This window comes from Mycolicibacterium sp. lyk4-40-TYG-92, from assembly GCF_030209435.1.
Lineage (GTDB): Bacteria > Actinomycetota > Actinomycetes > Mycobacteriales > Mycobacteriaceae > Mycobacterium.
In genome coordinates this window covers 564371-620805 of record NZ_JARVRX010000001.1, presented here as the reverse complement: position 1 = coordinate 620805, position 56435 = coordinate 564371, and the positions used below count along the sequence as shown (strand labels likewise).

At 68.5% G+C, this 56435-nt stretch carries 57 protein-coding genes and 1 tRNA gene (2 of these 58 running past the window's edge); 19 read left to right on the top strand and 39 right to left on the bottom strand.

All coding sequences use genetic code 11. The annotated features are described in order from the left end of the window. From QRN63_RS03085 to QRN63_RS03075, 3 genes are all read right to left on the bottom strand, one after another. On the bottom strand, positions 1–128 hold the start of the coding sequence (locus tag QRN63_RS03085; protein WP_285029162.1) for a permease. Its footprint begins 1039 nt before the window's first position; the window shows 128 of its 1167 coding nt (coding positions 1–128); it begins with the start codon at positions 126–128; its stop codon lies beyond the left edge, outside the window. Positions 129–178: 50 nt separating this feature from the next. Further along, positions 179–1096 carry an alpha/beta fold hydrolase gene (locus QRN63_RS03080; protein WP_285029161.1) on the bottom strand — a complete coding sequence of 306 codons (918 nt, stop codon included), beginning with the start codon at positions 1094–1096 and terminating at the stop codon, positions 179–181. Between the two features lie 63 nt (positions 1097–1159). Beyond that, positions 1160–1242: transfer RNA gene (locus QRN63_RS03075), tRNA-Tyr, on the bottom strand. A gap of 114 nt (positions 1243–1356) precedes the next feature. On the opposite strand from QRN63_RS03075, the gene QRN63_RS03070 reads away from it, so the two are divergent. After that, positions 1357–1848: a YajQ family cyclic di-GMP-binding protein gene (locus QRN63_RS03070; protein WP_020101292.1), complete on the top strand. Its 492-nt coding sequence runs from the start codon at positions 1357–1359 to the stop codon at positions 1846–1848. A gap of 3 nt (positions 1849–1851) precedes the next feature. On the opposite strand, the gene QRN63_RS03065 is transcribed toward QRN63_RS03070, so the two are convergent. Both QRN63_RS03065 and QRN63_RS03060 read right to left on the bottom strand, forming a co-directional pair. After that, the gene (locus QRN63_RS03065; protein WP_267318869.1) at positions 1852–2337 is read right to left on the bottom strand and encodes a lipoprotein LppJ family protein; all 486 of its coding nucleotides are present in this window, start codon (positions 2335–2337) and stop codon (positions 1852–1854) included. 58 nt (positions 2338–2395) lie between these two features. Beyond that, positions 2396–4243 (bottom strand): alpha/beta hydrolase, encoded by a 1848-nt coding sequence (locus tag QRN63_RS03060; protein WP_285029160.1) that lies wholly within the window; start codon positions 4241–4243, stop codon positions 2396–2398. A gap of 144 nt (positions 4244–4387) precedes the next feature. Here QRN63_RS03060 and QRN63_RS03055 point away from each other — a divergent pair, with 144 nt between their 5' ends. After that, a complete protein-coding gene (locus QRN63_RS03055) occupies positions 4388–5413 on the top strand; it encodes an NAD(P)H-dependent glycerol-3-phosphate dehydrogenase (RefSeq protein ID WP_267318867.1) in 1026 nt (341 codons plus the stop codon). A gap of 10 nt (positions 5414–5423) precedes the next feature. On the opposite strand, the gene QRN63_RS03050 is transcribed toward QRN63_RS03055, so the two are convergent. From QRN63_RS03050 to QRN63_RS03035, 4 genes are all read right to left on the bottom strand, one after another. Further along, entirely contained in the window at positions 5424–5981 is a 558-nt protein-coding gene (locus QRN63_RS03050; RefSeq protein ID WP_285029159.1) for a hypothetical protein, read from the bottom strand. A 49-nt stretch (positions 5982–6030) separates the two neighbouring features. Beyond that, positions 6031–6327 carry a hypothetical protein gene (locus QRN63_RS03045; RefSeq protein ID WP_267318865.1) on the bottom strand — a complete coding sequence of 99 codons (297 nt, stop codon included), beginning with the start codon at positions 6325–6327 and terminating at the stop codon, positions 6031–6033. Between the two features lie 138 nt (positions 6328–6465). Continuing rightward, positions 6466–8037: a sensor histidine kinase gene (locus QRN63_RS03040; protein ID WP_267319033.1), complete on the bottom strand. Its 1572-nt coding sequence runs from the start codon at positions 8035–8037 to the stop codon at positions 6466–6468. Positions 8038–8056: 19 nt separating this feature from the next. Continuing rightward, the gene (locus QRN63_RS03035) at positions 8057–8839 is read right to left on the bottom strand and encodes a response regulator transcription factor (protein WP_267318864.1); all 783 of its coding nucleotides are present in this window, start codon (positions 8837–8839) and stop codon (positions 8057–8059) included. Positions 8840–9305: 466 nt separating this feature from the next. Between QRN63_RS03035 and QRN63_RS03030 the strand changes: the two genes are divergently transcribed. Further along, positions 9306–11483, top strand: a complete 2178-nt coding sequence (locus QRN63_RS03030; RefSeq protein ID WP_285029158.1) for a SulP family inorganic anion transporter — start codon at positions 9306–9308, stop codon at positions 11481–11483. An 84-nt stretch (positions 11484–11567) separates the two neighbouring features. On the opposite strand, the gene QRN63_RS03025 is transcribed toward QRN63_RS03030, so the two are convergent. The 3 genes from QRN63_RS03025 to grcC1 form a co-directional block, all read right to left on the bottom strand. Continuing rightward, complete coding sequence (locus tag QRN63_RS03025) at positions 11568–12278, bottom strand: DUF1326 domain-containing protein (RefSeq protein ID WP_502888083.1); 711 nt, start codon at positions 12276–12278, stop codon at positions 11568–11570. A 313-nt stretch (positions 12279–12591) separates the two neighbouring features. Next, positions 12592–13455 (bottom strand): zinc metalloprotease HtpX, encoded by an 864-nt coding sequence (gene htpX / locus QRN63_RS03020; protein WP_267318861.1) that lies wholly within the window; start codon positions 13453–13455, stop codon positions 12592–12594. A gap of 84 nt (positions 13456–13539) precedes the next feature. Next, the gene (gene grcC1 / locus QRN63_RS03015) at positions 13540–14547 is read right to left on the bottom strand and encodes a nonaprenyl/(2E,6E)-farnesyl/geranylgeranyl diphosphat synthase (protein ID WP_285029156.1); all 1008 of its coding nucleotides are present in this window, start codon (positions 14545–14547) and stop codon (positions 13540–13542) included. A 21-nt stretch (positions 14548–14568) separates the two neighbouring features. Between grcC1 and menJ the strand changes: the two genes are divergently transcribed. Further along, positions 14569–15849, top strand: a complete 1281-nt coding sequence (gene menJ, locus QRN63_RS03010; protein ID WP_285029155.1) for a menaquinone reductase MenJ — start codon at positions 14569–14571, stop codon at positions 15847–15849. Here menJ and QRN63_RS03005 read toward each other — a convergent pair. The 4 genes from QRN63_RS03005 to QRN63_RS02990 all read right to left on the bottom strand — a co-directional run bounded on the left by QRN63_RS03005 (position 15842) and on the right by QRN63_RS02990 (position 19038). Beyond that, a complete protein-coding gene (locus tag QRN63_RS03005) occupies positions 15842–16900 on the bottom strand; it encodes an alpha/beta hydrolase (RefSeq protein WP_285029154.1) in 1059 nt (352 codons plus the stop codon). The genes menJ and QRN63_RS03005 overlap by 8 nt on opposite strands. 78 nt (positions 16901–16978) lie before the next feature. Next, on the bottom strand, positions 16979–17263 hold the full coding sequence (gene ppnP, locus QRN63_RS03000) for a pyrimidine/purine nucleoside phosphorylase (RefSeq protein WP_267318857.1): 285 nt from the start codon (positions 17261–17263) through the stop codon (positions 16979–16981). A gap of 159 nt (positions 17264–17422) precedes the next feature. Beyond that, positions 17423–18355, bottom strand: a complete 933-nt coding sequence (locus tag QRN63_RS02995; RefSeq protein WP_267318856.1) for a CobW family GTP-binding protein — start codon at positions 18353–18355, stop codon at positions 17423–17425. After that, complete coding sequence (locus tag QRN63_RS02990) at positions 18352–19038, bottom strand: demethylmenaquinone methyltransferase (RefSeq protein ID WP_267318855.1); 687 nt, start codon at positions 19036–19038, stop codon at positions 18352–18354. Before QRN63_RS02990 ends, QRN63_RS02995 begins: the two co-directional genes overlap by 4 nt. An 84-nt stretch (positions 19039–19122) precedes the next feature. Here QRN63_RS02990 and QRN63_RS02985 point away from each other — a divergent pair, with 84 nt between their 5' ends. Together QRN63_RS02985 and QRN63_RS02980 are read left to right on the top strand one after the other, a co-directional pair. Further along, a complete protein-coding gene (locus tag QRN63_RS02985; protein WP_285029153.1) occupies positions 19123–19947 on the top strand; it encodes an SDR family oxidoreductase in 825 nt (274 codons plus the stop codon). A gap of 14 nt (positions 19948–19961) precedes the next feature. Beyond that, positions 19962–20240, top strand: coding sequence for a hypothetical protein (locus tag QRN63_RS02980; RefSeq protein ID WP_267318853.1), 279 nt, complete (start codon positions 19962–19964; stop codon positions 20238–20240). A gap of 179 nt (positions 20241–20419) precedes the next feature. On the opposite strand, the gene QRN63_RS02975 is transcribed toward QRN63_RS02980, so the two are convergent. Continuing rightward, the gene (locus QRN63_RS02975; RefSeq protein ID WP_267318852.1) at positions 20420–21547 is read right to left on the bottom strand and encodes a glycosyltransferase family 4 protein; all 1128 of its coding nucleotides are present in this window, start codon (positions 21545–21547) and stop codon (positions 20420–20422) included. A gap of 122 nt (positions 21548–21669) precedes the next feature. On the opposite strand from QRN63_RS02975, the gene QRN63_RS02970 reads away from it, so the two are divergent. Next, complete coding sequence (locus QRN63_RS02970) at positions 21670–22356, top strand: DsbA family protein (RefSeq protein WP_285029152.1); 687 nt, start codon at positions 21670–21672, stop codon at positions 22354–22356. Here the strand turns inward: QRN63_RS02970 and QRN63_RS02965 are convergent. The 12 genes from QRN63_RS02965 to QRN63_RS02910 form a co-directional block, all read right to left on the bottom strand. After that, positions 22353–22856, bottom strand: a complete 504-nt coding sequence (locus QRN63_RS02965; protein WP_267318850.1) for a DUF3592 domain-containing protein — start codon at positions 22854–22856, stop codon at positions 22353–22355. The genes QRN63_RS02970 and QRN63_RS02965 overlap by 4 nt on opposite strands. Beyond that, positions 22853–24490, bottom strand: coding sequence for a 2-succinyl-5-enolpyruvyl-6-hydroxy-3-cyclohexene-1-carboxylic-acid synthase (menD, locus tag QRN63_RS02960; RefSeq protein ID WP_285029151.1), 1638 nt, complete (start codon positions 24488–24490; stop codon positions 22853–22855). Before menD ends, QRN63_RS02965 begins: the two co-directional genes overlap by 4 nt. A 12-nt stretch (positions 24491–24502) precedes the next feature. Beyond that, positions 24503–25291 (bottom strand): alpha/beta fold hydrolase, encoded by a 789-nt coding sequence (locus tag QRN63_RS02955; protein ID WP_285029150.1) that lies wholly within the window; start codon positions 25289–25291, stop codon positions 24503–24505. Positions 25292–25369: 78 nt separating this feature from the next. Further along, positions 25370–26083: a DJ-1/PfpI family protein gene (locus QRN63_RS02950; protein WP_285029149.1), complete on the bottom strand. Its 714-nt coding sequence runs from the start codon at positions 26081–26083 to the stop codon at positions 25370–25372. A gap of 9 nt (positions 26084–26092) precedes the next feature. After that, a complete protein-coding gene (locus QRN63_RS02945) occupies positions 26093–27088 on the bottom strand; it encodes a GlxA family transcriptional regulator (RefSeq protein ID WP_285029148.1) in 996 nt (331 codons plus the stop codon). Between the two features lie 68 nt (positions 27089–27156). After that, on the bottom strand, positions 27157–27477 hold the full coding sequence (locus tag QRN63_RS02940; protein ID WP_285029680.1) for a heavy-metal-associated domain-containing protein: 321 nt from the start codon (positions 27475–27477) through the stop codon (positions 27157–27159). Positions 27478–27482: 5 nt separating this feature from the next. After that, a complete protein-coding gene (locus QRN63_RS02935) occupies positions 27483–31610 on the bottom strand; it encodes an AMP-binding protein (protein WP_285029147.1) in 4128 nt (1375 codons plus the stop codon). After that, a complete protein-coding gene (locus QRN63_RS02930; RefSeq protein ID WP_285029146.1) occupies positions 31597–31842 on the bottom strand; it encodes an acyl carrier protein in 246 nt (81 codons plus the stop codon). Before QRN63_RS02930 ends, QRN63_RS02935 begins: the two co-directional genes overlap by 14 nt. Further along, the gene (gene fadD10, locus QRN63_RS02925; RefSeq protein WP_285029679.1) at positions 31835–33334 is read right to left on the bottom strand and encodes a fatty acid--CoA ligase FadD10; all 1500 of its coding nucleotides are present in this window, start codon (positions 33332–33334) and stop codon (positions 31835–31837) included. The genes QRN63_RS02930 and fadD10 overlap by 8 nt, the downstream gene beginning before the upstream one ends. 14 nt (positions 33335–33348) lie before the next feature. Next, on the bottom strand, positions 33349–33894 hold the full coding sequence (locus QRN63_RS02920; protein ID WP_285029145.1) for an FcoT family thioesterase: 546 nt from the start codon (positions 33892–33894) through the stop codon (positions 33349–33351). Then, positions 33891–34760, bottom strand: a complete 870-nt coding sequence (gene scoE / locus QRN63_RS02915) for a (3R)-3-[(carboxymethyl)amino]fatty acid oxygenase/decarboxylase (protein ID WP_285029144.1) — start codon at positions 34758–34760, stop codon at positions 33891–33893. Before scoE ends, QRN63_RS02920 begins: the two co-directional genes overlap by 4 nt. A gap of 147 nt (positions 34761–34907) precedes the next feature. Further along, positions 34908–36344, bottom strand: coding sequence for a PPE family protein (locus tag QRN63_RS02910; RefSeq protein ID WP_502888082.1), 1437 nt, complete (start codon positions 36342–36344; stop codon positions 34908–34910). Positions 36345–36596: 252 nt separating this feature from the next. Between QRN63_RS02910 and QRN63_RS02905 the strand changes: the two genes are divergently transcribed. Next, complete coding sequence (locus tag QRN63_RS02905) at positions 36597–37406, top strand: class I SAM-dependent methyltransferase (RefSeq protein ID WP_285029142.1); 810 nt, start codon at positions 36597–36599, stop codon at positions 37404–37406. On the opposite strand, the gene QRN63_RS02900 is transcribed toward QRN63_RS02905, so the two are convergent. Genes QRN63_RS02900 through QRN63_RS02890 form a run of 3 tightly spaced genes read right to left on the bottom strand, consistent with a single transcriptional unit; the run spans position 37399 to position 41612 of the window. Next, a complete protein-coding gene (locus tag QRN63_RS02900) occupies positions 37399–38382 on the bottom strand; it encodes an o-succinylbenzoate synthase (RefSeq protein WP_285029141.1) in 984 nt (327 codons plus the stop codon). The genes QRN63_RS02905 and QRN63_RS02900 overlap by 8 nt on opposite strands. Positions 38383–38396: 14 nt before the next feature. Beyond that, entirely contained in the window at positions 38397–39971 is a 1575-nt protein-coding gene (locus tag QRN63_RS02895; protein ID WP_285029140.1) for a long-chain-fatty-acid--CoA ligase, read from the bottom strand. 30 nt (positions 39972–40001) lie between these two features. After that, positions 40002–41612 carry an amidohydrolase gene (locus QRN63_RS02890; protein ID WP_285029139.1) on the bottom strand — a complete coding sequence of 537 codons (1611 nt, stop codon included), beginning with the start codon at positions 41610–41612 and terminating at the stop codon, positions 40002–40004. A gap of 61 nt (positions 41613–41673) precedes the next feature. On the opposite strand from QRN63_RS02890, the gene fadD8 reads away from it, so the two are divergent. Further along, complete coding sequence (fadD8, locus tag QRN63_RS02885) at positions 41674–43275, top strand: fatty-acid--CoA ligase FadD8 (protein ID WP_285029137.1); 1602 nt, start codon at positions 41674–41676, stop codon at positions 43273–43275. Between the two features lie 96 nt (positions 43276–43371). On the opposite strand, the gene QRN63_RS02880 is transcribed toward fadD8, so the two are convergent. After that, complete coding sequence (locus QRN63_RS02880; protein ID WP_285029135.1) at positions 43372–44043, bottom strand: FadR/GntR family transcriptional regulator; 672 nt, start codon at positions 44041–44043, stop codon at positions 43372–43374. A gap of 47 nt (positions 44044–44090) precedes the next feature. Here QRN63_RS02880 and QRN63_RS02875 point away from each other — a divergent pair, with 47 nt between their 5' ends. Then, positions 44091–45359, top strand: a complete 1269-nt coding sequence (locus QRN63_RS02875; protein WP_285029133.1) for a CynX/NimT family MFS transporter — start codon at positions 44091–44093, stop codon at positions 45357–45359. On the opposite strand, the gene QRN63_RS02870 is transcribed toward QRN63_RS02875, so the two are convergent. After that, complete coding sequence (locus tag QRN63_RS02870; protein ID WP_285029131.1) at positions 45360–45983, bottom strand: hypothetical protein; 624 nt, start codon at positions 45981–45983, stop codon at positions 45360–45362. A gap of 176 nt (positions 45984–46159) precedes the next feature. Here QRN63_RS02870 and QRN63_RS02865 point away from each other — a divergent pair, with 176 nt between their 5' ends. Beyond that, positions 46160–46612: a nitroreductase family deazaflavin-dependent oxidoreductase gene (locus tag QRN63_RS02865; protein WP_285029129.1), complete on the top strand. Its 453-nt coding sequence runs from the start codon at positions 46160–46162 to the stop codon at positions 46610–46612. Positions 46613–46686: 74 nt separating this feature from the next. On the opposite strand, the gene QRN63_RS02860 is transcribed toward QRN63_RS02865, so the two are convergent. After that, positions 46687–46962, bottom strand: a complete 276-nt coding sequence (locus QRN63_RS02860; protein WP_061004016.1) for a hypothetical protein — start codon at positions 46960–46962, stop codon at positions 46687–46689. A 102-nt stretch (positions 46963–47064) separates the two neighbouring features. On the opposite strand from QRN63_RS02860, the gene QRN63_RS02855 reads away from it, so the two are divergent. The 5 genes from QRN63_RS02855 (at position 47065) to QRN63_RS02835 (ending at position 50538) form a co-directional block, all read left to right on the top strand. Continuing rightward, entirely contained in the window at positions 47065–47982 is a 918-nt protein-coding gene (locus QRN63_RS02855; RefSeq protein WP_285029125.1) for a 1,4-dihydroxy-2-naphthoyl-CoA synthase, read from the top strand. A 129-nt stretch (positions 47983–48111) separates the two neighbouring features. After that, positions 48112–48579, top strand: a complete 468-nt coding sequence (locus QRN63_RS02850; RefSeq protein WP_267318830.1) for a hypothetical protein — start codon at positions 48112–48114, stop codon at positions 48577–48579. Between the two features lie 19 nt (positions 48580–48598). Continuing rightward, positions 48599–49246, top strand: a complete 648-nt coding sequence (bluB, locus tag QRN63_RS02845) for a 5,6-dimethylbenzimidazole synthase (protein WP_285029122.1) — start codon at positions 48599–48601, stop codon at positions 49244–49246. A 25-nt stretch (positions 49247–49271) separates the two neighbouring features. Further along, positions 49272–50144: an SDR family oxidoreductase gene (locus tag QRN63_RS02840; protein WP_285029120.1), complete on the top strand. Its 873-nt coding sequence runs from the start codon at positions 49272–49274 to the stop codon at positions 50142–50144. A gap of 4 nt (positions 50145–50148) precedes the next feature. Next, positions 50149–50538, top strand: coding sequence for a VOC family protein (locus QRN63_RS02835; protein ID WP_285029118.1), 390 nt, complete (start codon positions 50149–50151; stop codon positions 50536–50538). Between the two features lie 31 nt (positions 50539–50569). On the opposite strand, the gene QRN63_RS02830 is transcribed toward QRN63_RS02835, so the two are convergent. The 3 genes from QRN63_RS02830 to QRN63_RS02820 are packed head-to-tail and all read right to left on the bottom strand — an operon-like array spanning position 50570 to position 52450. Next, the gene (locus tag QRN63_RS02830) at positions 50570–50878 is read right to left on the bottom strand and encodes a DUF3349 domain-containing protein (protein ID WP_285029116.1); all 309 of its coding nucleotides are present in this window, start codon (positions 50876–50878) and stop codon (positions 50570–50572) included. A gap of 10 nt (positions 50879–50888) precedes the next feature. Next, complete coding sequence (locus QRN63_RS02825; protein ID WP_285029114.1) at positions 50889–51170, bottom strand: hypothetical protein; 282 nt, start codon at positions 51168–51170, stop codon at positions 50889–50891. Between the two features lie 32 nt (positions 51171–51202). Further along, complete coding sequence (locus QRN63_RS02820) at positions 51203–52450, bottom strand: inorganic phosphate transporter (RefSeq protein WP_285029112.1); 1248 nt, start codon at positions 52448–52450, stop codon at positions 51203–51205. A 272-nt stretch (positions 52451–52722) separates the two neighbouring features. Between QRN63_RS02820 and QRN63_RS02815 the strand changes: the two genes are divergently transcribed. The 3 genes from QRN63_RS02815 (at position 52723) to QRN63_RS02805 (ending at position 56034) form a co-directional block, all read left to right on the top strand. Further along, positions 52723–53061: a DUF3349 domain-containing protein gene (locus tag QRN63_RS02815; protein ID WP_285029110.1), complete on the top strand. Its 339-nt coding sequence runs from the start codon at positions 52723–52725 to the stop codon at positions 53059–53061. Further along, on the top strand, positions 53058–54206 hold the full coding sequence (gene menE, locus QRN63_RS02810) for an o-succinylbenzoate--CoA ligase (RefSeq protein WP_285029678.1): 1149 nt from the start codon (positions 53058–53060) through the stop codon (positions 54204–54206). The genes QRN63_RS02815 and menE overlap by 4 nt, the downstream gene beginning before the upstream one ends. A 97-nt stretch (positions 54207–54303) precedes the next feature. Then, a complete protein-coding gene (locus QRN63_RS02805) occupies positions 54304–56034 on the top strand; it encodes a DUF4407 domain-containing protein (protein WP_267318822.1) in 1731 nt (576 codons plus the stop codon). 266 nt (positions 56035–56300) lie between these two features. Here QRN63_RS02805 and QRN63_RS02800 read toward each other — a convergent pair whose 3' ends face one another. Then, on the bottom strand, positions 56301–56435 hold the end of the coding sequence (locus QRN63_RS02800) for an NAD(P)H-dependent flavin oxidoreductase (protein ID WP_267318821.1). The gene runs 981 nt beyond the window's last position; only the last 135 of its 1116 coding nucleotides appear in the window; its start codon lies beyond the right edge, outside the window; its stop codon occupies positions 56301–56303.

Here is a 56435-nt window from a genome sequence, read left to right as displayed (position 1 = left end):
CGGACGATCGTCGACTTCCGGACGACGGCCTGCACCACCGCCGACAGCGCGAACCCGAGGATCAGCGCCCAGAGAATCTCCCATGTCATCGAACCGGCCAAGGCCAGGGCATGTCCGATCGCGCTCATCGCGGAGTCCACCCCAGTGACGTTAACCCGTCAGCGCCGTTCCGAATCGATCAGGCCGGGCTGCCGATGAAATCGATGCCCGCGTTGATGGCCGGGCGGTGCCGCAGCATGCGGTAGTGCGCGAGCTTGCCGAGTCCCTTGGTGGTGAGCAGCTCGGACCCGGGCCACGAAGCGGCGAGCTTCTCGCTCGACGAGTACGGACTGTCGGGGTCGTCGGGGTCGTGAATCAGTAGCAGCGGCGGGTGGCCCGCCCGGGCGCCGAGGTTGACCATGTTGGTGTCTTCCAGCGACATCCCGATCCGGCGGACCAGGCGAGTCTGCAGGCCGGCGCGAATCCGCGGACCGAAGTTGTGCCGCGCGGCGAACAGGTCCAGGTACATCGGGTAATCGCCCATCGGCGCGAGCAGCACCAACCGGCCCACCTTCGCGCCGTTCACCGCGGCGGCCATGGTGGTCGCGTTGGCCCCGAGAGAATGGGCGACGACCGCGTGCGCCGCCCCGTGCTCGCGGATGACGGCCGCGACGGCGTCGGCGCACTCGATGGCCGTGGTGCGTCCCGGCTTGAGCGCACCCGGATCGGACTCGTTGTGGCTGGGCAGATCGAAGGCGATGACCCGGTAGCCGGCGGCCACCAACGGTTTGATGAACATGCCCAGGTGGGGTCGGCGGCCGCCCCAGCCATGTACGAGGTACACCGGCGGACCGTCACCCCAGGACTCCCCGGCGATGCGGTGACCGTCCCAGTGCGCTTCGAGCGGAGTGCCCGGCGCGACGCCGGGCGGCATCCGCAAGCTCTGCTCGATGATCGGCGGCGTACACCACAGCTCGGTGGCCCACCGGGATCCGATAGGCGGGGCGAACCGCTCGAGCAGCGCGAACTGCTTGCGAATCTTCGGGTCGACCGGCGGTTGCACACCGGAGCCCTCGACGTCGAGCACGACGTTCTGATCCGAAGTGGACTCGACCATGCGTGAAATCCTAACCAACCCCGAAAACACGTCAGGCCCCCTCGAAAGGGGGCCTGATCAGTGTGGCAGATGCAGGATTCGAACCTGCGTAGGCTTTCGCCGACGGATTTACAGTCCGCTCCCATTGGCCGCTCGGGCAATCTGCCGGGATTCGCACCACCGGGGACCCCGGGTTTGGCGCGAGTAGCAGAGTACAACGAAGATGTACCGAACACGAAAACGGGACCCCTACCAGGGGCGCAGATACGGAGGGCAATCCAATGGCGGATTCATCGTTCGACATCGTCAGCAAGGTCGACCGGCAGGAAGTCGACAACGCGCTGAATCAAGCCGCCAAGGAGCTGTCCACCCGCTTCGACTTCCGCGGTACCGACACCACCATCGCCTGGAAGGGCGATGAGGTCATCGAACTGGTCTCCTCGACCGAGGAGCGCGTCAAGGCCGCGGTCGACGTGTTCAAGGAGAAGCTGGTCCGCCGCGACATCTCGATGAAGGCGTTCGACGCCGGCGATCCGCAGCCCAGCGGTAAGACCTACCGGGTGTCGGGCACGCTGCAGCAGGGCATCAGCAGCGAGCAGGCCAAGAAGATCACCAAGATCATCCGTGACGAGGGCCCCAAGGGCGTCAAGGCGCAGATTCAGGGCGACGAGATTCGCGTGTCCAGCAAGAAGCGCGACGACCTGCAGGCCGTCATCGCCCTGCTCAAGGGCGCCGACCTGGACGTGGCGCTGCAGTTCGTCAACTACCGGTAGCGCTCACGAGTCGTTGTTCAACTCGTCGGTGAGGTCGCGGCCGACGGTGCCACCGTCGTCACGGTGGTTGGTCAGGTCGCGACACTCGCCGTAGATCGTGATGGAAAGGCGGCTGGGCGCGTGGGCCACGCCGCCCATCACCACCATGACGCCGCCCTGGTGGATCACGGTGCCGTACAGGGACTTTCCGGGTGGGGCACCCGCGGTCCAGCCGGCGGCGATCATGGCATCGGCGACCTGCCGGGCGTACGCGTCGGCCGTGGCGCCCGGCGGCAGCAGCGAACTCATCTCGAGGTATCCCCGGTACGGCGGCGATCCCACGTCGTCACAGGACTGGAAGTGACCACCGCCCGAGACGTCTTCCAGCCGGGCCACCTTCCTGAGCTGACGACCGGTACCGACGACCTGCGCCATGGCCTGGTCGGGGGTCATCGAGTTGGCCTGTTTGTCGGCACCACGACCGGAGCCGAAGTGCGGCAAGGGAATCACGCCACATCCTCCTAACATCACCGAACACAGGACTGCCGCAACGACCGTGCGGCACCGACTACTTGTACTCATGGCCCCCCGTTACTGTGCTGCCGGGACGGTCTGCTTCCGGGTCGTCGATCGCGGGGAGACCGGGAACAGGGATGTCCGCATGCGGCACCGGTAGGTCGATGCCGAACGGCAGGTCGATGTGGTCCGGCGTCGAGATGACGGGCTTCTCACGCTCGGCCGCCAGCAGCCCGTCGGTCGCCAGTCTTTCGGAGTGCCCACTGGCGATATCGGTCATTGCCCGCAGTGACTCGCTACCCATGTCGTAGTAGCGCGAATGATCGCCGAACGCCCAACCGTCCTGACCGGCCACCTCGGCGCGGAACCGGGTGGCGCCGAAACCGTCTGCCGCCGGGTCGGAGCCCAGACCGGCGACGGGCCCGACCGGATAGCCCAGCTCCGAATTGATCCATTGCGCCGCGGCCGGCCCGGGCGAGCCCAGCCAGGTGACCGGGTCGGTCGACGCCGCGCCCACGTACACCTGCCCGCCGTTGACGTGGAAGTCGGCCGCGCTCTTGGCGAGATCGGTGCCCGGACTACCGATCAGCACCACATCGTTGGCCCGCATCCCACTGCCCGCGCAGGCGTCGGCGACGGTGGTCGACCCGTACGAATGCCCGATCACCGTCACGTGCGACGTGCCCAGATGCGTTGCGGACAAACCATTTACGTCGGCAGCCAACAGATCACCACCCTGGCGGGCCAGTGTCGGGTTGGCGATCCGGGGGTCGGAGAAGGCGTCGGGCGCGTCGTAACCCATCCACATCATCACCGCGGTCGAGCGACCCGGGTCTGCCCGCGCGGCCTGCTCGTACATCTTGATCGCGTCGTCGTGGCCGTCGGCGAGCCAGCCGTCGCGCACACTGCTGCCGGTGCCGGGCACGATCACCGTCGTGTTGGTGGCGGTGTCGGGGTTGCCGATGCAGATCGCCGCCCGGCCCTGACCGTTGTCCGCCTCGGGCTGGTAGCCCCACAGCATGACCGGTCGCGGCGTTTTCGGGTCGTCGCCCCGCTGGTGCGCCAGCCCCTCACTGGTCCGCCGGGCGTTGTAGAAGCGGGTGGCGTCGGTCTGGGTCAGCCCGTAGCGCCCCGGGTCCTTCAGCACATCGTCTTCGGAGACGTGGTTGCGGTTCGCCACATCCCGAACCCGGTTGAGGTCGTCGTTCATGACCTGCTGGTTGACCTGGTCGCGGACCGTCGCCCCGATGCCGTTGAGGTTGCCCAGCTCCGGTGGGTGACGGGCGATCAGGGCCTGGCGTTGTTCGGGCGTCAGCGAGCTCCACCACTTGGCGACGTCCTCCGGTTTGGTGTCCGGGGACGGAATCTGGATCGGCTGTCCGTCAACGGTGACCTGCGGGCCGGGCTTGGGTCCGGTGGCCGCCGCGTCGATGGCCGCGGCCGCCGCCGCATCGGCGACGTCGAACGTCTGCAGCAGGCCCTGGATCGCCTTGGTCATCCCCGCGGCCCATTCCTTCAGCTGCGACAGCTGCCCGATCAGCCACTGCTGCGGCGTCACCACGCCGTCGTCGGACACGCCGAAGCCCAGTTTCATTGCGGTGTCGACCAATTCGAGCAGGGTCGTGCGCACCGCGCCGAGCTGCTGACCGCCTTCGGTCAGCGCCTTCGTCAGCTTGTCCAACCGGGACCGGTAGGCCTCCTGGTCATCGATCAGCTGTTGCGCCTTGGCGGCCGCGGCATCGGCTGCCTGCCCCTGCCAGTGCGCTTTCAGGTCGGCCAGCCGGCCGCGCTCGACGCCGATGACGATCTCCAACGCGGCTGACGTGGTCCGGACGTCATCGGCGGCGTCGAGCATCGTCCCAGGCTTGGCCGCGCGCACGCGCGACACCGTCACCGTCACTGCTGCCGCACCCCCTCGGCGATCGCTCCTTCGATCGTCGCACAGCTCGGGGGTGCCAACTGACACAACATCCAAATCGCACCATCGAGCGGACACTCCGCCAATCCCGCCGCTCCGCTCGCCCAGGCGACATAACCTGTCGCCATGGCATCAGCGCAGCGCGTACCGACCGTCGTCGTCCTCGGTGGCGGATCCTGGGGCACCACCGTGGCCTCGATCTGCGCGCGCCGGGGCCCGACGCTGCAGTGGGTGCGGTCCGAAGAGACCGCGGCCGACATCAACGAAAAACATTGCAACAGCCGCTATCTGGGCGACGGTGTGGCTCTCCCCGAATCGCTGCGGGCGACCACCGACTTCTCGGAGGCGGCAAACCGCGCCGACGTCATCGTGATGGGGGTGCCATCGCACGGCTTCCGAAACGTGCTGGGCGAGCTGGCCAAGGAACTGCGGCCGTGGGTGCCGGTGGTCTCGTTGGTCAAGGGCCTGGAGCAGGGCACCAACATGCGCATGAGCCAGATCGTCGACGAGGTACTGCCCGGGCACCCGGCCGGAATCCTGGCCGGGCCCAACATCGCCCGCGAGGTCGCCGAGGGATACGCCGCCGCCGCGGTGCTCGCGATGCCGGACCAGCACCTCGCCGCCAACCTCGCGGGCCTGTTCCGCACCAGGCGTTTTCGCACCTACACCACCGACGACGTGATCGGTGTCGAGATGGCCGGGGCGCTCAAGAACGTGTACGCCATCTCCGTCGGCATGGGCTACTCATTGGGCATCGGCGAGAACACCCGCGCCATGGTGATGGCACGCGCGGTCGCCGAGATGTCCAAGCTCGGCGTGGCGATGGGCGGCAACCGCGACACCTTCGCGGGCCTGGCCGGGATGGGCGACCTCATCGTCACCTGTACCAGCCAGCGCAGCCGCAACCGGCACGTCGGCGAGCAGCTGGGCCAGGGCAAACCCATCGACGAGATCATCGCCTCGATGAACCAGGTCGCCGAGGGCGTCAAGGCCGCCAGCGTGATCATGGAGTTCGCCGAGACGCACGGGCTCAGCATGCCGATCGCCCGCGAGGTGGACCGGGTGATCAACCACGGCTGCACCGTGCAAGACGCCTACGCCGGCCTCATGCTCGAGAAGCCCGGGCACGAGGTGCACGGCGCCGGGTTCTGACCTCGGCGGCTCAGTTGAAATAGGGATTGCGGTCTTTGGGCCTGTCCAGCAACGGATTCGACTCGTTGACGATGAAGCTGCCGGACGGGCTGACGACGAAACCGGACTGGTCGAAGCTGTTGACGCAGGCCGTCATGGTGCCGTCGGTGCCGCATGTGATGTTGCGGTAGGTGATCCGCGAACCGGCCGGCAGGGTCTGCACCGCACCGGGCATCTCGCCGACGTACTTCGGGCCGTTCAAGGTGTTGAACGCCGGCGCGCCGACCTGCTGGCCGACGACCACGTTGGAGCCCTCCGGGGCGCCCGGCATCGGGCCGCTACAGCCGTACTCGCCTTCGTTGCGGCGCATGATGCACGTCAGACCGCCGGGCGCCTGGAACATGTAGAACGTCCCGTCCTTGCTGGCGTAGGTCGACGGGGTCACGGGCTTGAATCCGTTCAGATTCGGCGCGGCGGGCCCGGGCGGCGGGGGCACCGGCTCGGGCGGCGGCGCCGCCGCGGCAACGCCCGGCACCAACGAGATCGCCCAAACGGCCGCGACCCCACCGATCAGGAATCTGCTCAACATCCGCCCAGAGTAGAACCCGGTGGGCGCACCTCGCAGCGTCAGCCGCAAATCACTTGCAGCCGAGGTCGACGTAGACCGTGGTGCTCTGCCCGCGCAGCTTGCCCTCCTGGCTCGAAAGCTCGCGGCCGTGCCGGACGGCGGTGACAGTGCACTTGTCGATGGATCCGCTGCCGACGCGCGACTCGATCACCCGGAAGCCTTCGCTCTGCAGCCGATGGATCGTCTGCGTCGCGGACTCCCCGGGGGCCGGCGGCACCACGGGCCGAGCCGCGGCCGGTGCGGCCAGCGCGACCGTCAGCGCCAGCACGATTCCTGTGGCCGCTGAGATCTTGGTGGCACTCTTCATGGTTTTCCCTTTCCGCATCCAGCGCCGAAAGCGCCGGATCAATAACTCCGACGGTAGTCGCGGAAATGGGTGAGAAACGGATTCTCAGGCCGAACACATACGGATATCCGCATGAATCAAATCGAATTCAGGCGAAACTCATACAGTCGATTCGGACGCATGCGGGTTGTACGACTCGCTCATGGTCACGTACTCCCCGACTTCCCGGAGCATCGGCAACCGCACCCGGAAAACTGTTCCCGCAGTGTTGGATTCGACTTTCACCCGGCCGCCGTGCGCTTTCACGATCGTCGACACGATCGCCAGACCGAGCCCGGTACTGCCGAGCGCGCGCGAACGCGATTTGTCGGCGACCACAAATCGGTCGAACAAATTCGGCAACAATTCCTCGGGAATTCCGGGGCCATCGTCGGCGACGGTCAATTCCACATATCCGGGACCAGGAGTCAGGCTGGTCGTGACCGTTACTCCGGCCGGCGTGTGAACGCGCGCGTTGGCCAGCAGGTTGCCGATCACCTGATGCAGCCGGGCCGGGTCGCCGCGGACCCAGATCGGTACGTCGGGCAGGCGCGAGCGCCAGCGGTGCGCGGGCGACGACACCGCGGCGTCATTGACCGCGTTGATCACCACGTCGCACAGCTCGACGTCGTCGGTCTCGAGGTCCTGATGCTCCTCGAGACGCGAGATCAGCAGCAGGTCCTCCACCAGACCGGACATCCGCTGCGCCTCGGACTCGATGCGGGCGAGCGCGTATTCGGTGGTCTCGGGCAGTGCGGCACTGTCCTGGCGGGTCAGTTCGGCGTACCCGCGGATGGCGGCCAGCGGGGTCCGCAGCTCGTGGCTGGCGTCGGTGAGGAACTGCCGCGTCCGGCGGTGCGATGCGGCGAGTTCGGCCAGCGCGCTGTCGACGTTGTCCAGCAGCTTGTTGAGGGTGTCCCCCACGATGCCGACCTCGGTGCGCGGGTCGGTGTCCTCCGGCCGGACCCGTTCGGTGATGCGGTGGTCCTCGCTGCCGAACTGGCGGGTCGCCACCTTCGCCGCGGTCGAGGCCACGCGGCTCAGTGGCCGCAGCGCGTAGTTCACCACCGCGATGGTGCCGACAGCCGTCAGTGCGATGGCCAGCAGCGTCATGACCGCGACCGCGACGGTCTTACGCGCCACCACGCTGTTGGCGTCCTCCATGGACACGCCCGAGACCAGCACGTCGCCCCCGCCGGCGTCCTGTCCCGCCATCCGATACCACCCGAGTCGCGGCAGCTTCACCGTCCGCGGCCCGAGGTTGGTCCACTGCTGTCCACTGACGGCCTTCACGACGTCGGGCTGGACCGGCTTCGGTTCGCCGTCGGGGAAGACCGCCGACTGCACGACGACACCCTTGTGCAGCACCGCGATCAGATTTCCCGGCGCCTGGCCGCCGAACGCGGTCAGGCCGTCCTCCCCGGCGTCGATCGGATGGGCCGGATCACCACGCTTGATCTCGAGCCGGTCATAGGAATGGCCGAGGGCGTCGAGCGAACGCTCGAGTTCCGCATCGCTCATCGCCGACACGTAGCTGTGCAGGCTGTACACCGACAGCACCCCCACCGCCAGCAGCACCACGGTGACCAGAGACGTGACGCCGAAAACGAGGCGTCGGCGCAGGGTGCGCGGACGCCACCAGGGCGCCCGAACCGGGGTCCGGGCGGGTACTCGAGTCGGCACCCGGGTCACACGCGTCACCTCGGGCAGGTTAGTCCTCCGTGCCCGCGGGACGCAGCATGTAGCCCACGCCGCGCACGGTGTGAATCATCGGCTCGCGATCGGTGTCGATCTTCTTGCGCAGATACGAGATGTAGAGGTCCACGATGCTCGACTTGCCGCCGAATCCGTAGTTCCACACCCGGTCGAGGATCTCCGCGCGGGCGATGGCGCGGCGCGGGTTACGCATCAGGTACCGGAGCAGTTCGAACTCGGTGACGGTCAACGCGATCGGCTCACCGGCCCGGGTCACCTCCCGGCTGGCGCCGTTGAGGACCATGTCGCCGACCTTGAGCACCTCGTCCGACTCCGGGGCGAGCTGGCTGGACCGGCGCAGCAGTCCGCGCAGCCGGGCCACCAGCTCTTCGAGGCTGAACGGCTTGGTCATGTAGTCGTCGGCGCCGGCGGTCAATCCGGTGACCCGGTCCATCACGGAGTCCCGCGCCGTGAGGAACAGCGTCGGGGTGTAGCCCTCGGCCGCCCGCACGCGCTGCAGCAGCTGCAGGCCGTCGGTGTCGGGCAGCATGATGTCGAGCACGACGAGGTCCGGTTCCATCTCACCGAACTTGGTCACCGCGTCGCGGCCATTGTGGGCAACCTCGACGACCCAGCCCTCGTAGTGCAGTGCCATCTTGACCAGGTTGGTCAGCGCCGGCTCGTCGTCAACCAGCAACACCCGGATGGGAGAGCCGTCGGCACGTTCCATGCGCGGCAGCTGGCCGAGCACGGCGGCCCGGGGGTGACGCTCTCGTGGTGGTACCGACATCGTTGTCATTCTTCCATTGTGTTGAGAACACAGAAACTTGTCACTGCGTTCATGCCGAGTTCAAATATTAGCCCCTGGATATGACCCACGTCACTTACATGGACCGATGTGATGCACGAGAATCGTTGCAATACAGTCCTTTTGACCGGCCGGACCACCAATTCCGAGCATACCGACCCGAATCGGTTCGAGCCCGTATCCCAGGTCGCCGAATGGATCAACCCTCCGGCCCACGAAGAAGATTTGCGTTCTCTATGGGAACTCCTCCTCGCCTTGCGACCCCGTCTGGCGATAAATACTCTCGCACTTAGCAATTGACGCCGCCTCTCCTCGGCGATCGTCGAACAGTTCGGAAACATGTTGTCTCGCAACATGTTCAATCGACAATGGCGTCGGCGGGTGTGCGGACCGAAACTCGCGCAGCGCATCTGCACATGTGTCCATCGGACAACAATCGGAGAACGGAAACTTAGTCATGCTGGAAACCGCCCCGCCGGCAAAGGGTTTACGCGCAATACTGCGCTACGACCTGCCCGCGTCACTTGTCGTATTCCTGGTGGCACTGCCACTGTCGCTCGGCATCGCCGTCGCGTCCAACGCCCCCATCCTGGCCGGCATCATCGCCGCCATCGTCGGCGGCATCGTCGCCGGTGCGCTCGGCGGCTCGCCGCTGCAGGTGAGCGGACCGGCCGCCGGCCTCACCGTCATCGTCGCCGGACTGATCGCCGAATTCGGCTGGGCGGTCACATGCGCCATCACCGTCGGCGCCGGCATCCTCCAGATTCTGTTCGGCCTGAGCCGCGTGGCCCGGGCCGCGCTGGCCATCTCGCCGGTCGTCGTGCACGCCATGCTCGCGGGCATCGGTATCACCATCGCGCTGCAGCAGCTGCACGTGCTGCTGGGCGGCAAGTCCAACAGCAGCGCGTGGGAGAACATCGAGCAACTGCCGGCCGGGCTGATGAACATCCACGGTCCCGGATTCCTGCTCGGCATGCTGGTCATCGTCACGCTGGTGGCGTGGCGCTGGGTGCCCGCCCCGATCAACCGGGTCCCCGGTCCGCTGGTCGCCATCGTCGGCGTGACGGCGCTCTCCGTCCTGTTGCCGTTCGACGTCAAGCGCATTCAGATCAACGGCTCGCTGCTGGACTCGCTGTCGTTGCCGACCCTGCCCACGGGCGACTGGGACGGCGTCATCGCCGGCGTGCTCACCGTCGCGCTGATCGCCAGCGTCGAAAGCCTGCTGTCGGCCGTCTCGGTCGACCGCATGCACAACGGTCCGCGCACCAACTTCGACCGTGAGCTGATCGGTCAAGGCACGGCCAACGCCATCTCCGGTGCCATCGGCGGCCTGCCCGTCACCGGCGTCATCGTGCGCAGCTCGACCAACGTCGCCGCCGGCGCCAAGACCCGGGCTTCCGCGATCCTGCACGGTGTCTGGATTCTGCTGTTCGCGGTGCCGTTCGCCGGCCTGGCCCAGATGATCCCGACGTCGGCGCTCGCCGGCCTGCTGATCGTCATCGGCTGCCAGCTGGTCAAGAAGGCGCACATCGAAACCGCCCGGCGCACAGGCGATATCGCGGTCTACGCCATCACGGTCCTCGGCGTCGTGTTCCTCAACCTGCTCGAGGGCGTGCTGATCGGCCTCGCGCTGGCGGTGGCCCTGACGGTGTGGCGCGTGATCCGGGCCAAGATCGTCACCGAGCACATCGCCGGCAACGACTGGCGCATCGTGATCGAGGGCTCGGTCAGCTTCCTGTCGCTGCCGCGCCTGACCTCGGCACTGGCATCGGTCCCGACCGGTTCCGACGTCACCGTCGAGCTGTCGGTGGACTTCATCGACCACGCCGCCCACGAGACCATCGACGCGTGGAAGCGCCAGCACATCGCCGGTGGTGGCTCCGTCGAGATCCATGAGCACGGCACCGCCGAACTGCACAGCGCGGCCGCGGGTCCGCCGACCCGCACGTTCACGCCGTTCGACAAGCGTTCGGGTGTCGTCCCGTGGAAGTCGCAGCCGCAGACCTCCTCGGTGATGGAGGGCCTGGAGACCTACCACCGCCGCACCGCGCCCGTGCTGCGTCCGCACATGGAGGACCTGGCCCACGCCCAGAAGCCCGAGACGCTGTTCATCACCTGCGTCGACTCGCGGGTGGTGCCCAACGTCATCACCAGCAGTGGTCCCGGTGACCTGCTGACGGTCCGCAACGTCGGTAACCTGATCCCGGAGGGCCGCGCCGACGCCTCGGTCGAGGCGGCCATCGCGTTCGCCGTCGAGGTTCTGGAGGTCTCGTCGATCGTGGTGTGCGGCCACTCCAGCTGCGGCGCCATGACCACGCTGCTGAGCGGCGATCAGCAGCACGACGAGCACCTGCACACCTGGCTGGAGCACGGCGATGCGACGCTGCGCGCCTTCGACGAGGGCCGCCACCCTGTGGCCGTCGCGGCGGCCCAGGAAGGGTTCGGCGTCGTCGACCAACTGTCGATGGTCAACGTCGCCTTGCAGGCCCAGACCCTCGCCTCCCACCCGTTGGTACGGGCCCGGCACCGCGCCGGTGACCTCGAGGTGATCGGGCTGTTCTATGACATCGGCACCGCGGCCGCCCTTCGGGTGACGCCGGTCAGCGTGGACCGGCTGGTCGAGGTTGCCGAGTAGTACCTGATTGATCCTGCGCCCAGGGCCATACGCCGCGAGAGCGGCAGGCCCTGGGCGCAGTGTCATTTCCGGGTCCTGTTCAGCTCAGCCGCAGCAGCATCCGCCGGCCGCCTGCGCGCCGGACGGTAGCTCGACGTTCGGCAGTTCGCCGTCGGGTCGCCAATCGAACGGGAAGTGCTTGCTGGAGGCGCCGAGGTACTCGTGGGAGAAGTCGAAGCCCACGGCGTCGGCCTTCTTCACCACGCCCCACGTCGCGACCTGACCCGGCCCCACTTCCGCACCCGGGGCGTTGACAATCGTGACGCGGCGGTTCGGGTCGGCCGTCGGCCCCGTCAGCGCGTCGACCCGCACGTCGACCTTGCCCGGAATCTCCGCCCGCCAGTAGGCGAGGTCATCGGCGGCGGCGAAGTTGATCGGCGCGTACTCGATACCCCGCAGCTCGCTGATCAGGCTGCCGAACTCCCCCGGCCAGCCGCCCTCGTCGCCGCGGAAAATCCGCTCCAGGGCCGCGCGCTGGTCGGCGTCGGCCTTCTCGTCGATGTAGAACATCAGCTTCATGGTGGCGTCCGGGTCGCCGATCCACATGTTGCCCGCGAACTCGCCCAGGGCCACCACCCCGAGACCGCTCAGATCGGTTGTGCCGTAATGACCTTCGTGCACCTGCCAGACGAGCGTGAACAGGCAGTCGCCGTGCGTGGGCTCCTGCGCGAAGCTGCACGGGCAGGGCAGCTTGCAGCTGCACACATCGAACCACTCTCCGCGTAGATGCCAATCGGCTTTCGGAGTCACTGCCACCGTCATCGCTGAATCCCTTCTCATTTTTATACCCCCTGGGGGTACCTGACGAGAATGACGGTACGCAGCGGGCAGCGGCGCGGTCAAGTACCCCTGGGGGGTATCTTTCTATGAGTTTCGTAGACGCGGCCCGCGGCGCCCGTTGACCCTGAAACCAGGGCGCAGAAGTGCGAGTACCGACAACCCTCAGCACAGGCTCAACGCCGAATCCACCGCCGCGCCCGTTCGCCCTGAAACCAGGGCGCAAAAGTGCGAACAGCCAACGCCCTCATCGCGGGCTCAACCGCGGCGACCGGCCAATACCGACCAGCCTCTACCGCCCGGCCATGCGCTCCAGGCGCGCGATGCGGTCCTCGATGGGCGGATGTGTCGAGAACAGCTTGCCGATCTTCTCGCCGGCCCGGAACGGGTTGGCGATCATCAGGTGGGCCTGGTCGGCCAGTTGCGGCTCAGGGGGCAGCGGAGCCTGCTGCACACCGGCGGTGATCTTGCGCAGCGCGCTCGCCAGCGCCAGCGGGTCGCCCGTCAGCTCGGCGCCGGACTGGTCGGCCTGGTACTCGCGCGAGCGCGACACCGCCAGCCGGATGATCGTCGCGGCCAACGGTCCGACGATCGAAAGCACCAATAGGACAAAAGGATTGGGCCGATCGTCGCGGTCGCCGCCGAACATCCCGATGAAGTAGGCGACGTTGACCAACGCCGTCACCACCGACGCCATGGCGCCCGCGACGCAGGAGATCAGAATGTCGCGGTTGTAGACGTGTGAGAGCTCATGGCCCAGCACGGCGCGCAGCTCGCGCTCGGTCAGGATGTTCAGGATGCCCGTCGTGCAGCACACCGCGGCATTGCGCGGATTACGACCCGTGGCGAAAGCGTTGGGCGCGGCGGTGTCGCTGATGTACAGCTGCGGCATCGGCTGTCGCGCCGTGGTGGCGAGCTCGCGGACGATGCGGTACATCGCCGGCGCCTGCATCTCGCTCACCGGCTGCGCGTGCATGGCCCGCAGCGCCATCTTGGCGCTGTTGAAGTAGACGTAGGCGTTCATGCCGATGGCGAACAGCACAGCCAGGTACATGATGTTCTTGCCGAACAGCGAACCGATCAGCACGATGAGCGTCGAGAAGCCCGCCAGCAGCGCGAACGTTTTCGCGGTGTTCGCGTGCGGATTCCACGTCATCGGCTACCTCCTCCAGCGCAGTCAAACTCACTGAATTGAACGCTCGGCAACTGGTGCCTGGTTCCAGGGTGTCCCGGCGGGAGGTCAGCCGTCGCGGTCAGCGGTGTACTCGACCAGGTTGAGCAGCGCCAACCGGCCGGGCAGGTCCGGCAGGTTGTTCAGCTCGGCGCGAGCGTCCGCGGCGAAGCGCTGCACGGTGCGCTTGGCCTCGACCATGCCCTGCGACGCGCGCAGCAACGTCAGCGCCTCGGCGAGGTCGGCGTCGTTGTCGATGGGCTTGGCCAGCAACACCCGCAGCCGGTCGGCGTCGGGTCCGGTCTCCTGCAGCGCGTACAGCACCGGCAGGGTGTGCACGCCTTCGCGCAGGTCGGTGCCCGGCACCTTGCCCGATTCGTCGGGATCACTGTCGATGTCGATGATGTCGTCGGAGATCTGGAAGATGGTGCCGACGATGCCGCCGAGCCGGCTGAGCCGCTCGATCTGCTCTTCGTCGGCACCGGAGAACGTCGCGCCGAACCGGCCGGACGCCGCGATCAGGCAGGCGGTCTTCTCGTAGACCACCTTCAGGTAGTGCTCGACGGGGTCGGCACCTTCGGCGGCGCCGCGGGTCTCGCGCATCTGGCCCGTCACCAGCTGGGCGAAGGTGTCGGCGATCACGCGGACCGCGTCCGGCCCCAGCCGGGACACCAGGCGTGATGCGGTGGCGAACAGGTAGTCACCCGCCAGGATCGCGATGTTGTTGCCCCAGCGGGCGTTGGCGCTCTCTGCGCCGCGTCGCACCTGGGCCTCGTCCATGACGTCGTCGTGGTACAGCGTCGCCAGGTGCACCAGCTCGATGACGGCGCCGGCGATCGCGACGTCGTTGTTGTCGGGGTCCGGCCCCAGCGACGCCGACAGCACGGTGAACAGCGGGCGGAACCGCTTGCCACCGGCCTGGAAGAGGTGCTGGACCGCCTCGGCCATCAGCTCGTCGGCTTTGCCCAGCTCGGTCGACATCAGGTCTTCGATACGCGCGACCGCGTCACGAACCTGCGCGGCGAAGTCGGCGTCACCAAAGTCCACGCCCGCGACCACTGTCGCTGGTGTCTTCATGGGTCCAACATACTGGGCGGCATGGTCGTGCACGCAGATGTGGTCGTGGTCGGAGCCGGGCCGGCAGGTTCCGCCGCTGCCGCCTGGGCGGCACGCCGGGGCCGCGATGTCCTGGTGATCGACTCGGCGCAGTTTCCCCGCGACAAGGCCTGCGGCGACGGGCTGACGCCGCGCGCCATCGCCGAACTGCGTGACCTGGGGCTCGGCGAGTGGCTCGACGGCCACGTCAGCCATCACGGGCTGCGGTTGGCGGGCTTCGGCGCGCAGCGCGAGGTGCGCTGGCCCGGGCCGTCGTTCCCGGCCACCAGCAGCGCCGTGCCCCGCACCGAACTCGACGACCGGATCCGTCAGGTCGCCGCCGACTCCGGCGCGAAGATGCTGCTGGGCGTAAAGGCCGTCGGTGTCTCCCACGATGCCTCCGGCCGGGTGACCACATTGCAGCTCGACGACGGGCAAGAAGTGAGCTGCACCGAACTCATCGTCGCCGACGGCGCCCGCTCGACGCTGGGCCGGGTCCTGGGCCGCGAGTGGCATCAGGAGACCGTCTACGGGGTCGCGATCCGCGCCTACATCGCGACGCCGCGGCACGCGGAGCCGTGGATCACCTCACATTTGGAGTTGCGCTCCCCGGAAGGCATCCGGGGCGAGCGAAGCGACGGGAAAGGCATCCGGGACGAGCGAAGCGACGGGAAAGGCGAGGTCCTGCCCGGCTACGGCTGGATCTTCCCGCTGGGCAACGGCGACGTGAACATCGGCGTGGGTGCGCTGGCCACCGAGAAACGTCCGGCCGACGCCGCACTGCGCCCACTGCTCGCCCACTACACCAACCTGCGCCGCGACGAATGGGGCTTCGAGGGTCAGCCGCGGCTGGCCAAGTCGGCCCTACTGCCGATGGGCGGCGCGGTGTCCGGGGTGGCGGGACCGAACTGGATGCTCGTCGGGGACGCGGCCGCGTGCGTCAACCCGCTCAACGGCGAGGGCATCGACTACGGCCTGGAGACGGGCCGGCTGGCCGCCGATCTGCTGGGCTCGGGTGATTTGAGCGCGGCCTGGCCCGCACTGCTGCAGCAGCACTATGCCGCCGGGTTCTCGGTGGCCCGCCGATTGGCGATCCTGCTGACCGTGCCGAGGTTCCTGCCGCTGACGGGGCCGGTCGCGATGCGGTCGCAGTATCTGATGACGGTCGCGGTCCGGGCCATGGGCAACCTGGTGACCGAAGAGGACACCGACATGATCGCCCGCATCTGGCGCCGGGCCGGACGGGGCTCGCGCCGGCTGGATCAGCGCAAGCCGTTCAGCTGACCGACCGCGCGAACCCGACGATGTCGCGGACGGTGGCCGCGAAGACCTCGGGCATGGCGCCGGCCAGCAGGATGTCCCCGGCGTGGCAGGTGCCGGCGACGATCCGGCCGACGACACTGACACCGGCCGCCGCCAGCCTGCGGTAGTAGATCAGGCCCTCGTCCCGCAGCGGGTCGAGCTCATTGACCGAAATGACGTGCGGCGGAAGGCCTTCCAGCTCCACATCGGTTGCCACCCCGGCCCAGCAGGTGCCGTCTTGCGCGTGCTGCCGGTCGGGGTCATAGATGGAGCCCAGCAGCGCCAGCTGCAGGCAGCTGATGAAGTACCCGTCGTTCTCCCGCAGCGACGGCAGATCCTCGGCGTCCTCGAGCCACCGGTTGGAGAGGTACGGGCACTGGGCGTAGACGCCGGCGATCTCGTCGATCCAGCCCTCCCGATTGGCTTTCAGCGCGACCGTCAGCGTCAGGTTCCCGCCGCCGGACTCCCCCGCCACGATGAGGTGGCTGATGCCCAGCTCGTCTTTGTGCGCCGCCGTCCAGCGCACGGCCGCGGCGCAGTCGTTCAGCCCGGCCGGGAACGGGTGCGGGCCGAGCGCGCCGCCCGAATTGCGGAACTCGACACCGACGACCACGAGCCCTGCGGCCGCAAGGTTCTCGCGGAGGCGGACGTACTGGACGTCCGCGGCGCTGAGGATCGCCATGCCGCCGCCGTGCAGGTGCACGAGACCGGGCAGGGGGCCGTCGGCGTCAGTCGGCCGGCTGATGAACAGCGTGATCTCGTTGCCGTCGGCACCGGTGATGGTGGTGGTCGTGGTGGTGACGCCTTCAGGCGCGGGGGCCTGGTCACCCAACATCTTCAGCACGGCGCCGGTCCCCTGCTCGGCGAACGCGCTGAACTCGAGGCGCTGGGCCAGCGGCGCGTCGACCGTCAGCGGCGGTTCCGGGAGGCGGCCGTCCATCCTGAACGCGGCGAGGGCCTTGATCATGCGCGGGTCGGAGCGGCGGTCGGTGCCGATGGTGGAGTCGGGATCAGCGAGGCGTCCGTAGGGCATGGATCCATCTTGGTGCCGTATGCGAACTTGGTCGCGACTTTGGGAAAAGTCGCGACCAAGTTCACCGTGGGCGGAAAGTTACCGGTATTCGCAGAGGTAGGCGGTCTCGACCTCGACCCGGACACCGAACTTGCTGTCGGCTGGGACGGTGAATTTCGTTCCGGCAGCGAAGGTTTCCCATTCGTCGCGGCCGGGCAGCTTGACGGTCAGGGCACCGGACACCACGTGCATGATCTCGAGGCTCGAGGTGCCGAATTCGTATTCGCCGACGGCCATGACGCCGACGGTCGCGGGGCCCTCGGCGGGCGCGAACGCGATCGATGCGACCTTGCCATCGAAGTACTCATTGACCTTGAACAACACATCTCCTCGAACTCAGGTGAGGGGTCAGGATATGTCAACGCCGACGTACCGCCGGACCGGTGGTGAACACAACGTCGGGCTGAGAGCGTCGTTGAAGCTATATACGGTTAGCTGCACTCTCAGGCCGACGTTGTGGACGAGCCACAAGACCGCTGCTGCCTAGACCACGTACTTGTGCACTCCGAGGATCGCGTTCTCATCGGCTGGTTCGGTGGTGCACTCGTGCAACGCCGCCCGCACCTCGTCGGTGTCCATGCCGGTGCCGATGCACACCAGCTGGGTGCCGGTGCCGCGCCGCTTCTGGAGCCGTAGGGAGCCGCCCACCAGTTGCAGCAGGTAGCGGTGTCCGGCGCCGAAGTCGACGAAACCCTTTGCGCGGTACAGACCTTCGGGCCGGTCGCGCAGCAGCGCCAGTAAGCGGCGGGGGTTCAGCACGTCGCCGGTGGTGTATTCGACGGACTGGTACACGGGGTGCTCGTGGTCATGCTCGTCGTGCAGCAGCTCGTCGAACGACAGCTGGGCCTGCGGGGCGCGCTCCGGGATATCGATCAGCAACGTCGGATCGATCCGCGCGAAATCGGTGGGCTGCACCGGAACTCGCGGATTCTGCGCGCGGATGCGGGCCACCACGTCGTCGATGTCGGCGGTTTCACTTGCCCGGTTCAGCACCACCAGGTCGGCGACCGGCAGCCCGTGCCCGAACTCCGGCTCGCATCCGTTGACCACCAGGATCAGTCCGGCGTAATGGAAGTCGGCCGAGTCGGCCGTCATGATGGTCCGTGCTACGGCGGGCGGCTCGGCGACGCCGCTGGCCTCCACCACGATCAGATCCAGGGCCGGGCGAACGGCCGCCAGTTTGCCCAGCATCTCGGCGACCTCACCGTCCTCGGCGACGCAGCAGATGCACCCGTTGGACAGTGACGCCATGGCGTCGACCTGACCGGCGACCAGCATGGCGTCGATGTTGACTGACCCGAAGTCGTTGACCAGCACGCCGATTCGCGCGCCGCGGCCGCCCCGCAGCAGGTGGTTCAGCAGCGTGGTCTTGCCCGCACCGAGGAAGCCGGCGACGGCGAGGACGGGAACGCTCACGGCTTGACGGCGGCGTGCAGCGCGACGATCCCTCCGGTCAGGTTGCGCCAGCGCACCTGCGACCAGCCGGCCGCCTCGATCCTGCGGGCCAGGTCGTCCTGATCGGGCCAGGCCCGGATGGACTCGGCCAGGTAGACGTACGCCTCGGGATTGGACGAAACCGCGGTGGCCATCGTCGGGAGCGCCTTCATCAGGTACTCCTTGTAGGCCGTCGCGAACAGGCCGTTGGTGGGTGTGGAGAACTCGCACACCACCAGGCGGCCGCCCGGCCGGGTCACCCGGGCCATCTCACGGAGGCCGGCGCTGAAGTCGACGACGTTGCGCAGGCCGAAGCTAATGGTCACCGCGTCAAAGACGCCGTCGTCGAACGGCAGCTTGGTGGCGTCACCGGCCACCTTCGGGACGTTCCGGCCCGCTCCGGCGGCGAGCATGCCGACCGAGAAATCACAGGCCACGCACCAGGCGCCCGACGTGGCGAGCTCGACGGTCGACACCGCGGTCCCGGCAGCCAGATCCAGAACCTTGTCACCTGGGCCGATACCGAGCGCGGCACGCGTCTGCCGCCGCCAGAACCGGTCCTGCCCCAGGGACAGCACGGTGTTGGTGATGTCATAGCGACGGGCCACGCCGTCGAACATCGACGCAACCTCGTGCGGATCCTTCTCCAATGACGCGCGACTCACGGATATGACGCTACCGGCTGGTCCCGCGCCCCGCGTCTGCGGCGGGGCGGGAATGGAACGGCCGCCGCGGGAGCTGTAAGCCGCATGGGTGAAAAAGTCTGGTTCATCACGGGGACATCGCGCGGCTTCGGACGCGAGTGGACAGCTGCGGCGCTCCAGCGCGGCGACAAGGTGGCCGCCACGGCTCGGGACGTGTCGACGCTCGACGACCTCGTCGCTGAATACGGCGACGCGCTGCTGCCCATCGCGCTCGACGTCACCGACCGCGACGCCGACTTCGCCGCGGTGAAAACAGCGCACGAGCACTTCGGCCGGCTGGACGTCGTCGTCAACAACGCGGGCTACGGCCAGTTCGGTTTCATCGAGGAGCTGTCGGAGGCCGAGGCGCGGGACCAGATCGAAACCAACGTCTTCGGCGCGCTGTGGATCACGCAGGCCGCCCTGCCGTACCTGCGGGCGCAGGGCAGCGGGCACATCATCCAGGTGTCCTCGATCGGCGGCATCAGTGCGTTCGCGGGCCTCGGCGCGTACCACGCGTCCAAGTGGGCGCTCGAGGGCTTCTCGCAGTCGCTGGCCGCCGAGGTGGAGCGGTTCGGCATTCACGTCACGCTCATCGAGCCGGGCGGTTTCTCGACGGACTGGGGCGGCGCATCAGCGCAGCGGTCCACGCAACTGCCGGAGTACGACGGACTTCGGGCAGATGTTGCGCGCTGGCGCGGCGAGCGGAATGCGGTGCCGGGCAACCCGGAGGCGTCGGCGGCCGCGGTGCTCAAGATCGTCGATGCCGAGAAGCCGCCGCTGCGAGTCTTTTTCGGCAGCGCACCGCTGAACATCGCGAAGGCCGACTACGAAAACCGGTTACGCACTTGGGAAGAGTGGCAGCCGGTGTCCGAGCTGGCGCAGGGCTGAACGAAGGAACTCCGATGGCGGGATTGAAATTCGTCCGACGGCACGACGGGTTGACCTACGAGTTCGCCGAAGACGGCGAGGCGCACGGGTTTCCGTCATACAAGCGGGTCGACCTCGACATCTGGTGCCGACGGCTGCCGCACTTCGGCTGGGTGGTGTGCACGGAACTGGGCGCGGTGTCGAGTCGTCCGTTCGACCACGCGGGTTTCGGCTACCTGCCGCCCGAGGGTACGTGGGTGAGTCGCAAAGACGACCGCTCGTACGTGTACGACCTGGTGCACGTCGCCGCATAGCGGACACCCATCCCCACCGCGAGCGTGCGTGTTTGCACACGAAACGCCGGTCAGGGTATGTAAATATGTCGCGCTCGCCGGCCGCGAGAGGCACGTTTATGTACACCAAATACGGTGTGTTGCCGTACAAACACGGCCGCTCGCGGGAGGTAGCCGCAAAGGGGGCTCGCGGGAGACAACTAGGCCGCGAGGGCGCGGCGCTCGCCGAGCACGGCGGCGTAGTGGCCGAGCAGTTCGTCGCACACGGCGGGCCAGGTGCGGCCCAGCACGCTGCGCCGCGCGGCGAGCGAGTAGCGCGACCGCTCGGCGAGCAGGTGATCGACGGCGGCCGGCAGCGACCCCTCGAAATCCGCTACCGGCAACAGCAATCCGGTGTGCATGGGTGTCACCAGGTCGCGCGGGCCACCCGCGTCCGGCGCGATGACCGGCAGGCCCGACGCCATGGCCTCCTGGACCGCCTGACAGAACGTCTCGTGCTCCCCCGGGTGCACGAAAACGTCCATGCTGGCGTACGCCGTGGCCAGTTCCCTGCCGTACAGCGCGCCGGTGAAAACCGCTGTGGGCAGAAGTTTTTCGAGCTTGGGCTGGTCGATGCCCTCGCCGACCACCACGAGCTGCAGGTCGTCCCGCCCGGCCAGCGCGGCCAGCCGTTCCACATGCTTCTCCGGGGCCAGCCGGCCGACGAAACCCACCACCGGCTTGCCCTCGGGCGACCACTGCGCCCGCAGCGCGGCACTGCGCGCCGACGGCGCGAAACCGGTGACGTCGACGCCGCGGCCCCACTTGTGCACGCGCGGAATCCGATGGGTGACAAGGTCTTCCATCGTCGCACTGGACGGCGCGAGGGTCCGGTCGGCGCGCGAGTGCAGATGCCGGTTCCAGGCCCATGCGGTTTTCGTCATCATGCCGACGCCGTAGCTCTGCGCGAAACCGGCGATGTCGGTCTGGAACACCGCGACGGTCGGGATACCGAGGAAGCGCGCGGCGTGCAGCCCGCCGTAGCCCAGCAGTGCGGGCGAGGCCAGGTGCACGACATCAGGCCGAAAATCGCGCAGTACCCGCACCATTCGCGGCCGCGGCACCCCCAGCGGCAACGACGTCACCTTCGGGAACATCCGGGACGGAATGCGGTGCACGGGCACATCGCCGTGGAAGGTGTCTGCGGGCTTTTCACCCCGAGGCGTGTCGGGCGCGATGACCAGCGCCTGATGGCCATTCCGGTGGAGGTGCTCCAGCACCCGGAGCACCGAATTGGTGACGCCGTTGACATTCGGGAGAAAGGACTCCGCCACGATCGCAACTCGCACACCTGCAGGCTGGCAGCGCAGCCTGACCGACAGGTGACCGACAGGGGTACGCGACGCGAAGACCCGCACAACTCGGGTACCCCCGGTATCGTCTTCCGGACCGGGGTGAGAAAGGGGCCGGCATGCGTCTACCTCGGCTGATCCCGGTAGTAGCCAGCGCCTTGGTCGTGCTCCTCGTGTTCACCGGCTGTGGGCGCACCGTCACCGGATCGGCACTGCGGGACCCGGATCTGCCGGGCGTGTCCATCACCGCGGACGGCTTTGGCATCATCGCGGGCCGGCCCGACGCCCCCGCGCAGATCGAGGTGTACACCGAGCCGCAGTGCACCCACTGCGCGCACCTGCAGGACACCGACGGGCCGGAGATGAAGAGCCTGATCACCCTCGGCTTGCTGACCGTCACCTACCGCCCGGTGACCTTCCTGGACACCGGGCAAGGCTATTCGGCCAAGGTCGCCAATGCGATGTTCCTGGCCGCCGCACACGGCACGTCCGCGCCGGCACTGCAGGCTTACGTCGAGACGCTGTGGGGCCACCAGAATCCGGGCGGGTCGGCCCCCTCGGACGGTCAGCTCGCGGGCTGGGCCGCCGACGCGGGCGTCAGCTCCGAGGCCGTGGCCACCATCCAGGTCGGCGAGAAAGCCGTCGACACCGACGCGATGACGCAGGCCAATGAGACCCGGCTGCAAGAAATCCGCGATGGTGACGCGGGTACGCCCACTGTGTATGACCTGACCGGCAACACCGTGGTGGACATCCAGGAAACCGGGTGGCTGGCGAAGCTCACCGGAGGCGGGCAGACCCTCTAACCGAGCCGGCGCTGCACGAGGGTCACGATGCCGAGCAGCGCACCGGCGACCAGCCAGCCCACCACGGCGATCGATCCGGCCGGGATGACGGCCAGCGACGCGTTACGGTTCTGCACCCGCACCAGGTCCGGGTTGCTGCGGTCGTACTCGACGTAGATGCGCATCCCGGTTTCCAGCTCGGACGGGTACAGCACGCCGAGCTCGGGCCGGTAGGTGACGCGGTCGGGGGTGACGAACTCGATGGTGGAGCGCCGCGGACCCGCGGACAGCACCTCCGCGGCCGCCGTGCCCATGTTGTGCTCGATCTGCTGGTCATTGCGCCACGCACCGAGCACCAACAGCACCGACTGCAGGGTCACCAGGCAGGCCATGATGACGATGCCGATCCGGATCCGGCGGATGACGCGCTGCGACCGGGTCTCCTTGCCGTCGCCGAAGAGCCGCAGAATCAGGTTGTCCCACAACGTGTTCAACCTGCAGCGCAGGTGTTCGGAGATCACGGAGCGGCCTTGATCGCCGCCCGTATCGAAGCGTGCAGCGACCGCAGCGTGGACCGGTCGGCCTTGACCTCCAGCACGCGCATCCCCTCGAACGGTTCGCGCAGCGCGGCAGCCAGCCCGTCGGCCTCCACCTGCCGGCACTCGACGTGGTACGCCCGGCACAGGGCCGCGACGTCGACGTCGTGCGGGGTGCCGAAGATGCGCGACGACACGTCGGAGAACCGGGGATCGCCCTGCTCCAGCAATTCGAAGATGCCGCCGCCGTTGTCGTTGGAGACCACGATGGTCAGCGCCTTCGGCGTCGGTTCGGTGGGGCCGATCAGCAGCCCCGAGCTGTCGTGGACGAAGGTCAGGTCACCGATGAGCGCGACGGTCCGGCCCGAGGTGTGGGCGAGCGCGGCGCCGATGGCCGTCGACACCGTGCCGTCGATGCCGGCGACGCCGCGGTTGGACCGCACCGAGATGCCGTGCGCGTTCAGCCCGACGAGCGCGGCGTCCCGCACCGGGTTCGAGGCGCCGAGCACCAGCTGGTCGCCGGGCTGCAGTCCGTCCGCGACAGCGGCCGCCACGTGCAGGCCGGTGGTCAGTTCGTAGGCCGTGAGCTGGTCACGCACGGCGTGCTCGGCACGGCTGTTGGCTTCGGCACACTTCTCGAGCCAGGACGGATCCGGCGTCCCCGACGTGATGGCCCGGGTGCCGGTGGCCTGCGAATTGCCGGACACGTCGGGCCAGCGCGGGCCGGTGGTCAGGGCGTAGACGGGCACCGACGGGTCGGCGAGCAGCGCCGACACCGGCCGGTGCAGCGTGGGCCGGCCCAGCATGATCACCTGGTGCGGCCGGACCAGCGACAACGCCAGCGGGTGCAGTGGGTTGTCGGCCGGCGGCGCGGTCGGTTCGGCGACGGTCGGCAGGTGCGCGAGGTTCTCGTGGCGGCCCGCGCCGTGGCCGGCGATGACGACGGTGTCGGCCGTCAGGTCGATCTCGAGGGGCTGGTCGAACGTGACGGGCGGGGTGTAGGTCCAGGGCCGGCCGTCGGGACGGCCGTCAGGGCAGTACGGTTCGTCATTCCCGGTGTCGGGCACCAGCGGCTCCCGCAACGGAATGTCGAACTGCACCGGCCCGGCGTTGGCGGTACGAGAACCCTTGGCGGCCGCCAGGACCCGACACGTCGCCGACCGCCACTGGGCGTTGGCCGCGGCCACGTCCGCCGTCGACTCGGCCAGCCCGAGGCTGATGGTGGCCCGCACCTGGTTGCCGAAATAGCCGAGCTGCTCCATGGTCTGGTTCGCGCCGGTGCCCAGCAGTTCGTAGGGCCGGTTGGCGCTGAGCACGATCAGCGGAACCCGGGCGTAGTTGGCCTCGATCACAGCCGGACCGAGGTTCGCCACCGCGGTGCCCGACGTCATCGCGATGCACACGGGCGAACCGGCGGAGACCGCGAGGCCGACGGCCAGGTAGCCGGCGGTGCGTTCGTCGATGCGGACATGCAGCCGCAAGCGGCCGGCGCGGTCGGCGTCTGCCAGGGCGAATGCCAGCGGCGCGTTACGCGAACCGGGGCACAGCACCACATCGCGGACGCCGCCGCGAATCAGTTCGTCGACGACGACCCGCGCCTGAATGGTCGACGGGTTCATAACTACAGCGTGTCACACCGGGTTGGCGGCGAAGAATTCCAACATCGCGGTGTTCACCGCGTCGGGACGCTCGATGAAGCCGAGGTGCCCGGCATCGGGGATTTCCAGGTAGCGGCCCAGCGGGATCGCGTCGGCCACCTCCTTGGACAGGTGCGGCGGCAGGACGACGTCGTCGGCGAACCCGATCACCTGCACGGGCACCGCGATCTGGCGGTAGGCCGGCAGCCGGTTGGTCTCCGGTGCGACGGCAAGCTGAGCCCGCAGGCCCGGCGTCGGCTTGGTCGGCCACATGGTGAACATCTCGATCCAGTCCTGGACGGCGCGGTCGTCGTTCAGGGTCTTGGGCGAAAAGTTCTCCAGCAGCCGGTTTTTCGCGTCCACCTCGGGTGGCAGCTCGATACCCGAGGCCAGCAGCGCCCGTTCGGCCTCACGGAAGAACGTGCGGGCCCGGTCCTCCCGGCCGCGCGTCGCCATGAGCACCGCCGAGGACACCAGCTCGGGCCGGGCGACCATGAGCTCCTGGGCGATGAACGACCCCATGGACACCCCGACGACGCGCACCGGGCCGCCGACGACCTTGTTGATCAGCGACGCCGTGTCCGCGACCGCCTGATCGGTGGAGAAGCCGATGGCGTTCTCGGTGGCGCCGATGCCGCGGTTGTCGAAGGTGATGCAGCGGAAACCGGCCCGCTGGAACGCCGGCACCTGATGGAGGTGCCAGGTGCGGCCGGCGCCGCCTCGGCCTGCGATGAACAGCACCGGATCGCCGGTACCGCCGCGGTCGTCGTATGCCAGATTCACCCGGCCGAGGTTACTGGACCCGGGATTTGTGCACGATTCTCCGCGGCCGGCGCGCACAATCGTGCACAAATCGCGAGGTCAGCGGCGCGAACGGACCTTTTTGAGCGCCTGGTCCCACAGCAGTGCCGTGGTGTGCTTGAGTGCCGTCGGTTTGAGGAGCTCGCGGGACATCAGGGCTGCCGCACTGGCCTTGGTGGCCGCCGAGGCCTTCGACATGTGGCCGGAGTCGAACGGCGGCTGCGGGTCGTACTCCATGGACAGCTGGATGGCCTTGGCCTTCTCCTCGCCGCCGATCTGCGCGGCCAGCCACAGGCCGAGGTCGATGCCGGCCGAGACGCCCGCACAGGTGACGATGCGGTCGGCCGACTGCACGATGCGCTCATCGGTGACGGGTTCGACGCCGAACGTGCGCAGCAGTTGCACGGCCGCCCAGTGTGACGTCGCGCGCTTGCCCTTCAGCAGGCCCGAGGCGCCCAGAATCACCGAACCCGAGCACACCGAGGCCGTCCACGTCGTGGTCTCGTGGGCCCGCCGCAGCCAGTCCAACAGCGTCTCGTCGCGGGCGTGCTCCAGGGTGCTGAAGCCGCCCGGGATCAGGATGATGTCGGGCGACGGGGTCTCGCGGAACGCGTGGGTGGCACCCACGAGCAGCACGCCGGAGTCGGCGACGATCGGGCCGGGCTCGTGCCAGACGAACCGGACCTCGGTGTCCGGCAGCCAGCGCAACGACTCATAGGGCCCGATGAAGTCGAGGGCCGTGAACCCCGGGTACAGCACGATGGCGACCTGCATGATCTCTCCCTAAGCAACTGTTTCGGTGCGTCTCGCGTGCGCGAACGACTTGCGGTACTGGTCCGGTGAAACCCCAACGCGCCGAACGAAACTGCGGCGCAGCGTCTCGGCGCTGCCGAAGCCGCAGCGGGCCGCGATGGCGGTGACGGTGTCGTCGGTCTCGGTGAGCTGCCGGCGGGCCGCGTCGGTGCGGACCCGCTCGACGTAGGCCGCGGGCGGCTCCCCCACCTCGGCGGTGAAGGTGCGGGTGAAGTGCCGCGGGCTCATCGCGGCGGCGCGCGCCAGCTCCGGAACACTGTGTGCCCCGGCGGGTTCGGCTTCGATGAGCTCCTGCACGTCGCGGATCGGCTCCCGCTTGGCGCGCGGCATCCAGACCGGCGGCGCGAACTGCGTCTGCCCGCCGGGCCGGCGCAGGTACAGCACCAGCCAGCGGGCGACGTTCTGGGCGACGTCGGTGCCGTAGTCGTCTTCGACGAGCGCCAGTGCCAGGTCGATGCCCGCGGTCACGCCCGCCGCCGTCCACACCTGCTCGGAGCTGCGGACGAAGATCGGATCGGGATCGACGGCGATGCAGGGGAATTCGCCGGCGAGCTTGTCCGCCGAGGCCCAGTGGGTGGTGGCCGAGCAGCCGTCGAGCAGGCCGGCCTCCGCGGCCAGGAACGCGCCGTTGCAGACGCTGACGATGCGGCGCGCGTGCGGTGCGGCGGCGCGAATCCAGTCGATGACGGCAGGGTTCGCCCGGGCTTCGTCGACCCCCATACCGCCGGGCAGCACGATGGTGTCGATCGGTTCGGTCGGGTCTGGCGGCGGCTTAGCCACGAACTCGAGCCCGGTCAAGGTGGCGACGGGTCCGCCGTCAACAGCGGTCAGGACCGGCGCGTAGCCGTCGTTCCCGCGTCCCATCGCGGCCAGCTGCAGCGTCGCCCCGGTGAACACCTCGAACGGGCCGACGACGTCGAGGGCCTGCACCCCGCGAAAGCCGAGCAGCACCACAGATCGCGTCACGCCTCTATCGTGCGACGCCTCACCCCATGGCGTCTACGCCACGGGGCCCACAAATTAGGACAAGCCTGTCAGTGGGACGACGTCCGGCCGAGCAGGCCGCCGACGAGCCGTTGCAACGGGCCGCGCGTCGAACCGGCCACCACGGGTGCCCCGGCGCGCGGGGCGGCGCCGTAGCCCGCTGCCGCCACGGCGTCGCACAGTTCGACCGGGCTGACGTCACCATTGGTCTCGACGGTCGCGGTCTTGGTGGCGAAACTGACCGATGCGTGCACGCCGTCGATCTTGTTGAGCGCTTTCTGCACGCGCCGGGAACACATGCCGCACGACATTCCGGTGATGTCGAGATGGATGGCGCCGGTGCTCGGTGCCTCGTGCCCGGCCGCGGTCACATCAGTCAATGTCCATACCTCACAATCTGATCAGCGCCAAAGACACCGCGAAGCGACTCAGGCGCACTGGTGCATTCCTCGATAGCTGCGAAATCGACGTCCACAGTGGGATATTCGGCCAGATAGTCGGCATACGTGCGGCCGCGCAACCTGGTACCCAACCCGACCCATGCATCGAGGACCGCCCATCGCTGCGGGTTCCGCGTGACCCACGCGCTGCGATCCAGCCGGTCCTTCCACTCCACGAGCTCGATGGCCTCGAACCCGAGGCTGCTGAGAAACGCGGTGTAGGGCACCTTTTCGCCACGCAGGACCGCCATGCCACGACCCAGCTCGACCGCGGGCGACAGCCTGGGAAGCAGCCCGAGGATGCTGTGTGCGGCGGCCACGCCGGTGGTGACCTCTTCCGTCACCGGCACCGCCGGGCACACCCCCAGCGCGGTGCAGGCATCGATCATCGCGACCAGGATGTCCGAGGAGCGCGCGAGTTGGTGGGCATCGCCGAGCACCCTGGGCAGCCGCACCACCGTGAAGTCCAGGTCCCCCGAGGCGCGGGATACGGCTATCTCCGCCAACGACTTCGACGCGGCATAGGGGTAGGGCGCATGGCGGGGGTCGGTCACGCGGGCCGCAGTGACGTCGGCGTTCACCACGAAGGTGGACAGCTGCACCAACCCGACGCCGCGCCGCGCACACGCATCGGCGACGGCGGCCACCGCGGAGACGTTGGCGGCCCGCAGCCGAGGGTAGGGCACCAACACATTCGTGTTACCGATGCAGTTCACCACGGTGCGGGCGCCGACACCGTCGAGAAGGGCATCCAGGTCTGCGGCGGTCGGGTCGGCGGGTATCCGCACGATGTCGACACCGTCGGTCGATTGCAGGCCCGACCACGGGTCGTGTTCGGGCAGTGGCGATCTCGCGGCGAACACAACATCGGGGCGGTCGAGGCCGGCACGGGCCCGATCGAGAATCGCCTGCGCGAACCCGGTGCCCAGGATGCCCGAGGCACCGAGGATCACGACGGTCTGCGCACTGCTGCCGCGGACGGCCCGAGCCGAGCCCGGTCCCGGCTGCCCCAGCGCGGCCAGATCGTCGGCGATCTGGGCCGCGGTCTCCTTGTCCATCCAGCTGTCGGTATCGGGTCGGCGGGCGACGATGCCGGCGGCGCAGTCCGCACCGATCAGATCGAGAATCGACAGCTGCCAGTCGAGGAACCGTCGGGTCTCCGGCAGGATCCGAATCAGGTCGAGTGACCCGATGCCCTCGTCCAGCAGGGACGAGTCCGGCCCGAGCGGGCGGCCGAGTCGGCGACTCCACATCTCGGCGAGGTCGACTGCGCGCGGGTCCACCCCGGCGTCGGCGCGCGGAACCTCGATCTCCACAGGCAATTTCGCCCGGTCGACTTTGCCGTTGGGCTGTCGTGGGATGCGTGGGACGCCGTAGACGTGGAATGCCGGTGCCCCTTGGGCTCTCGCCACGCTCCGAATCCTGTCGCGGGCGGCCGGATCGTCGTTTCCGGTGCGGGTTTGTGGGGATTGGAACCAGATACCCAGGCCGTTTCCGGTCAGTTCCACCGCGACGTCGGATATCTCGGGGCCGGCCGCCAACCGGCGCAGCAGTTCGGCGGTGTCGAACCGCTTGCCGGCGATCTTGACCACGGCATCGCGGCGTCCGGCGAGCACGGGATGGCCGGCGTCGTCTGTCGTCACGCGGTCGCCGGTGGCGAACACCCGGTGCCGGGACCCGTCCGGCGCGCGCACCGTGCCGAAGCTCGGACCATCCAGCCCGAGGTATCCGGCCGACACCAGCTCCCCGACGACGACGATTTCCCCGAATCCGACGAACACCGAGCCCGGCACCAGCGGATGACCCAGCCGGGCCCTCGTGTGCGCGAGTTCGCCGGCGCCGATCGGCAGTTGTGTGACGACCACCGTCGTCTCCGTCGGGCCGTACGTCGAGACCAGCGAGATACCTTGGCCGGCAAGCGAATCCAGCCATTTGTCGACGGCGGCGGGACGGACGGCCTCCCCGCCGATGACCACCTGGCGCAGCGCCGAGTCTCCCAGCGCCACCAATGCCGCGTCGTCATCGCACAGCAGGTGCCAGACCGCGGTGGGCAGGTCCAGGACGGTTGCGAGGTGCGCCGCGACATCGCGGGTCAGTGCAAGCAGGTCACCGGCCCGCATCGCGGCGGACCGCACCACGCGCGCACCGCTCGACAGCGCGCCGAACACTTCTTCCACGCTGATGTCCGACGTCAGTGGGGCGCACTGCAGGATGGTGTCCGATGGCCCCCAGCCGTACGCATCCCGCGCCGCGGCACAGAAGATCGCCAACGAACCGTGCGTCACCGGAACCAGTTTGGGTTGCCCCGTCGAACCGGACGTCGGCATCACATACGCGAGCCGGGAACCCAGCCGGGGATCTCGCGCGACCTGGCCGATGCGGTGTTCGACGAGTTGCCTTGTCGCGCTGCTCAACTCGGCGGGCAGTGCGGTGAGCTCGACCGCGAGGGCACGGGTGGACCAGTGCTCGGTGATGGCGCCGACCCGTTCGGCCACTTCACCGGGTGTCGCGCAGACGCTGTACCCGCAGCCCGCCAGGTGGCACGCGACCAGCAGCTCGACCGCGCGCTGGGAATCGTCGTCGACGAAGACCAGCACAGCGCCGGGATCGACACCGCGGCTGATGATCTCGGCGACCCATTGGTCGACGCCGGGTCCGCGGCACTGGCCGAGATCAGCGTCCAGGAACCAGGCACCCGGACCGGACGAGGGCTGCGCCGGTATTCCGGTTGCGGCGTCGAGTCGGCCGTCGGCGCCGAGCCCGGACCACTCGCCGACGGTCAACGCGATCGGTAGGTCCCAGTGCGCGTCCATCGATCGCAGCGCCGCGACGATGCGGTCGGCGACGTCGGGTCGGCCGGCGCCTTCGGGCTGATCGTGCCGGGTCCAGATGGCGACGTCGATGGTGCGCCGCGCTTCATCGTGGACGCAGGCCACCGTGATCCCCTCCACCGGTCCGATGTCGGTGACCACCGGCGGTTTGGACAGGTACGGGCCCAGCTCCGCGGCGGACCGGCCGCGCATGTAGTTGACCGTCAGGGCGTCGACGGGCGCGCCGCGGGTGATCGCCAAATGCATGCGGCGGTACCGCTCTTCACGAAACCACCGGCGCCGCAGCGCCTTCACGTAGTCCCGGTCGATCGCGGTCACCACGTCCCGGACCGTGGCGAACGGCCGGAACCGAACGGGGTGGGCGACCGAATTCACCAGGCAGGTCGCAACATTCAGCTCGGGCGCACCGAAGCGGTTGTCCACCGGGTGCACCAGGAGCGCCTCGGTGTTCTGGCGCAGGCTCGCGTGCACCGCCGTCGCCGCGGCAGCGACCAGAATGTTCAGCGGAACCTGCCTGGCTTCGGCGAGCGCGACGATCTCGTCGTACGCCCTGTCGGTTACTCGACACGACGCCCGCAGCACGCCGCGACCGGCGGAGCCGAGCACCGCATCAGCCACACCCGGCGCGGAATTGCCACGCAGCGCCTCGTCGGTCAGCTCACGGCGCACCGCGGCGACATGGCGTTCGGTCGATTCCGCCACGTTCACGTGCTCGCTGTGGTGCGCCGCGGCCAGTGCGGTCAAACCCGCGCCGGCGCTGGGCTTCTGCCCGGCATCCCCCAGGTGCCGGGCCAGGTCGGCCTCGATGATGGCCGTCGCCGCGCCGTCGAGCAGGATGTGGTGGGTCTGCGCGTCCATCCCCACGACCTGGCCGTCGGCGTCGGTATGCACGACATAGCGCACCAGCGGGGTGCCGAGGATGCCGTCCGTCCACGTCTCGGACAGCGTCCGAGATGACCCGGGCTGCACGCAGGCAATGTCTCCGAATCGCAGCCGGGCGACAAGCTCCGGATAGCCGTCGCCGGCCGTCGGCGGCGCCAGCACGCAAAGCTGGATCGGGTTGTCCAGCACCGTCGCTTCCAGTGCGGACAGGAATGCCGCCGGCGCGAGCGGCCGGAACCGGTAGCTCTTGCCGATCAGGTACAGCGCGGGATCGGGGTCCTGCAGCACCCCGTGGTAGATGTTCTGCTGAGAGATGCTCAGCGGAATCCGGCCGTCGTCAGACGCCGCCACGGACGCCCTCCAGTTCCCGGACCCAGCCGTCGATCGTCAGCTCCTGCGCCAGCCGCTTCAGCAGGTCCGATTCCCGCTCCACCCCAAGGCGTTTCATGAGCAGGACGAACCGCACCGAGTCCAGCCCCAGCTCTCGCAGATCGGTGGCGTAGCCGTCGAACAGATCGGATTCGTCGACGTAGAGCACGTCGGCGACGGCGGCCAGGACACGTTCGCGGAGCCCGTCAGCCATGAACCGCCGCTGCCAGTGCGGCGCGAATGACCTTGCCGGACTGCGTCCTCGGTATCTCGGACACCAGGGTGATGGTCGACGGCCTGGCCATCGACTCCGACTCCGCCCGGTAGCGCGCCGCGATGGCCTGCTTGAGCTTGCGGGCCTGGCTGTCGTCGAGTGCGCCCGACGGGATCACCGCCAGGCCGATCAGGGCACCGAATTCGGCGTCGGGGATTTCGAAACAGGCGGCCGCGCAGACGCCGGGGACGCTCTCAGCGATGCGGTCGACCTCGTCGGGTGCGACGTTGACGCCGCCGGAGATGATCATCTCGGCTGACCGGCCTTTGATGTAGAAGTAACCGTCCGCACCGCGCTCGAAGATGTCGCCGGTGTTCACCCAGCCGTCGACCAGGACCTCGCCGGTGCGCCCGGGATTGTTCCAGTACCCCAACATGTTTGCCGGCGACTTGATCCACAGGGTGCCTGACGCCGCGCTGTCACCGCCGGCCAGCCGGACCTCGACGCCAGGGTAGGGCCGGCCCACGGCCCCGGCCTCGATCCGGGCGATCGATCCCGCTGACGTCGGCAGACACAATGCGGTACAACCGGTTTCACTGAGGCCGAAGACCTGCGCGGTGTGCACGCCTGCGGCTTCGACGAATTGCACGTCGGCCGCGATGGCGCGTGACCCCCCGTACCCGATCATCCGCAGCGGCGGCAGCGCCGCACCGGCCTTGACCTCCGACACCAGCCGCGTCAGCAGGGTGGGCACCAAACAGGTCGAGGCGATCTGGTTGGCGTTGAGAATCTCCGCCAGCGACGTGGAATTCTCACCGCCGGTGACACATTCGCTGCCGTGCATGAGGCAGTTGAGGATCCACCACAGGCCGCCGATGTGGCTGGCCGGCAGCGGCGAGTACGTGGCTTCTCCCGCGACCCAGCTGATCCAGGTCAGGTTCTCGCGGGCCAGGATGTCGGCCACCGCGAAGAACGTCCGGTTGGGCAGCAGCACGGCCTTCGGCTCGCCGGTGGTCCCGCTCGTGAAGATCATCGCCAGCGGATCGTCGGCGCCCACTTCCGGTGATGCGACGGCCGGCGCGGCGTCGATGTCCTCCGCGGCGCCGTCGGTGACGTCGACGGCGATCACCGGGATGGCGCTCAGCGCGCTCGGCAGCGCCTTCGGGTCGGCTCTGGGGGTCAGGAGAACCGCACTGGGGCTGGTGATCTCACCGAAACGTGCGACCGTGGCGGCCGGGACAGCACGATCCACCAGGACGGCGATGGCACCGAGTTGTGCGCACGCCAGCACCGCGATGTAGGTCTCGGGACCGTTGTCGGACATCACGAATGCCCGGCATCCGCGCGCAACCCCGTGGTCCCGCAACTCGGCGGCCAGACGATTCACGACGGCGGGGAGTTGGCCGTATGTGACGGCGCTGGTTCCGTCACAGCGCCGCAACGCGATGGCCTGCGGATGCTGTTGCGCTTGCGCGAGCAGCCGGCCCAGCACGGTGGTCACGGCGCTCACGGGATGTTGAGGATCGCGAGTTCGAACTCGCCGAATGCGGATCCCCCGTCGTCATCGTGGAACTCGATGGCGCACGGCACTTTCAGGTACCGCCAGCTCCGCTCGACGACCTCGATGCCTTCGCACGTCAACCGGGCGGAGAACTTGCGGGCATCGATCTGTCGCTTGTAGCGCGACGCGGTGGACCGGATCAGCATGCTGGACAACTGGTTGTCGAAATAGTCGTCGAGCGTCCAGCCCTGGAACCCGTCGAGCTCGCCGTGGCGGACCGCCGGTGCGAACGCGGAGTAGGCGAGCTGGTTGAAGCACAGCACCAGTTCGACAGCGTTGAAATGACCGGTGCTGCGAATGTACACCGACTCGGGAATGCTGAAATTCCCCGTCGCGACCAGCGAATCGCCGGTGGCCCGGTACGTGGCGTCCGTGAGATACCGGCAGCCCTTGTAGGAATAGGGTTCCAGCACTCTGGCCAGGAGGTCCTCAGGAATCTGCTCGGTATCAACCCATTCCGCGACGGGCGCGGTCAGCTCGGTGGCGCTCATGCCGCGAACCCCGGCGTCGCCAGGCCGTCGAGCATGGTCAGCCGATACGTCGTCAGCGTCCCCGTCGCGGTCCCGTGCTTCGCCCGGTGGATCAGGGCCCTGTTGTCCCACAGGATGATGTCGCCGACCTCGTAGTGCTGCGTATGGATGAACGGTGACGCGAAGTCGGCGTCGAGCTGGCCGGTGGCGGCGAGCAGTTCCTGCAGCACCGACGGGTCCAGCACTTCGCCGTCACCGTCTTCGATCGTGCTGGTACCGGTGGAACAGATGTACAGGATCTCCTGGCCGGTGTGCGGGTGCCGGATCACCGTGGGCCACTTGATCGGTGGCGTGACGCGGTTGATCTCGTCCCACACCTCACCGATCGGCTTGTAGACATCACCGGGCCGAATCTTGATGTGGCGCCGCGGATCATGCGTGCTGAAGGTCCCCCGCACCGACGCCTGCTGCGCCGGCGGCAGGGATTCCCACACCTTGTTGAGGTCGATGAAGTACGTGCCGCGGTCGACGCCCGGCACCGTCAGTGGCATCACCATGGAGAACGCGAACGGTTCGGGCATGAACATGTAGTCGATGTGCCAGAATGCGCCCGTGCGGGGCACGCCCTGCCCTTCCTCCGTGGATGACACGAAGATCTCCGGGTGCTCGTTGTGGTGGTACACGGGCTCGTAGTACGTCACGATCTCACCGAGAATGCGGCCGAGCTCGATGAACTGTTCGGGCGACGGCTTGACTCCCTTGAGGACGACAAGCTTGTTCTCGTAGACGATTTCGCGGAGCTCGTCGGTCGAGATGTTGCCCAGATTGTTCGGATCGATTCCGACGACCTGCGCTCCGAGCCCTCGTCCCTGCACATTGAGCGTCATCGACGCGCCTCCCCAAGTTTGCTGCACCGCGCCGCGGTGGCAGCGAAATCCATTGCCCCACAACGCAGAAAATCGTTCAAATGTTGCCTTCAATTGATGTAGTCGTCAGAACATCGAGAAAAGTTCCGCGCCCCTTCACAATTCGTGCTATTGCTGTTCAGGCCCGTCGTCGTCACCGGCGAGCCAGGTCGCCGGCAGCAGGGGCGCCGATGGTCGCACACCCGCGGGCATCCGCTCCACCATGCCGTTCGGCGCGGTGCCCGCTGCGGTCACCGCGCCGGTGAACCCCACCGGTCCGGCGCCGCGCCCATTGGCCGTGGCGACGGGCGCGCTCGACGAAATATCCCCGGCACCAGTCAGATCGGCTTTCATCTCGGGAAGCTCATCGCGATGGCCGCGTGCTCCGCGCCGGGCTCGACGCACTCGTTTGGCCCGGTCACGGACGCCGGCTTCGGCACGGGCAGCCGCCGCGGCACCGACACTGTCGGTGGTGGTGTCCGGTGATTCGCTGCCTGATTCGGGCCCCGGCCCCGCGCTCGTGCGTGGCAGCCCGGGCACGGCATAGGCGAGGTTGGCGGTGGGCGCGGCACCGCCGGCGCCGACGGTGGTCGGTGCCGGCGCGGACGGACCGGAAGCCGGCGTCATACCGACCTGAATCCCGGGAACTGCAGACGCCTCGTGGGGGCGCGGCGTGGCGGCCGCAGGCTGGACGACGGCAGGTTCGGCAGGCACCGGTGCCGCGTCCATGGCCGGCGGCACAGGCGATTTCACGAGCGCCAGCGCCGCGAGCGCGCTGAGCGCCGGCGCGAAGAACGGGGCCAGCAGCAACCCATAGGAGGCGTAGTACGGGTACCAGAGCATGTCGTAGAGCGTCAGCGCCACCAGGGCCAGCACCGCGGAGGTGGCCGGGTTGAAGCCCAACTGCTCGAAGAAGCGCGTGAAGTTCTCGAGCAGCTGATCGATCTGGCCGGTGGTGCCGAGCTGCGAGATGAATTGCCAGAGATCGCGCAGCGGTTGGCTCGGCGCGGGCGTGTTCGACATCGGTTGCCGGGCTTCACCACCGGGCGCGACGATGGACGGCGCCGGCTGCGCGGGCGGTACCGCCGCCGTGGCCGCGTCGGCGACCGCCTGATAAACGATCATGGTGTCGGCCGCCTGCATCCACATCCGCGCGTAGTCGGCCTCGTTGACCGCGATGGGAATGGTGTTGATACCGAAGAAGTTTGTCGCCACCAGTGCGGCGTTCGTCACATGGTTGGCGGCCAGCTCCACCAGTGTCGGCATGGTCGCGACTGCGGTGCCGTAGGCGGCGACCACCGTTTCATGCTGCGCCGCCGTGGCAGCCGCCGCCAGGGCAGACTCCTCCAACCAGGCCAGGTAGGGCACGTGCGCGGCGACATACCGGACGGCACTCAGCCCCTCCCAACTGCTCCCCTGCACGTCGGCCAGGATGGCCGACAGCTCGGCCGCCGCCTCACGGTATTGCAGGCTCAGCTGTTGCCATTGCGCGGCGCCGGCCACCAACGAGCCCGGCCCCGGCCCGGCCGTCAGCAACGCTGAGTGCACCTCGGGTGGCACAGCCATCCAGATCGGCACAGTCACGTCGCGGTCTCCTCGCACGGCACAGCAGGCCGCGCACCGTCCTGGCGCGACCGCCCCGGATACCCCCACGGCACCCCTACTTCTAGCTAGTCGGCGGACGCATCGAGAAAGTTCCCGGCCTGGGGGCCCGGGTGAAATCGACTATGCGACAGCCGGTTATCGCGGTACTGCGGTGTGGGTGACTTTTGCGGCCGGTTTTGACAGCCACCCGATCGGTGGACGTACGGTGGCGCCATGTCAGTCATCGACGCCCGTCATCTCGACGGCGTATCCGAAACCGCGCTCCTCACCCTGCACCAGCGCGCCACCGAGGCCGCCCGCCCCGACGGCATCATCGACGACCCGGTGGCGATCGCGCTACGGGACGCCCTCGATTACGACTACCAGGATTTCGGCCGCACCCATCAGGCCACCGCACTGCGGGCACTGGTGTTCGACGAGGTCACCCGCGACTATCTGGCCGCCCACCCCCGTGCGACGGTCGTGGCGCTGGCGGAGGGTCTGCAGACCAGCTTCTGGCGCGTGGACAACGGCGAAATGACCTGGCTGTCAGTGGATCTGGAGCCGATCATGGCACTGCGTCAGCAGTTGCTGCCGACGTCCGACCGGCTCGGCCAGTGTGCGCAGTCCGCGCTGGACCACTCCTGGATGGACGCCGTCGACGCCTCCGGCGGCGTGGTGATCACCGCCGAAGGCCTGTTCCAGTATCTGACCGAGGATGTCGTGTTCGACCTGGTCGCCGCGTGTGCCGAACGTTTTCCCCAGGGGCAGTTGGTTTTTGACAGCGTGCCGTGGTTCCTGAGCGAATATTCGCAGCGCCGCGGCTTCCGGCTCAGTGCGAACTACACCGTGCCTCCGATGCCGTTCTGGTTCACCGCCCGTCAATACCCGCGGTTGCAGTCCATTCCCGGTATCCGTGCGGTGCGCGAACTGCGCTATCCCGCCGGCCGCGGCAAGCTCGTGCCATGGGTCACCCGGCAGTCCTACCGCCTCTCTGGATTGGCCCGTTTTCGCGCACCCGTCACGCTCGTCGAATTCAGTTGACGGACAAGGTCTCCAACAGCGGATAGCACTCCCGGACGCGGTCGATCCACCAGGCCCGCCGCACGGGAGCGGCCGCCAGGCCGGCCAACCGCGCCGGGTCCGGCGCCACCGGACCGACCGGCAGGAATCCGTCGACCGAACGCGCCACGTCCGCAACATCTTCCACGAACAACCCGCCGGTGCCCAGGCCACAGGCGTGCTGCAGCGTCGGCAGACAGCCGGCGGCCAGGAGCCCGCGCGTCATCCCGACCGCGGAATCCAGCGCGCTCGAGACCACGATCGGGATGTCGATCTGACGGGCCACGTCCAACAGCCGCGCCACCCCGCCCAGCGGCGCGACCTTGACCACCGCGACGTCGGCTGCGCGCTCGCGGACGACACGCAGCGGGTCGGAGGCCTTGCGGATGGACTCGTCGGCCGCCACCGGCACGTCGACCAGACGCCGCAGTTCGGCCAGTTCCGGCACCGTCGCGCACGGCTGCTCCAGGTATTCGAGGGGTCCCGAGGCGGTCAGGGCCCGCGCCGCGGCCGCCGCTTCGGCGACGGTCCAGCCGCCGTTGGCGTCGACCCGCACCACCGGCACCAGGGCCCGGACGGCCTCCACACGTGCCACGTCGTCGGCCAGCGTCTGACCTGGCTCGGCCACCTTCACCTTGGCGGTGCGAGCACCCGGGAAGCGGGCCAGCACCTCGGGCACCCGCGCCGCGTCGACGGCGGGCACGGTGGCGTTGATCGGGATGCGGTCGCGCACCGGCTCGGGCGACGGCAAGTACGCCGCCTCGATGCCGGACGCCAGCCAGTGCACCGCCTCGGCCGGGCCGTACTCGACGAACGCGCCGAATTCCCCCCAGCCGCACGGTCCTTCGATCAGCGCGACTTCACGGACGTCGATGCCGCGGAACCGGACCCGCATCGGCAGCGAGACGACGCGCAGGCGCTCGAGCAGTTCATCGAGGGTGGGCAGAGCGGGCGGCACCCCTCCATCGTGCCTCACACAGTGGCGCGGTCCCGACCCTCCCAGTAGGGCTTGCGGAGTTCCTTCTTGAGGATCTTGCCGGTGGGGTTGCGCGGCATGTCGTCGACGAAGTCGATGGTCTTCGGACACTTGTAGGCGGCAAGGCGTTCGCGGGCGAAGGCGATGAGGTCGGCGTCCGACACCCTTTCCCCCGAACCTTCCAGCGTCACAACGGCTTTCACCGATTCGCCCCACTTCTCGTCGGGCACGCCGATGATCGCGACCTCGGACACCGCCGGGTGTTCGGCGAGCACCCGCTCCACCTCGATGGAGTAGATGTTCTCGCCGCCGGAGATGATCATGTCCTTGAGCCGGTCCTCGACGAAGATGTAGCCGTCGGCGTCGACGCGGCCGATGTCGCCCGTACGGAACCAGCCGTCGGCCGTGATGGCCTCGGCCGTGGCGTCCGGCCGGTTGAGGTATTCCTTCATCAATGTCGGTGTCCGGAACCACAATTCGCCCTGTTCACCAGCCGGCGCGTCGTCGAGGGTTTCCGGGTTGACCACCCGCACCTCGGCCTGGGGAATCAGCACGCCGGCGCTGACGAGCCGCTCCTCGTTGTCGGCGCGGTGGTCCTCGGGCATCAGCCGGCTGACGACGCCACAGACCTCGGTCAGGCCGTACACCTGGATGAACTCGGTGTCGGGCCAGGCCGCCAGGGCCTGGCGCAGCAGCGGCAGCGGCATCGGGGAGGCGCCGTAGGCGTAGGTCTTCAACGCGCTGAACAGCTTCACCGCATCCGGGCCGGACTCGAGCACCTTGGCGAGCACGGCCGGCACCAGGAACGTGCGGTTCGCACCGTTGAGGATGCCGCCGGCGAGCGAGGCCCCGTCGGCGTCGCGCGTCATGTAGCTCGGTACCCCGTTGTGCAGCCCGTACTGCATGTACGACGAACCGCCGACGTGGAACAGCGGCATCGCCACGAGGTTCTTGTCGTCGGGGGTGCTCTCCCAGCCTTCGAAAGCGTTGATGGTGTGGGCGATCATGTTGGCCTGTGTGAGCGCCACACCCTTGGGCCGGCCCGTCGTGCCCGAGGAGTACATGATGATGGCCACGTCGTCGGGCTGGACGTCGAGCGACCGATCCACCGGGGTCGCGCCGGCGAGCAGTGCTTCGTACTCGTCGCCGTCACCGCCCTCGGGCGTCACGCTGACGACGTGCTCGACGGCCGTCAGCTTGGCCGCGATGGCATCGACCGCCGGACGCAGCTCGGCGCCGACGATGAGAACCTTTGCGCCGCAGTCGTTCAGCACGAAGTCCAGCTCGTCGGCGGCCAGCCGGAAGTTGATGATGGCGGTGGCAGCACCCAAGGACGCCGCCGCCAGCGTCAGCTCGACGCAGGCCGGGTGGTTCTTGTCCAGGAACGCCACGACGTCCCCGCGTTTGATGCCCCAGGCGGACAGCGCACCGGCCAGCCGGCGGACGCGGTCGTTCCACTGCGACCAGGTCCAGGTTCTGCCCAGATAGGTGATCGCTTCGTCATCAGGCTTCGTCGCCGCCCAGTGGGCAACACGTTCGTCGAGGAATCGGGGTGCCGGCAATTCAGTCATGCGCTGAGCCTGCCACGTGGCGCCGTCCGGTCAGCCGGATTTGGCAAACACTTGTTGTCCCGCCAGGTAAGTCGCGAGCACCTCCAGGTCGGCGACGGCTTCCGGCGGCACCGAACGTGGATCGGCGGACAGCACCACGAGGTCCGCGTACTTGCCGATTTCCAGCGAACCGATCGCGTCGTCCGAGAACAGCTGCCAGGCCGCGTCGATGGTCTGGGCCCGGATGGCCGCCTCGACGGTGAGCCGCTCCTGTGGCGCCAGCACGCGTCCGCTGGGCGCAATCCGGGTGGCCGCGACGCTGATATTGCGCAACGGCTCCTCGGGCGTCACCGGTGGGTCGTTGTGCAGCGAGATGCGCATGCCGGTCGCCACAGCGGACCCGGCCGGCATCCACACGTCGCCGCGCTCCGGGCCGAACAGCCCGTCGACGATGATGTCGCCCCAGTAGTGGATCTGGTCGACGAACACGCTGCACGTGACACCGAGATCGTGGGCGCGCCGCAGTTGTGCCGGCGTGATGGCGCCGACGTGCTCGAGCCGCAGCCGGTGATCGTCCCGCGGCCAGCGCTGCAGCGCTTCCTCGTAGATATCCAGGATGGTGTCCACGCCGTGATCGCCGTGCACGTGGCAGGCCATCTGCCAGCCCTGCGGGAAGAAGGTGTGCACGATCTCGGCAAGCTGCTCGCGGGTGTAGTTGGCATGCCCGCACGACCCGGGCACCACGCCGATGATGCGGGTGGCGTCGGTGTCGAGGTACGGAAACGTCAGGTCGATGTTGCCGACCCACGGGGAACCGTCGACCCAGATCTTGATACCGGCCTGCCGGACCATGTCGTCGCCGTTGTCCGGAGACGCATCGGTGTGCAGGGCCGCGGTGGACATCTCGTAGGTGCGCAGCCGCACTGTGAGCTTGTCGCGCAGCTGTTCCAGGACGGGCCGGAACATCGGGTCGAACGCCATCTCCGAACATGTCGTCAGGCCGGCCCGGTTCAGCCGGGCGCATTCGGCGAGCAGCAGTGCCGGATAGTCGGTGGGCGTCAGCACTCCCGCCAGCAGCGGGAACACCGCGCCCGTTTCCTCCGCGGTGCCGTCGATCTCGCCGTCGGCGTCGCGGCCGTACTTGGCGCCGTGCGGGTCCGGGGTGTCCCGCGTCAGCCCGGCGTCCCGCGCAGCGGCCGAGTTGAAGTACGCCTTGTGCCCCGAGTTGTGCACGATCACCAGCGGGCCATCGGGCGCCACCTCGTCGAGCCAGGCCAGCGTCAGCTCCGGGAGCCCCCGCTGCAGCAGCGGATCCCAGCCGTTCAGGTAGGCGCCGTCGGCGCCACGGGCGGCGACCTCGGCGTGGATCGCGGCCACGACGTCCGCGGCGTCGGGCATCGTGACCGGCCGGATGTCGACCATGCGGCCGCCCAGGACCACGGCCTCCATCAGCGGGTGGCCGTGCGCCTCGACGAAGCCCGGCAGTACGCAACCGCTGATCTCGCGAACCTCGGTGTCGGCGCCGATCCACGGCTGTACGTCGGCACGCGTTCCGATGGCCACGATCCGGCCGTCGGTGACGGCGAGTGCCTCGGCGGTCGGCCGGTCGGGATCGACCGTCAGGATGTTTCCGGCAATGACGACGTCGGCTGGAGTGGCCATGAGGTGGATGCTAGACCGCAGGGCTTGACCTACGGACTAGAACACGTTCTAGTCTTAGGCTATGAGTGACGAGCTGCTGCGCCATCCCCTGCATTCCGGGCACTTGACCGTCGGCGCCCTTAAGCGCAACAAAGACAAGCCGGTCCTGTTCCTCGGCGATACCACGCTGACCGGCGGCCAGCTCGCCGACCGCATCAGCCAGTACATTCAGGCCTTCGAGGCGCTCGGGGCCGGCTCCGGCGCCAGCAGCGGCCTGCTGTCCCTCAACCGGCCCGAGGTGCTGATGATCATCGGCGCCAGCCAGACCCAGGGCTACCGCCGCACGGCACTACACCCTCTCGGTTCGCTGGACGATCACGCCTACGTCCTGACCGACGCCGGCGTCACGACCCTGATCATCGACCCCACCGAGGCGTTCGTGGAGCGGGCCATCGGCCTGCTGGAGAAGGTGCCGTCGCTCAAGCAGATCCTGACCATCGGCCCGGTGCCGGATGCGCTGATCGGATCAGCGATCGACCTGGCCGCCGAGGCCGCCAAGTACGAGCCGCAGCCGCTCGAGGCCGCCGACCTGGCGCCCGACCACGTCGGCGGGCTCACCTACACCGGCGGCACCACCGGCAAGCCCAAGGGCGTCATCGGCACGACGCAGTCCATCAGCACCATGACGACCATTCAGCTGGCGGAATGGGAGTGGCCCGAGCACCCCCGGTTCCTGATGTGCACGCCGCTGTCGCATGCCGGCGCCGCGTTCTTCACGCCGACGATCGTCAAGGGCGGCGAGCTGATCGTGCTCAAGAAGTTCGACCCCGCCGAGGTGCTGCGGGTCATCGAGGAGCAGAAGATCACCGCGACCATGCTGGTGCCGTCGATGATCTACGCGCTGATGGACCACCCCGACTCGCACACGCGGGATCTGTCGTCGCTGGAGACCGTCTACTACGGCGCCTCGGCCATGAACCCGGTGCGCCTCGCCGAGGCGATCCGCCGGTTCGGCCCGATCTTCGCGCAGTACTACGGCCAGTCCGAGGCGCCGATGGTCATCACGTACCTGGCCAAGGGCGAGCACGACGAGAAGCGGCTGACGTCCTGCGGGCGGCCGACGTTGTTCGCGCGGACGGCACTGCTCGGTGACGACGGCCGGCCGGTCAAGCAGGGCGAGGTCGGCGAAATCTGCGTGTCCGGCCCGCTGCTTTCGGGCGGCTACTGGAACCTGCCGGAAGCCACCGCCGAGACGTTCAAGGACGGCTGGATGCACACCGGTGACCTGGCCCGCGAGGACGAGGACGGTTTCTGGTTCATCGTCGACCGCACCAAGGACATGATCGTCACCGGCGGCTTCAACGTCTTCCCGCGTGAGGTGGAAGACGTTGTCGCCGAACATCCTTCGATCGCCCAGGTCTGCGTCGTGGGCACCCCCGACGAAAAGTGGGGCGAGGCCGTGACGGCCGTCGTCGTGCTGCGCCCGGAGGCCGACCGATCCGAGGAGGCCATCGCGAAGATGACCGCCGAGATTCAGGCCGCGGTCAAGGAACGCAAGGGCTCGGTGCAGTCGCCGAAGCACGTCGTCATCGCCGACGCCGTGCCGGTGACAGCGCTCGGCAAGCCCGACAAGAAGGCCGTCCGCGCCCAGTTCTGGGCCGGCTCGGAGCGTTCCGTCGGCTAGCTGTTTGCTCCGCGAGCAGACGTGAAAACCCCTAATTTCCAACGAAATTGGGGGTTTTCACGTCTGCTCGCGAGTCGGAGGTTCCCCCTCCTCACGCTAAGAGGGCAACCCGGCCAGGAGTCGGTCGAAGAGCACCGCCGCCGCGGCGGCCGCGCCGTCGGGATCTCCGGCGACGACGCGGTCGAGCAGCCGGTGATGGTCCTCGAACTCGGTCTCGACGGGCGTCTCGTTCATGACGGACACGCTCGCGGTGATGACCTCGATGAGCCCGAGGTACAGGTCGATGAGCATGGTGTTGCCCGACGCCCGCATGACGGCGCAGTGGAATTCGGTGTCGGCGTGGACGAATTCGTCGTGGTGCCCGGCGCGCTGTTCGTCGTCGCGCCCGTCCAGCAGCCGCCGCAGCGTGGCGAGGTCGTCGTCGGTCCGGTTGGTGGCGGCCAGCCGGGCGCCTTCCACTTCCAGCCCGCGGCGCACCTGCAGCACGTCACGCAGCTCGTCGCTGCACAACCTGCTCAGCGCGCCTGACACCTCACTGGTGGCGCGGACGTACGTGCCGTCGCCCTGCCGCACCTCGAACAGCCCGGCATGCGCCAGTGCCCGCACGGCCTCGCGCACGGTGTTGCGGCCGACCCCGAGCGCTTCGACGAGATCGGTCTCATTGGGGATTCGATGCCCGACGGGCCATTCCCCGTCCGCGACCGAACCCCGGAGCTGCTCGATGACCTGCTCGACCAAGCCGGCCCGGCGGGCTGTGTTCAGCGCCACGCAATCATCCTTTCAACCAATCATAGGATGTATGGCATCCTAGCAGGATGAGTGCTGCCGTGAACGGAACCAAACACACCCGTTACGAAGATGAATTGGCACTCGAACTCGACGGCGCCATCGAGATCGCGGACGTCCCGGCACGCCCGAACACCCGCCTGGCCAGTGGCGTCCTGCTGGCGCTCGCCGTCGTCGTCACCGCGCTGAATCTGCGGCCGTCGGTCACCAGCGTCGCTCCCCTGCTCGGCGAGATGCGCACCGCACTCGGGGTGTCGTCAGTATGGGCCGGCATCCTGACCACCCTGCCCGTGCTGTGCTTCTCGGCCGCCGGCGCCACCGCGCCGTTGCTGTCCAAGCGGATCGGCCTGGGCCGGACCGTCACGCTGGCCTTGCTGGCGCTGGCCGTCGGGCTGGCGGTGCGACCGTTCGGCGATGGCGGCCTCATGCTGGGCGCCACCCTGCTCGCCTCGTCGGGCGTCGCGCTGGCGAACGTGCTGATCCCGGTGGTCATCAAGAGTTCGTTCCCCGCCCGCGTCGGCCTGATGACCGGCGTCTACACCAGCGCACTGCAGGCGGGCGGAGCCTTCGGCGCCGCCGTCACGCCGGCCGTCGAACACAGCGTCGGCGGTTGGCGTCCGTCGCTGGCCATCTGGGCGGCCCTCGCGCTGGCGGCCCTGCTCCTGTGGGTGCCCGCGGCCCGTCGCCATCGCACCGACTGGGCCGCCACCGCGGCCCAGGCCACCAGGCGCCGCTCGCTGCTGCGTAACCCGCTCGCCTGGACGGTGACGGTCTACATGGGCAGCCAGTCATTCCTGGCCTACGTCATGATGGGTTGGCTCCCACAGATTTTCATCGACAACGGCATGGACAAGACCAGCGCCGGCGTGATGTCCGGGGTGATGTCCCTGATCGGCGTCCCGATCGCGCTCCTGATCTCACCGCTGGCCGCCCGCAGCACGCACCAGAGCCTGTGGAACGTCGGCCTCGGCGTGCTGGGCGTGTCCGGCACCATCGGCCTGCTGATCGCACCGATGGCGGCGCCGGTGCTCTGGAGCACGATGATCGGCATCGGGTTGAGCGCGTTCTCGCTGGCGCTGACCATCATCGCCCTGCGCGCCCGCAACGCCGAGGACACCGCACAGCTCTCGGGTATGGCGCAGGGCTTCGGCTACCTGTTCGCCAGTACCGGCCCGTTCCTGTTCGGACTGCTGCACGACGTGTCCGGCGACTGGCACGTCCCGTTCGTGTTGTTCTTCAGCGTGTACGCCGTGCAGTTGACGGCCGGCTGGTTCGCCGGGCGCAACCGCTACGTCTAGCTAGTACTGCTGCGGGTAGCCGGGGTAGCCGACGGGAGCGACGGGCGCCGACTGCGCGCTCTTCCACCGGCACCACTGCTGCGTCGAATTCAGCGCAGCCAGTACACCGGTGGCGAGCGCGAACACGATCGGTATCGCGGCGCTCAGCACCGACAGGCCCGCCATGCTCTGCATCCCCTGGTAGCCGCCGCCCAGCGTGGTGTCGAGCCGCTTGAGGATGGTCAGCGCCGCGAACAGACCGATCAAATTCGACAGCACCACGACCGTGCAGCCGCCCATGACGATCCAGCGGCCCACCCCGCGCCCGAGAACCAGCAGCACACCACCGACGAGCAGCGCGATCGCCACGATCGTCTGGACGACGGCCATGCCGCTGGTGAGGCTCATCAGCCCGGATCGGGCGTCGCTGTCGTAGGAACCGGACAGCTCGCCCAACGTCGCGACCACGTACCAGCTGGAGAACGCCTGGAAGGCCGTCGACACCGCGCCGAGCATGCTCAGCACCGCGGCGATGATCGCCGTCACGCCCGACGGTCCGGACGGCCCGGGCAGGGGCGCGCCGTAACCCGCGGGTTGGGGGTATTGCGGCTGGGGGTACTGCGGGTAGGGCACGTTCGGCGGCACGCCTGGAGCACCGTACGGGTTGGGTGGCCCATACGGTTGACCCGGTGGTTGACCGGGTCCGAACTGCCCAGGCCCGTATTGCCCGGGGGGCCACTGATTCGACATCGAAACCCCTCTTTCAGCTGGGCGAACATAGCACGCCAGCGCGGTTTCGGCCCCTCGTCTAGCCTCGGGTCATGGCCCAGGACAGCGACGCGAATCTCAAGCCACCCTGGTGGCTCAAGCCCATGAACAAGGTGATGATGGCCGTCATGCGGGTGGTCCCGATCAAGGGTCCCGTGGTGCTGACGGTGCCCGGCCGCACATCCGGTGAACCGCGGTCCACGCCCATCACCCCGTTCGAGGTCGACGGCCGGCGCTACGTGGTGGGCGGGTTCCCGAACGCCGACTGGGTACGCAACGCGCGGGCCGCAGACACTGCCACCGTCACGCACGGCCGGCACCGTGAAGCGGTCCGGCTGTTCGAGGTACCCGCCGAAGAGGCCCGGCCGCTGTTGCGGCAGTTCCCCATCCTGGTGCCGACAGGTGTCGGCTTCATGAAGAGCGCGGGCCTCGTCACCGGACCCAACCCCGACGAATTCGAAGCGCTCGCCGGCCGCTGCGCGGTGTTCCGCTTCGACCCCGTCTAGACACCGACGAGCGTGGGGGTTGACGAGAAATTCTGGACGAATTTCCGCGTCAACCCCCACGCTCGGGCAGCCGTCTAGATGTGCGGCGCGTTCTTGATCGGGGCGTCCTGCTGGCCGACCGTCTGACACCACGCCAGCGCCGACGCGCGCGTCCCCGACACCTCGAGCGACGACGGATCGGCGCCCTTGCGATCCTTGATCATCTTGTTGACCGCCTCGTTCTGCGTCTTCTCGTCGGCACCCACGAAGTCCTTGCACTTGGTATCGCCACCCTGGACGGCCGGCGAGCATCCGACCAGCATCAGTCCGGCAATGACTCCCGACACCACCACGCCTGCTGACCGCTTCATCAAGGACCTCCCTGTATTTGGGCCGCGAACGGCCGCTGATTGTGTCCGATCTAGTACCCCTGGGTGGCGCGCACCAAACACAGTCGGCTCTAAGGTCGAGGCGTGAACGCAGACAATCCATTTGACCCGCAGCTCTGGCAGCCGGTGACCGAACTCGGGGAACTCACCGACATCACCTACCACCGCCATGTGCGCGGCGGTGAACCGCAGCCGACGGTCCGGATCGCCTTCGACCGGCCCGAGGTCCGCAACGCCTTCCGGCCGCACACCGTCGACGAGCTGTACCGCGCCCTCGACCACGCCCGGATGAGCCCCGACGTCGGTGTCATCCTGCTCACCGGCAACGGGCCGTCACCGAAGGACGGCGGCTGGGCCTTCTGCTCCGGTGGCGACCAGCGCATCCGCGGCCGCAGCGGCTACCAGTACGCCTCCGGCGAGACCGCCGAGACCGTCGACCCCGCACGCGCCGGCCGACTGCACATCCTCGAGGTGCAGCGGCTGATCCGGTTCATGCCGAAGCCCGTCATCTGCCTCGTCAACGGCTGGGCGGCCGGCGGCGGCCACAGCCTGCACGTCGTCTGCGACCTGACCCTGGCCAGTCGGGAACATGCCCGGTTCAAGCAGACCGACGCCGACGTCGGCAGCTTCGACGGTGGCTACGGCTCGGCGTACCTGGCCCGGCAGGCCGGGCAGAAGTTCGCCCGCCAGATCTTCTTCCTGGGCCGCGCCTACGACGCCGAGACCATGCACAAGATGGGCGCGGTCAACGAGGTCGTCGACCACAAGGACCTGGAAACCGTTGCGCTGCAATGGGCTGCCGAGATCAACGGCAAGTCGCCGCAGGCCATCCGGATGCTGAAGTTCTCGTTCAACCTGATCGACGACGGCCTGGTGGGTCAGCAGATCTTCGCCGGCGAGGCCACGCGACTGGCCTACATGACCGACGAAGCCGTGGAAGGCCGGGACGCGTTCCTGCAGAAGCGCGACCCGGACTGGAGCGAATTCCCGCGCTACTTCTGAGCGCGCCGACGTCGGTTCGGCGTCCTGTCGGTCGGACGGACGACAGCACGCTGTGTGCTTTCCCATGAGTGCGCTGTGTATCCGCTTGGGCGCGTGTCGATGTGGCGCGCCTCGCGTCACACTTGGCACGTGGACGTCGGGGCACATGCGCGGATCGGCCGGTGGGCGCTGGGGGTCGAGGGTTTCGCGCTGGGCGTCTTCGGCGGCACCGGCCTGGCCTGGTCCATGGCGAACCCGCATTTCGGTGCCGCCGGGGCGCCGATCATGTGGCTGCGCGTGACTCCACTGCACTGCTCCCTGCTGCTCGTGGTCGGCGTGCTGACCGTCTTTGCCGCGTTCGGCCGGAGCGCGGCGTTGTTCAACCGCATCGCCGCCGTCGGCTGGTTCATCGTGACGGCGGTGTGCATCGCGGCCACCTCGAGCCACAGCCCGGGACCGCTGGGCTTCGACTCGCGTGACACCGTGCTCTACGCGACCCTCACCGGATACAACGTCGCGCTGGCGGCGTGGTTCGGCTTCCCCAGACGAACCACATCCTCCGAGCACCCGCCCCGCCGGTTCCACCGGCGGCACTCCGACGCGATCGGGTCCCGCTGATCCCTGTTAGCCTCCCGGGGTGAGCGAGCCGAGTTACTCCGACGCCGAACGCGCAGCCATCTACCGCGTCATGTCCGAGCGACGGGACATGCGGCATTTCACGCCCAATTCCAAAGTGCCCGAAGATGTTCTGCGCCGCATCCTGGAGGCCGCGCACATGGCACCGAGCGTCGGGCTGATGCAGCCGTGGCGCTTCCTGCACATCACTGACCCGGCCACGCGGACCGCGATCAAGGAACTCGTCGACGCCGAGCGGATCCAGACCGGGGAGGCCCTCGGGCCGCGCGAGGCGGAGTTCCTGGCGCTCAAGGTCGAAGGCATCGGCGACTGCGCCGAGCTGTTCGTGGTGGCACTGGGTGACGACCGGGAACGCCACATCTTCGGCCGGCGCACCATGCCGCACATGGACCTGGCGTCCGTGTCGTGCGCCATCCAGAACATGTGGCTGGCGGCCCGCGCGGAAGGCCTTGGGCTGGGCTGGGTTTCGCTGTTCGAACCGGCAGCGCTGGCCGAACTGCTCGGCATGCCCGGGGGCGCCGACCCGATCGCGGTGCTGTGCGTCGGCCCGGTACCGGAGTTCCCGGACCGCCCCGAACTCGAGATCGTCGGCTGGACGACGGCACGCCCACTCGACGACCTGGTGTACACGAACATCTGGCCCGCCTGATCGCCGTGCCCCCTAAGCTCAGGGCGTGAGTAAGAGTCCACTACAGCGCGTCAGCGAGAGCCTGCTGCTCGCCGGCATGCGACCACCCCTGATCGAGCGGTTGTCGGGCCACGGCGAGGTCGACCTGGCCGGGAAACGCATCGTGCTGACGGGGGCGTCGTCAGGCATCGGCGAGGCGGCCGCCGCCAAGTTCGCGCGCCTCGGCGCGACGGTCGTCATCGTCGCCCGCCGGGCCGACCTGCTGGACAAGGTGGCCGCCCGGATCACCCACAGCGGCGGCGACGCCATCGCGCGGCCGTGCGACCTGTCCGACATGGACGCCATCGACAAACTGATCACCGACGTGCAAGCCGAGCTGGGCGGCGTGGACATCCTGATCAACAACGCCGGCCGGTCCATCCGCCGGCCGCTGGCCGAGTCCCTGGACCGCTGGCACGACGTCGAACGCACCATGACGCTGAACTACTACTCGCCGCTGCGCCTGGTCCGCGGCTTCGCCCCCGGCATGCTCGAGCGCGGCGACGGGCACATCATCAACGTGTCCACGTGGGGTGTGATGAACGAGTCGTCGCCGCTGTTCGCGGTCTACAACGCCTCCAAGGCGGCGCTGACCGCGGTGAGCCGGGTGATCGAAACCGAGTGGGGCGCGAGCGGAGTGCACTCGTCGACGCTGTTCTACCCGCTGGTGAAGACGCCGATGATCGCGCCGACCCGCGCCTACGACGGACTCCCCGGACTCTCCGCAGACGAAGCCGCCGACTGGATGATCACCGCGGCCAAGACCCGCCCGGTGCGCATCGCGCCCCGGATGGCGGTGACGTCGCACGCGCTCAACAGCTTCGTCCCCGGGCTGGTCGACAAGATGATGAAACGTCAACGCGCACAACCGGCCGGGTGACGCGATGGAGATCCTGGCCAGCCGCATCCTGATCCGGCCCGTCGACTACGCGGCGTCGGTGGCCTTCTACCGCGACGCGATCGGCCTGGCCATCGCCCGCGAATACGGTGCCGGCACCGTGTTCTACGCCGGGCAGTCGCTCATCGAACTCGCCGGCCACGGCCGCGACGACGACGGGCCCGCGGTTCCGTTCCCCGGCGCGCTGTGGCTGCAGGTGCGCGACGTCTATCAGACCCAGGCCGAGCTCGAAGGCCGTGGAGTGCCGATTGCCCGTGCGGCGAGGCAGGAACCGTGGGGCCTGCACGAGCTGCACGTCACCGATCCCGATCAGGTCGCCCTGATCTTCGTGCAGGTACCCGACACCCACCCACTACGACGAGACACCCGGAGCTAGCGCTCCGGGTGTCTCAGGTGGTGAGTGTCTGTCAGCGCGCCGGCGTGGCGAGCGGCCAGCCGACCAATGCCAGCCGCGCGGACACCTGGTGGATGTCGTCAGCGCTGGGTTCCTGGTTGGTGACTGCTGCGATCGCGGCGTGAATCTCGGTCTCGGTGACCGGGGTCTCGCCGTCGTTGCTGCGCAGGATGGACCGCGCCGCCTCGACGACCTCGTCCTCGGTGAGCGAGCGCTTCAGCAGCGCCAGCACCGGGTAGTAGTCCTTGGGCGGCACACCGTCGGGGTATCCCGCCCGCAGCCAGCGCAGGACATTCTCGAACAATCCGTTGGATTCGGTCATTTTCGCAAGCTCACTTCTTCAGGAAGGGGAAGAGGTCGACGCCGGTGTGGTGGATGATCGTCGACCGGGTGATCCACAGGATCGCGAGCAGGACCACCGCTCCGACCAGTACGAACAGCGTCAGACCCAGGTACTTGAGGATCGGGTTGGGGGCCGCGACCGATCCGTCGGCGTGCTCGCCGCCGGCTCCGTTGGAGTAGGCGACCAGGCCGCCCGCGAACACCGCGGGCAGTCCGGCGCCGAGGATGAGACCCACGACGAGGACTTTGAGGATGGCTTCCACGTAGTTCATCAGTGATTCCTTTTCGTTCAGTTCGCGGGGAATCAGACGCCGGCGGATTCGGGCGACTTGGCGGCGGCGTCACGGACGTCGGCCGGCACCACGGAGTTGGTCGAGTCGTCCCAATCGGCGTTGACGTTGCTGCTGTCGACCTTCTGCTGCTGCGCACGCCAGTACATGAAGCCCGACAGCGCGACCAGGATGACGAAGATCGTGCCATCGCCGACCAGCGCCGAACCGGTCGCGGACTTCAGGCCGTAGGACAGCCAGTACGACAGGGCACCGACCAGCGCCGCGGCCGGCAGTGTGATCAGCCAGGCCATGGCCATGCGTCCGGCGACGGCCCAGCGGACCGACGCCCCCGGCTTGCCGACGCCACTGCCCAGGATCGAACCCGTGGCGACGTGGGTGGTGGACAGCGCCATACCGGCGGCGCTGGAGCTCAGGATGATCGCGGCCGAGGATGCCTCGGCGGCCAGGCCCTGCGGGGACTCGATCTCGACGAGGCCCTTACCCAGGGTGCGGATGACGCGCCAGCCGCCGATGTAGGTGCCCAGACCAATGGCGAGGGCGCAGGAGGCAATGATCCAGAACGGCAGGCCGTCCTTCTTCACATCACCGGTCAGGTGGCCGGTGGTGATGAGAGCCAGGGCGATGACACCCATGGTCTTCTGCGCGTCGTTGGTGCCGTGGGACAGCGCGACCAGCGACGCGGTGGCGATCTGGCCCCAGCGGAAGCCGTCCTCACGGCGCTTCTTGATGACGTTGCGCGTGATCCGGTACACCAGCCAGGTTCCGACAGCGGCCACGAGGCCGGCGATGAACGGAGCTGCGACGGCCGGGATCAGAACCTTCTGGATGACACCGGACCAGTTGATGCCGGCAGTCCCGAGCGCGGCCAGGCCGGCACCGATCAGTCCGCCGAAGAGCGCGTGCGACGAACTGGAGGGGATGCCGAACAGCCAGGTGAGGAGGTTCCACAGGATGCCGCCGATGAGGCCGGCGAAGATGATGGTGAGTCCGGTCGACGCATCGATGGACTTCAGGAGGTGCCCGGACTTACTGTCCTGAATCTTCAGCACCGAGGTGGTGACGGTGACGGCGACCTCGACTGACAGGAACGCGCCGACCAAGTTCAGGACGCCGGCCAGCAGCACCGCGGTCTTGGGCTTCAGCGCGCCTGTGGCGATCGAGGTCGCCATGGCATTACCGGTATCGTGAAATCCATTCGTGAAGTCAAATGCCAGTGCTGTTGCGATCAACAGCCCCAGGATGACTAGCTCTGCGCTCATGGCGCTCATTCTGGTGTAACCGCGCCGTTTTTTGCGAGTTACAGTTACCCCGAAATCAGACCACGACCTGGGTCTTTGCGGAGCTGCTCAAGGTGTTCACTGAGAGTTCATCCGCTCGTGAGGCGCGGTTCTACCGCCAACGCGCTGCTCAGGGCGGTGAGGACTACCGTGTCGGTGAACCCGCCGCAACCGCGTCTACCGTTTCGGGGCGCTGGATTGCGACTATCGATGTGGACAACGCCCGACGTCCAGAACCCGGAGGAGGTGACGCCATGAACGTTTTTCTCAGCAAGATTGTGGCGTGGCTGCAGGCCGGATATCCCGACGGCATCCCGGCCACCGATCGGGTACCGCTGCTTGCCCTGCTGTCCCGGCGGCTGACCAACGACGAAGTCAAGTCTGTCGCACGCGGGCTGATGAACCGTAGCGAATTCGACGACATCGACATCGGCGTACTGATCACCCAGATCACCGACGAGCTGCCCCGCGGCGAGGACGTCGAACGCGTCCGCGAACGCTTGGCCGCGAAGGGCTGGCCCCTCGACGATCCCCGCGACCCGATCGACGGCGAGCCTGGCGGCGGAGGCCCAGGCAATGGAGGCCCGACATAGCCGTCCTCCGTACCGTCGCCGTCGGTTCCGGTGACGCGGCCCTCGCCCTGATCCCGGAATTGGCGCAGGCCCTGGACGGCCGCGGCGCGCTGCTGCCGGTGCCGGCCGACGATGACCGTCAGACCGCGCTGCTGACCGAGACGTTGCGGGCCGGCGAGCCCGTCGACGACGACGTGGCGGTGGTGGTGTCGACGTCGGGTTCCACCGGAACCCCCAAGGGCGCCTTGCTTTCCGCCGCGGCGTTGCACGCGAGTGCCGACGCCACGCACGACCGGCTCGGCGGCCCCGGCCGGTGGCTGCTGGCGCTGCCGGCCTACCACGTCGCCGGAGTGCAGGTCCTGGTGCGGAGCCTGCGGGCCGGCACCGTGCCCGTCGTCTTGGACCCGGGTTTCGACGCCGGCGAATTGCCTTCTGCCGTAGCAGCTCTGGGCCCCGGTCGGCGTTACACGTCACTGGTTTCGGTACAGCTGGCCAAGATCCTGGCCGATCCCGCCGCGACCGCGGCCCTGGCCGAGTTGGACGCCGTCCTGATCGGCGGCGGCCCCATGCCGGCGGGCCTCGGCGAAAAGGCCTCGGCCGCAGGCATTTCCGTGGTCCGCACCTACGGGATGAGCGAAACCTGCGGCGGCTGCGTCTACGACGGAAAACCGTTGCCCGGCGTCCGACTGCGGATCGACGACACCGGACGGATCGCGTTGGGCGGCCCCACGCTGGCGTCGGGTTACCGGAATCCCGTCGACCCGTCGCCGTTCGTGGACGGCTGGTTCGTCACCGATGACATTGGCGCGGTGGATGATTCGGGTGTGCTGCGGGTGCTGGGCCGCGTCGACGACGCGATCGCGACGGGCGGGCTGAAGGTGCTGCCCGCGCTCGTCGAGTCGGCCTTGGCCGGCCATCCGGCCATCGCCGAATGCGCGGTGTTCGGCGTGCCCGACGAACGACTGGGCCAGCGGGTGGCCGTCGCCGTCGTCCTGCACCCGGACGCCGACGCACCCACCGTCGCTGACCTGCGGGAACACGTCGGCGCCACCCTGGCCACCACCGCCGCTCCACGTGAGGTGCACGTGGTCGCCGAACTCCCCCGCCGGGGCATCGGCAAGCTGGACCGGCGGGCGCTGACGCTGCAGTACCAGAAAAACGCCTGATCGGCCCGTGATGCCGGTCACAGCATCGGCGCTTGATTCGGTGGCGGGCCCGGCTCTCTGGGACCCTGGAATGCGGACCGGAAGAGTTGGAGTTTCCATGCCTGCCCACAGACAGCCTGACAACCACCCGGCGGTGACCGCCCTGACCTGGTCAGGAGGCGTGCTGGCCTGGCTCGTCGCCGCCGCCGTCGCGACCCCGTCCACCGGTTTGCCACTGGCCGTCGTGCTGCCCGTGACCCTGATCTTCGGTGCGCTGGTCGTCGTGGCCATCCGCAGCACCGTCGCCAGTGCCCGCGGGACCGCGGGCCGGGTGGCCCTCGCCGTCGCGATCGGCCTCCTGGTCGGCGAGCTCGCCGCGATGACGCTCTTCAGCAATGCCATCACCCAGCGCATGGACGCCGAGGCCGCGGCCCGCGCGGCGAGCACGCCGGCGGTGGCCACCGCGCAGGGCCAGTTGGATGCGCTGCGCGCCGGCCGCGGCGCGCTCGACGCGGCCGTCGACTCCGCCCGCCGGCGCCGTGACGACGCCCAGGTCGTGGCCCGCTGCGAGTACCACCCGACGCCGGCCTGCGCCCAGCAGCCGGTCACCGGTGTGCCCGGTGACGGCCAGATCACCCAGAACACCCAGGACATCCTCGAACACGACCAGCGTGAGCTCGACGCCGCGCTGGCTGCCCGTAATGACCAGGCTCCGAGCCTCGACGCGCGGATCGCCGGCGCCGAGCACGCGGTGACGGCGGCGCGCGACGCGGCCGGCACCGACGCGGACCGTGGGTTCGGCGCACGGTGGGTCGCGATGAACGGCTACACCGTCGAGACCCCTGCCGCGCTGGTGGCGCGCATCGCCGTGATCGGCGTCTGCGTCCTGCTGTACCTGCTGCCGATGCTGCTGCACGCCCGGCAGGACCGAACCCTGCGCGAGCGCCACGACGAGTCCCGGCTGCGGGCCGAGTTGCGCGCCGAGACCGCCATCGCCGTCAAGCAGGCCGAGGTGCGGGCCGAAGCCGAGATCCTCAAGGCCGAACACCAGCTGGCCGCGATGCGCCTGGCGCTGGAATCCGACGCCGAGATCAACCGCGAATATCACCGCCAACGCGTGGCCGAGGCCCTGACCGGCGAACCGGCACAGCCGGCGCTCGCGGCCCCGACCGCAGAGGTGCTGCGGCCGGCCGAGCCGAAGCCGCAGCCCCTGTACTCGGACTGGGATGAACTCATGGCGTTCCCGGACCCGCAGCGACGCTCATTGAGCGCGGCACCCGCGCCGGCGCCCAAACCCGAACCCGAACCCGCCGAACCGATCGCCGCGGCCGAGCTCGTCCCGGTCGACGAGAAGCCCGCCGAGAATCTGCCGGTGCCCGCGACGTCGCAGCCCGCCGGCGGCCTGACGCTGCCGCAGCTGCCCGACCTCACCAAGGTGGCGGCGCGCCTGCTGCGTCCGCTGATGGCACCGGTGGCGCCCGTCGTCGACCGCGTGATCGACACGTCGGTGCAGCAGCTGCGCTCGGCGCAGAAGGTCATCGAGGAGTTCGAGGAGATCACCTTCACGCTGCGGCGGACCTCCCGGACGACGGTGAGCGAGAGCGAGCATGAGCAGTCATCGGGCCCGCGCACCGCGGAGCCGGGCCAGGCGCTGGGACCGGGCCAGGGCGTGCATCCGCGCGTCGAACCCCAGTGGGCCGCACCGCAGATGAATGCGACGTTCGCACCGACCACCCCGCTGCGCGGCGTCGATCAGCACACCGCGCTGAGCGGTGCCGACACCACGATCATCGACGCCGCCGACGAGCGCCGTCAGCTCAAGGAAGGCCGCCGCGCCATCGAGCCGTAGCCGCGAAGAACCGCTCTGGGCGGCATCTTCGATCTGGAGCTGTCGCGAAACGCGACATTGTCAGCCGATGCTGACAGCTTCAGATCGCACGTGCCGCGGGAGAGCCCCCACGCCCGCTCCAAACCAGGGACGTTCTCAGGACGCCGGAGGTCCCTGAGTTCAATCTCCAACGGTAGATCGCCAACACGATTGAGCCCAGGCACTTTCGACCACGTCTGTGCGGGCGACCACTTTCGTTACCAATGGCCGTCGCCGCGCACCAGCCCCTAGGGCAGCGAGCGGTTCAGGCGCTCGGTGGCGGCGAGGTAGTCCTCGATGAACTCACGGACGACCTCGCGCGCGGGCTTGACCTTGTTCATCAGGCCGACGCCCTGGCCGACGAAGTAGGTCGCCAGTTGCTG

Bases quoted from the DNA above. Each gene is read 5' to 3' on its own strand.
- fadD8 (WP_285029137.1), top strand. From the start codon at position 41,674: ATGAGTGACGAGCTGCTGCGCCATCCCCTGCATTCCGGGCACTTGACC.
- menD (WP_285029151.1), bottom strand. From the start codon at position 24,490: ATGAACCCGTCGACCATTCAGGCGCGGGTCGTCGTCGACGAACTGATT.
- QRN63_RS03030 (WP_285029158.1), top strand. From the start codon at position 9,306: ATGCTGGAAACCGCCCCGCCGGCAAAGGGTTTACGCGCAATACTGCGC.
- QRN63_RS02910 (WP_502888082.1), bottom strand. From the start codon at position 36,344: ATGGCTGTGCCACCCGAGGTGCACTCAGCGTTGCTGACGGCCGGGCCG.
- QRN63_RS02835 (WP_285029118.1), top strand. From the start codon at position 50,149: ATGGAGATCCTGGCCAGCCGCATCCTGATCCGGCCCGTCGACTACGCG.
- QRN63_RS02920 (WP_285029145.1), bottom strand. From the start codon at position 33,894: ATGAGCGCCACCGAGCTGACCGCGCCCGTCGCGGAATGGGTTGATACC.
- QRN63_RS02815 (WP_285029110.1), top strand. From the start codon at position 52,723: ATGAACGTTTTTCTCAGCAAGATTGTGGCGTGGCTGCAGGCCGGATAT.
- QRN63_RS02930 (WP_285029146.1), bottom strand. From the start codon at position 31,842: ATGGCTGACGGGCTCCGCGAACGTGTCCTGGCCGCCGTCGCCGACGTG.
- QRN63_RS02970 (WP_285029152.1), top strand. From the start codon at position 21,670: ATGCGTCTACCTCGGCTGATCCCGGTAGTAGCCAGCGCCTTGGTCGTG.
- QRN63_RS02950 (WP_285029149.1), bottom strand. From the start codon at position 26,083: ATGCAGGTCGCCATCGTGCTGTACCCGGGGTTCACGGCCCTCGACTTC.
- QRN63_RS03005 (WP_285029154.1), bottom strand. From the start codon at position 16,900: ATGCCCTACGGACGCCTCGCTGATCCCGACTCCACCATCGGCACCGAC.
- QRN63_RS02860 (WP_061004016.1), bottom strand. From the start codon at position 46,962: ATGAAGCGGTCAGCAGGCGTGGTGGTGTCGGGAGTCATTGCCGGACTG.
- QRN63_RS03055 (WP_267318867.1), top strand. From the start codon at position 4,388: ATGGCATCAGCGCAGCGCGTACCGACCGTCGTCGTCCTCGGTGGCGGA.
- QRN63_RS03035 (WP_267318864.1), bottom strand. From the start codon at position 8,839: ATGACAACGATGTCGGTACCACCACGAGAGCGTCACCCCCGGGCCGCC.
- QRN63_RS02865 (WP_285029129.1), top strand. From the start codon at position 46,160: ATGGCCCAGGACAGCGACGCGAATCTCAAGCCACCCTGGTGGCTCAAG.
- QRN63_RS03045 (WP_267318865.1), bottom strand. From the start codon at position 6,327: ATGAAGAGTGCCACCAAGATCTCAGCGGCCACAGGAATCGTGCTGGCG.
- QRN63_RS02820 (WP_285029112.1), bottom strand. From the start codon at position 52,450: ATGAGCGCAGAGCTAGTCATCCTGGGGCTGTTGATCGCAACAGCACTG.
- QRN63_RS03080 (WP_285029161.1), bottom strand. From the start codon at position 1,096: ATGGTCGAGTCCACTTCGGATCAGAACGTCGTGCTCGACGTCGAGGGC.
- QRN63_RS02980 (WP_267318853.1), top strand. From the start codon at position 19,962: ATGGCGGGATTGAAATTCGTCCGACGGCACGACGGGTTGACCTACGAG.
- QRN63_RS02825 (WP_285029114.1), bottom strand. From the start codon at position 51,170: ATGAACTACGTGGAAGCCATCCTCAAAGTCCTCGTCGTGGGTCTCATC.
- QRN63_RS02895 (WP_285029140.1), bottom strand. From the start codon at position 39,971: ATGACTGAATTGCCGGCACCCCGATTCCTCGACGAACGTGTTGCCCAC.
- QRN63_RS03070 (WP_020101292.1), top strand. From the start codon at position 1,357: ATGGCGGATTCATCGTTCGACATCGTCAGCAAGGTCGACCGGCAGGAA.
- scoE (WP_285029144.1), bottom strand. From the start codon at position 34,760: ATGACGCTCAATGTGCAGGGACGAGGGCTCGGAGCGCAGGTCGTCGGA.
- QRN63_RS02985 (WP_285029153.1), top strand. From the start codon at position 19,123: ATGGGTGAAAAAGTCTGGTTCATCACGGGGACATCGCGCGGCTTCGGA.
- htpX (WP_267318861.1), bottom strand. From the start codon at position 13,455: ATGACGTGGAATCCGCACGCGAACACCGCGAAAACGTTCGCGCTGCTG.
- menJ (WP_285029155.1), top strand. From the start codon at position 14,569: ATGGTCGTGCACGCAGATGTGGTCGTGGTCGGAGCCGGGCCGGCAGGT.
- QRN63_RS02805 (WP_267318822.1), top strand. From the start codon at position 54,304: ATGCCTGCCCACAGACAGCCTGACAACCACCCGGCGGTGACCGCCCTG.
- grcC1 (WP_285029156.1), bottom strand. From the start codon at position 14,547: ATGAAGACACCAGCGACAGTGGTCGCGGGCGTGGACTTTGGTGACGCC.
- QRN63_RS02890 (WP_285029139.1), bottom strand. From the start codon at position 41,612: ATGGCCACTCCAGCCGACGTCGTCATTGCCGGAAACATCCTGACGGTC.
- QRN63_RS02830 (WP_285029116.1), bottom strand. From the start codon at position 50,878: ATGACCGAATCCAACGGATTGTTCGAGAATGTCCTGCGCTGGCTGCGG.
- QRN63_RS02905 (WP_285029142.1), top strand. From the start codon at position 36,597: ATGTCAGTCATCGACGCCCGTCATCTCGACGGCGTATCCGAAACCGCG.
- QRN63_RS03050 (WP_285029159.1), bottom strand. From the start codon at position 5,981: ATGTTGAGCAGATTCCTGATCGGTGGGGTCGCGGCCGTTTGGGCGATC.
- QRN63_RS02875 (WP_285029133.1), top strand. From the start codon at position 44,091: ATGAGTGCTGCCGTGAACGGAACCAAACACACCCGTTACGAAGATGAA.